The 43,910-nt window shown below is 26.9% G+C and carries 47 protein-coding genes; 45 read left to right on the top strand and 2 right to left on the bottom strand.

The window, feature by feature from the left end; genetic code table 11:
* Nucleotides 1-85, top strand: an 85-nt coding sequence (locus K0040_RS21100) for an IS3 family transposase (protein ID WP_331476270.1), incomplete at its 5' end; no start/stop codon positions are given.
* Between the two features lie 84 nt (nt 86-169).
* Here K0040_RS21100 and yaaA read toward each other — a convergent pair.
* Together yaaA and K0040_RS13805 are read right to left on the bottom strand one after the other, a co-directional pair.
* Nucleotides 170-925, bottom strand: a complete 756-nt coding sequence (gene yaaA, locus K0040_RS13810; RefSeq protein ID WP_228109354.1) for a peroxide stress protein YaaA — start codon at nt 923-925, stop codon at nt 170-172.
* Nucleotides 926-1,168: 243 nt separating this feature from the next.
* Nucleotides 1,169-1,981 (bottom strand): hypothetical protein, encoded by an 813-nt coding sequence (locus K0040_RS13805; RefSeq protein WP_228109353.1) that lies wholly within the window; start codon nt 1,979-1,981, stop codon nt 1,169-1,171.
* Between the two features lie 150 nt (nt 1,982-2,131).
* On the opposite strand from K0040_RS13805, the gene spoIIIAA reads away from it, so the two are divergent.
* The 44 genes from spoIIIAA (at nt 2,132) to K0040_RS13585 (ending at nt 43,675) form a co-directional block, all read left to right on the top strand.
* Complete coding sequence (gene spoIIIAA, locus K0040_RS13800) at nt 2,132-3,091, top strand: stage III sporulation protein AA (protein WP_228109352.1); 960 nt, start codon at nt 2,132-2,134, stop codon at nt 3,089-3,091.
* The gene (gene spoIIIAB, locus K0040_RS13795; protein ID WP_228109351.1) at nt 3,054-3,602 is read left to right on the top strand and encodes a stage III sporulation protein AB; all 549 of its coding nucleotides are present in this window, start codon (nt 3,054-3,056) and stop codon (nt 3,600-3,602) included. The genes spoIIIAA and spoIIIAB overlap by 38 nt, the downstream gene beginning before the upstream one ends.
* A gap of 9 nt (nt 3,603-3,611) precedes the next feature.
* On the top strand, nt 3,612-3,809 hold the full coding sequence (gene spoIIIAC, locus K0040_RS13790; protein ID WP_074915317.1) for a stage III sporulation protein AC: 198 nt from the start codon (nt 3,612-3,614) through the stop codon (nt 3,807-3,809).
* Between the two features lie 24 nt (nt 3,810-3,833).
* Complete coding sequence (spoIIIAD, locus tag K0040_RS13785) at nt 3,834-4,208, top strand: stage III sporulation protein AD (protein ID WP_228109357.1); 375 nt, start codon at nt 3,834-3,836, stop codon at nt 4,206-4,208.
* 19 nt (nt 4,209-4,227) lie between these two features.
* Complete coding sequence (gene spoIIIAE, locus K0040_RS13780) at nt 4,228-5,406, top strand: stage III sporulation protein AE (RefSeq protein ID WP_228109350.1); 1,179 nt, start codon at nt 4,228-4,230, stop codon at nt 5,404-5,406.
* Entirely contained in the window at nt 5,376-5,981 is a 606-nt protein-coding gene (locus K0040_RS13775; protein WP_334302507.1) for a stage III sporulation protein AF, read from the top strand. The genes spoIIIAE and K0040_RS13775 overlap by 31 nt, the downstream gene beginning before the upstream one ends.
* 16 nt (nt 5,982-5,997) lie before the next feature.
* Nucleotides 5,998-6,552 (top strand): SpoIIIAG-related protein, encoded by a 555-nt coding sequence (locus K0040_RS13770; protein ID WP_228109349.1) that lies wholly within the window; start codon nt 5,998-6,000, stop codon nt 6,550-6,552.
* Between the two features lie 19 nt (nt 6,553-6,571).
* Nucleotides 6,572-7,258: a SpoIIIAH-like family protein gene (locus tag K0040_RS13765; protein WP_228109348.1), complete on the top strand. Its 687-nt coding sequence runs from the start codon at nt 6,572-6,574 to the stop codon at nt 7,256-7,258.
* 151 nt (nt 7,259-7,409) lie between these two features.
* Nucleotides 7,410-7,829, top strand: coding sequence for an Asp23/Gls24 family envelope stress response protein (locus K0040_RS13760; RefSeq protein WP_228109347.1), 420 nt, complete (start codon nt 7,410-7,412; stop codon nt 7,827-7,829).
* An 81-nt stretch (nt 7,830-7,910) separates the two neighbouring features.
* Nucleotides 7,911-8,453: a transcription antitermination factor NusB gene (nusB, locus tag K0040_RS13755; RefSeq protein WP_228109346.1), complete on the top strand. Its 543-nt coding sequence runs from the start codon at nt 7,911-7,913 to the stop codon at nt 8,451-8,453.
* The gene (locus K0040_RS13750) at nt 8,434-9,399 is read left to right on the top strand and encodes a Kae1-like domain-containing protein (RefSeq protein WP_228109345.1); all 966 of its coding nucleotides are present in this window, start codon (nt 8,434-8,436) and stop codon (nt 9,397-9,399) included. Before nusB ends, K0040_RS13750 begins: the two co-directional genes overlap by 20 nt.
* Nucleotides 9,400-9,409: 10 nt before the next feature.
* Entirely contained in the window at nt 9,410-10,615 is a 1,206-nt protein-coding gene (gene xseA, locus K0040_RS13745; RefSeq protein WP_228109344.1) for an exodeoxyribonuclease VII large subunit, read from the top strand.
* A 2-nt stretch (nt 10,616-10,617) separates the two neighbouring features.
* Complete coding sequence (gene xseB / locus K0040_RS13740; protein WP_228109343.1) at nt 10,618-10,833, top strand: exodeoxyribonuclease VII small subunit; 216 nt, start codon at nt 10,618-10,620, stop codon at nt 10,831-10,833.
* Nucleotides 10,834-11,721, top strand: a complete 888-nt coding sequence (locus tag K0040_RS13735) for a polyprenyl synthetase family protein (protein WP_228109342.1) — start codon at nt 10,834-10,836, stop codon at nt 11,719-11,721. It begins immediately after the preceding gene.
* Between the two features lie 9 nt (nt 11,722-11,730).
* Nucleotides 11,731-12,168 carry a divergent PAP2 family protein gene (locus K0040_RS13730; protein WP_228109341.1) on the top strand — a complete coding sequence of 146 codons (438 nt, stop codon included), beginning with the start codon at nt 11,731-11,733 and terminating at the stop codon, nt 12,166-12,168.
* A 170-nt stretch (nt 12,169-12,338) separates the two neighbouring features.
* The gene (gene dxs / locus K0040_RS13725) at nt 12,339-14,207 is read left to right on the top strand and encodes a 1-deoxy-D-xylulose-5-phosphate synthase (RefSeq protein ID WP_228109340.1); all 1,869 of its coding nucleotides are present in this window, start codon (nt 12,339-12,341) and stop codon (nt 14,205-14,207) included.
* Between the two features lie 4 nt (nt 14,208-14,211).
* Nucleotides 14,212-15,024 (top strand): TlyA family RNA methyltransferase, encoded by an 813-nt coding sequence (locus K0040_RS13720; protein WP_228109339.1) that lies wholly within the window; start codon nt 14,212-14,214, stop codon nt 15,022-15,024.
* 25 nt (nt 15,025-15,049) lie between these two features.
* The gene (gene recN, locus K0040_RS13715) at nt 15,050-16,729 is read left to right on the top strand and encodes a DNA repair protein RecN (RefSeq protein WP_228109338.1); all 1,680 of its coding nucleotides are present in this window, start codon (nt 15,050-15,052) and stop codon (nt 16,727-16,729) included.
* A gap of 123 nt (nt 16,730-16,852) precedes the next feature.
* On the top strand, nt 16,853-17,869 hold the full coding sequence (locus tag K0040_RS13710) for a SpoIVB peptidase S55 domain-containing protein (RefSeq protein WP_228109337.1): 1,017 nt from the start codon (nt 16,853-16,855) through the stop codon (nt 17,867-17,869).
* Nucleotides 17,870-17,975: 106 nt separating this feature from the next.
* Nucleotides 17,976-18,803, top strand: coding sequence for a sporulation transcription factor Spo0A (gene spo0A / locus K0040_RS13705; RefSeq protein WP_026255020.1), 828 nt, complete (start codon nt 17,976-17,978; stop codon nt 18,801-18,803).
* Between the two features lie 117 nt (nt 18,804-18,920).
* Nucleotides 18,921-20,144, top strand: a complete 1,224-nt coding sequence (locus K0040_RS13700) for a CCA tRNA nucleotidyltransferase (RefSeq protein WP_228109336.1) — start codon at nt 18,921-18,923, stop codon at nt 20,142-20,144.
* A gap of 121 nt (nt 20,145-20,265) precedes the next feature.
* Complete coding sequence (steA, locus tag K0040_RS13695) at nt 20,266-21,387, top strand: putative cytokinetic ring protein SteA (RefSeq protein ID WP_074915347.1); 1,122 nt, start codon at nt 20,266-20,268, stop codon at nt 21,385-21,387.
* A gap of 22 nt (nt 21,388-21,409) precedes the next feature.
* Nucleotides 21,410-22,288 (top strand): copper transporter, encoded by an 879-nt coding sequence (locus K0040_RS13690; RefSeq protein ID WP_228109335.1) that lies wholly within the window; start codon nt 21,410-21,412, stop codon nt 22,286-22,288.
* Between the two features lie 25 nt (nt 22,289-22,313).
* Entirely contained in the window at nt 22,314-23,006 is a 693-nt protein-coding gene (locus tag K0040_RS13685; protein ID WP_228109334.1) for a glycosyltransferase family 2 protein, read from the top strand.
* A 64-nt stretch (nt 23,007-23,070) separates the two neighbouring features.
* Nucleotides 23,071-23,835 (top strand): glycosyl transferase, encoded by a 765-nt coding sequence (locus K0040_RS13680; protein WP_228109355.1) that lies wholly within the window; start codon nt 23,071-23,073, stop codon nt 23,833-23,835.
* A 4-nt stretch (nt 23,836-23,839) separates the two neighbouring features.
* Complete coding sequence (locus K0040_RS13675) at nt 23,840-24,937, top strand: DUF3866 family protein (RefSeq protein WP_228109333.1); 1,098 nt, start codon at nt 23,840-23,842, stop codon at nt 24,935-24,937.
* A complete protein-coding gene (locus tag K0040_RS13670; RefSeq protein WP_228109332.1) occupies nt 24,909-25,439 on the top strand; it encodes an NUDIX hydrolase in 531 nt (176 codons plus the stop codon). The genes K0040_RS13675 and K0040_RS13670 overlap by 29 nt, the downstream gene beginning before the upstream one ends.
* A 58-nt stretch (nt 25,440-25,497) precedes the next feature.
* Entirely contained in the window at nt 25,498-26,109 is a 612-nt protein-coding gene (locus K0040_RS13665; protein ID WP_228109331.1) for a hypothetical protein, read from the top strand.
* A 12-nt stretch (nt 26,110-26,121) separates the two neighbouring features.
* Nucleotides 26,122-27,009 carry a tyrosine-type recombinase/integrase gene (locus K0040_RS13660; RefSeq protein WP_228109330.1) on the top strand — a complete coding sequence of 296 codons (888 nt, stop codon included), beginning with the start codon at nt 26,122-26,124 and terminating at the stop codon, nt 27,007-27,009.
* Between the two features lie 14 nt (nt 27,010-27,023).
* Nucleotides 27,024-28,193 carry a phosphopentomutase gene (locus tag K0040_RS13655; protein WP_228109329.1) on the top strand — a complete coding sequence of 390 codons (1,170 nt, stop codon included), beginning with the start codon at nt 27,024-27,026 and terminating at the stop codon, nt 28,191-28,193.
* Nucleotides 28,194-28,280: 87 nt separating this feature from the next.
* On the top strand, nt 28,281-29,606 hold the full coding sequence (locus tag K0040_RS13650) for a pyrimidine-nucleoside phosphorylase (protein WP_228109328.1): 1,326 nt from the start codon (nt 28,281-28,283) through the stop codon (nt 29,604-29,606).
* Between the two features lie 170 nt (nt 29,607-29,776).
* Complete coding sequence (gene mltG, locus K0040_RS13645; RefSeq protein WP_228109327.1) at nt 29,777-30,844, top strand: endolytic transglycosylase MltG; 1,068 nt, start codon at nt 29,777-29,779, stop codon at nt 30,842-30,844.
* A 108-nt stretch (nt 30,845-30,952) separates the two neighbouring features.
* A complete protein-coding gene (locus K0040_RS13640; RefSeq protein ID WP_228109326.1) occupies nt 30,953-31,615 on the top strand; it encodes an O-methyltransferase in 663 nt (220 codons plus the stop codon).
* On the top strand, nt 31,615-32,544 hold the full coding sequence (locus K0040_RS13635; RefSeq protein WP_228109325.1) for a peptidase U32 family protein: 930 nt from the start codon (nt 31,615-31,617) through the stop codon (nt 32,542-32,544). The genes K0040_RS13640 and K0040_RS13635 overlap by 1 nt, the downstream gene beginning before the upstream one ends.
* Nucleotides 32,545-32,757: 213 nt before the next feature.
* Nucleotides 32,758-33,213 carry a MarR family winged helix-turn-helix transcriptional regulator gene (locus K0040_RS13630; RefSeq protein WP_228109324.1) on the top strand — a complete coding sequence of 152 codons (456 nt, stop codon included), beginning with the start codon at nt 32,758-32,760 and terminating at the stop codon, nt 33,211-33,213.
* 115 nt (nt 33,214-33,328) lie between these two features.
* Nucleotides 33,329-34,990 carry a peptidoglycan D,D-transpeptidase FtsI family protein gene (locus K0040_RS13625; protein ID WP_228109323.1) on the top strand — a complete coding sequence of 554 codons (1,662 nt, stop codon included), beginning with the start codon at nt 33,329-33,331 and terminating at the stop codon, nt 34,988-34,990.
* Between the two features lie 77 nt (nt 34,991-35,067).
* Entirely contained in the window at nt 35,068-35,718 is a 651-nt protein-coding gene (sigK, locus tag K0040_RS13620; protein WP_228109322.1) for an RNA polymerase sporulation sigma factor SigK, read from the top strand.
* A gap of 213 nt (nt 35,719-35,931) precedes the next feature.
* Nucleotides 35,932-38,328 (top strand): sensor histidine kinase, encoded by a 2,397-nt coding sequence (locus K0040_RS13615; RefSeq protein ID WP_228109321.1) that lies wholly within the window; start codon nt 35,932-35,934, stop codon nt 38,326-38,328.
* Nucleotides 38,329-38,352: 24 nt separating this feature from the next.
* The gene (locus K0040_RS13610; RefSeq protein ID WP_228109320.1) at nt 38,353-40,842 is read left to right on the top strand and encodes a sensor histidine kinase; all 2,490 of its coding nucleotides are present in this window, start codon (nt 38,353-38,355) and stop codon (nt 40,840-40,842) included.
* A 59-nt stretch (nt 40,843-40,901) separates the two neighbouring features.
* The gene (gene aroE, locus K0040_RS13605; protein ID WP_228109319.1) at nt 40,902-41,756 is read left to right on the top strand and encodes a shikimate dehydrogenase; all 855 of its coding nucleotides are present in this window, start codon (nt 40,902-40,904) and stop codon (nt 41,754-41,756) included.
* Between the two features lie 16 nt (nt 41,757-41,772).
* Nucleotides 41,773-42,129, top strand: coding sequence for a hypothetical protein (locus tag K0040_RS13600; protein WP_228109318.1), 357 nt, complete (start codon nt 41,773-41,775; stop codon nt 42,127-42,129).
* Nucleotides 42,110-42,709 (top strand): hypothetical protein, encoded by a 600-nt coding sequence (locus K0040_RS13595; protein WP_228109317.1) that lies wholly within the window; start codon nt 42,110-42,112, stop codon nt 42,707-42,709. The genes K0040_RS13600 and K0040_RS13595 overlap by 20 nt, the downstream gene beginning before the upstream one ends.
* A gap of 20 nt (nt 42,710-42,729) precedes the next feature.
* A complete protein-coding gene (locus K0040_RS13590) occupies nt 42,730-43,164 on the top strand; it encodes a GspH/FimT family protein (protein WP_228109316.1) in 435 nt (144 codons plus the stop codon).
* Complete coding sequence (locus K0040_RS13585; RefSeq protein WP_228109315.1) at nt 43,154-43,675, top strand: hypothetical protein; 522 nt, start codon at nt 43,154-43,156, stop codon at nt 43,673-43,675. The genes K0040_RS13590 and K0040_RS13585 overlap by 11 nt, the downstream gene beginning before the upstream one ends.
* Nucleotides 43,676-43,910 lie beyond the last annotated feature (235 nt).

The raw sequence follows: 43,910 nt of genomic DNA, 5'->3' as shown, positions 1-43,910 counted from the left end.
TTATTACAATAATTATAGATGTCAATGGAATTTAAAAAAGCTGACTCCTAATAAGTATAGAAGTCAACTTTTAATGACGGCTTAGCCAGTCGTTTTTTCTAGTGTCCTTGACAAAGGGTCCATTTTATAGCTTGGAAGTTTTTTTATTTTAATCTTCTTTTTTTTTATTTTAATCTTCTTTAATGAAAACAAATTTTCTACTAGTGGATAAATTATTAGAAAACTTATAATTATTAAATTTGAAATTTTTTAAGTCTTCAGGATTATTAATTTTATTTTCAACTATATACTTTATCATTTGTCCTCTAGCCATTTTTGCTAATGTTGCTAGAGTCTTTAATCTTCCATCCTTATGGACTTTAAAATCTATATCGATAAATGTATCCTCTTCATTTAAAAATCTTCTCACGGTCTTCGCATATTCTTCAGAAGCTAAATTAACAATAACATTATCTTCACTATATAGTTTATTATATATTTTATTATCCCAAAACTTATAAAGATTTTTATCGTGGATTTTTATGGGATATTGCATTTCTAGTCTATAGGGTAAAACTTCATCCAGAGGATTTACCACACCATAAAATGCATCTAAAATTTTTATATGATTATTAGCAAATTCAAAATCTTCTAGAGAAAAACCTTCTGCCTTTATATTTTTAAAAACTAAACCATCATAAGCTAAAAGACCGCACACACCTTCTTCTTGGAAATTAAAATCTTGAAAATAGGCATAAGACTGAAATGCTATTTTTTCATTAACTTTCATTAAAGACTGTATATCATGCGGGCTTAAAGACTTTAATACTTGGGCTATTTCTTTTGTTTCATTTGTAAAATATCTATTTTTTCCTATAGTTTTAGGAATTATATTATTAATTTTAATATTTCGCATATTTTTGGCAGGTGAAATAATTGATATCAAACTTTTTGCCTCCTAATAATTTGAGTTTTTGTTTTAATTTATTTCCAATTATATCATACAAATATAAAAAAATTAATTTATACTCCAACTATTTTTTATATTATGAAAAAAGAAACTATTTTACATCTTTAGTTAATAGTGGTAAAAATTTATATGGATGATAGAAATTTGAACAAATGAAAAACCCTTAGAAAATATTGTCTAAGGGTTTTTCGTTTTATTAATTAATGAATTTTAAAATATTTATCTTTTTATTTTGTAAATAAAATAAGAAATAAAAAGTGAAACAAGAGAAAATATCAATCCCAATGCTAGGAAAAATATTATATATATTATTATATTCATGAAAATTAGTAATAAGTAACTTAAATTCAAGTTTAAAAAAATACTAATTAAGCAAACTACAAAGAAAATCAAAAATAATGATAGTATACCAACACTGCTATTCTCAAAATCTTTCTTACTTAAGGAGATATGTGATGAAACACAAAACATTAAGTAAATAAAAATATAAAAATTAATACTACTCAAATTATTCATATTAAAAATAGAAATTAATAAATTTTTACTTAAAGATAGTAATAAAAAAATTGTATTTTCAATATTTACTGTAGATAAGTGAGTAAAATAACTACTGATATTAATACTTTCATAAATAGAAGGTAGTAATAATTTAAAAGAAAAAATTATAAATAAAGTACCGGATATCATGGGTCCTATGCCGATGAAAAAGTTTCCTGCCTTCTCATATAAACTTCTATCATTGTATCTATGAGAAACATATCCAAGTGTCTCTTCATGCTTGTATCCTTTAAAATTAAATAATTGAAAATCACTTACTTTATGATGAAATATTAAACACATAATTAAATGACCAATTTCATGAACCGTTGTACCTATTACACCAGTAAATAAAATTCCCTTACTACCAAAAGTTGAGTATATATATAAACTATTTCTTTTTTCAATAAGACTATAAACATATCCAAAAGAAAGAAAAATTCCCGTAACTGATAAAGTGATAAGAATACTATATTTTAATGATAAATAAATCATTTTGCCTCCTTAATTTAATTGATTATTATTAAATACTATCATAGCTTATAAGAATGTCAACAGATTCAATAACATAAAAGTTGTTCTAAAAGTAATATTTAACACATTTAATAAATATAAATATTATAAACAAGAGAGGAGGACAAGGTGATGAAATTATCTGATGAAATTATTAATTCATTATCTCTTAATTTAAGGAATAAAATTAAAACAATTCAGGGAGAGAATATTGAAGAAATAAGACTTAGAATCAACAAACCTTTGATAATTAACGGAAACCAGAAAGATTACTTTTACAATGAAAAATATAATAAGTTAGACTCGAATATGGACAAGGCTTATATAGTAACTAAAGAAGATGTAGACCAAACTTTTCAAATTATATGCAAATACTCTATTCACTCATTTATGGATGATATAAAAAAGGGATTTGTAACTTTAAGAGGCGGACATAGAGTAGGTATAGTTGGAAAAGCCATAGTTGAAAATGGAAAAGTCGAAAATTTAAAACATATATCCTCTTTAAATATAAGAATATCCAAGGAAGTTAAAGACTGTTCTGATAAAGTTATGGATCACATTATAAAAAGTCCTACTAAAATAAATAATACCATAATAATATCGCCACCTCAGTGTGGCAAAACCACACTTTTAAGAGACATAGTAAGGAATTTAAGTAATGGGACTGAAAAATACAACTTTAAAGGTGTGAATGTTGCTTTAATAGATGAAAGAAACGAAATAGCAGGTTCTTATTTGGGAACACCCCAAATGGATGTGGGAATTAGGACAGACATTATAGAGACATGTCCAAAGGATGTGGGCATAATGATGGTTTTAAGATCAATGTCACCAAATGTAATAATAACCGATGAAATTGGTACGGAAAAGGATATAAAAGCTCTATATACTGCCTTGAATGGAGGTGTTGGACTTATAACTACAGTACATGGTGACTCCATTGAAGATATAAGAAACAGAAAAGAACTAAATAATTTATTAGATGAAGAATTATTTAAAAAGGTTATTTTACTTTCTGCAAAAAGGGGACCAGGAACAGTAGAAAAAATATATGATTTACAAGAAAAGAGATGGTACTTTGCAAATTAAAATATTTTTAATAGGAATGCTAATAGGATCCAGTTATCTTATAGGTGATACTATACATAAAGCATTTATTAAAAGGCATAAGGAATTAAATGAAGTTATTAGGATATTAGAAATAATCAGAATGGATTTGGCTTTTGGACTATACACATTAGAAGAAGTTTTTTATAGAGCATCATTAAAACAAGATTATTGTCTTTGTGGTTTTTGCAAAGATATGCAAGAGGATTTAAAGAAAGAAGATGGAAGAACTTTAGAGGAGATGTTGAATAAAAACATTATAAAACTGAAAAAGGATACAAATTTACAAAACAAAGAAATCGATGAGTTAAAAAAATTATTTTTAACTTTGGGGCAAAGTGATATAGAATCACAGCAAAGACTAATAGATTTAACTTGCGAAAATTTAAAAAGATTTACTAGCGATAGCAAAGAAGAAATTTTTAAAAAGGGTTCACTTTATAAGAAACTGATAACATTTATAGGTATTTGTATAGGAATAATTTTAATTTAGGAGGTTAATATGGAAATAGCATTGATATTAAAAGTAGCGGGTGTTGGTATCTTAATATCAGTATTAAACATGATTTTAGAAAAAGTAGATAGAAAGGATTGGGCAACACTTACAACACTTGTAGGCGTGGTGATTGTCTTAGGATTGGTTATAACAGAAATTAGTGATTTATTTAATACAGTTAGAACAATGTTTCAACTTTACTAAAGAGGAGGAGATACTTTGGAAGTTATGCAATTAGTTGGAATTGCAATGGTTTCTACCATACTCTGTTTAGTTATAAGAAAAGATCGACCAGAAATGGCGAATTTTGTTGCCATAACAGCAGGAGTGATAATATTATTATCTGTTGTTATGAAGTTGAATTTTATAATTGAAGGAATACAGTCATTAGCTGATAAGGTAAATATTCCAGCCATGTACATAAGTTTAATAATTAAGTTGATTGGTATTTGTTATATTATAGAATTTGCCGTTTCTCTTTGCAACGATTGTGGGGAAAAAAACATTGCGACTAAGTTAGAGTTTGGTGGAAAAATAATCATTATGACAATGTCATTTCCTATACTTTTATCCATTGTAGATACCATAATAAGTTTAATTTAAAGTAGGAGAATGATTTATTATGAAAAACAAAATTTTAGGTCTTGTTTTAATTATTTTATTCTCTTTAACATCTGCATCATTTGCACAGGATAAGAACAATGATGAAGAATATGAGGATACTAAAAATAACATAGATCTATATATAGATAATCAGTTAAGTAAAATAAACATAGATGAAATAGAGAGATACGTAAAAGAAGATAACGTAATAAAAGACATAAATCTTAAAGCATATATAAAAGACTTGATAGGGGGAAAAGCAAATATATTAGACTTATTTGATAAAAACAAAATTAAATCAGCAGTTTTTTCAGAAATAAAAACTAGTATTAAAATTGCAGTTAGCATTTTAGTCTTAGCTTTATTATCATCCATAATAAAAAGTCTAGAAAATTCTTTTTCATCATCAAGTATTAGTACAGTAACAAATTATATAGTTTTTATAACTGTAGTAACATTAACTCTTGTAAGTTTTAAAGACATATTGGCGTTATGTTATGCCACTATAGAAAGTATTATAGGACTTGTTAATGTAATTATACCAATAATGATCTCGCTTTTAGTTTTAGTAGGATTTCCAATCACATCTACAGCCTTAAATCCAATTTTTATTGGAGGAATTGCAGCTATAAATATTGTATTTAAAAAATTTATATTTGTAGCCATATCTTTAGCTTTTGCCATATTAGTAATAAATAAGGTAACTAATAATATTAAATTGAATAGATTATCATCGTTTATCAAACAAATTAATGTAGTGACTTTAGGAGCTGTATTTACTTTGTACCTTGGATTAGTATCCATACAAGGTTTATATGTTACATCCTTTGATAAATTTACAGTAAAAACAGCTAAATTTGCTGTTGGAAATTTTATTCCAGTAGTTGGAGGATTTGTATCAGATTCTGTTGATATATTGCTATCATCATCTCAACTTATAAAAAATGTATTTGGTGGAGTGGGGTTAGTAATTTTAGTAGGATTGTGCTTAATACCAATAATAAAAATATTATCAGTAATACTTGTATATAAATTATGTGCCATAGTAGTAGAACCTATCGGAGAAGATAACATATCGTCTTTCTTAAATGAAGTATCAAATTTAATGATAATAATTTTGGCTACAATTATTGCTGTAACAATAATGTTTTTTGTAACCATAGCTATATTAACTTCCATAAGTGCAGTAGCAACTTAAGGCAAAAGGAGGGATATATTATTGCTAGTATAAAGGAATGGATAATATCGATTATAGTAGGGGCATTTATTATTAATATGGTAGATATGATTTTACCAAACACTAAAGTAAAGCCATATATAAATTTGGTATGTAATTTTATATTCGTATTTATGATAATAAGTCCTGTAGTAGGTTTTTTTTCTAGTAACATATCATTGGAAGATACAATATTAAAAAAAATGGGTGATTACTCAAAAATGTATGTGGATAGTTATAATGATTTAGCAGGAAAAACAAACAATGAAAACTTAAGCAAAGGATATAAAGATGGTCTTAAAAGTGTGTTACAACTCAAATTAGACGAGTACGGGTATGAATTAGAAGACTTAAAAATCAATGGATCAGATATTGAAACTATAAAAATAAAAGAAAAAAACAGTAATAATGACAATAATAAGGACATACAATCTAATGACACAAAAGAAGAAGAAGTGTTTAGAAGTAAAAATGAGCTGAACTTAAAAGAAAGTAAACTAAAAGAAGACTTAATAAAGGTACTAGATGTATCCATTGAGGATATAGAAATTGATTAAGAGGAGTTGTGGTAAGTTGAAAAAAATTAACGAATTATTCAATGATATGGAAAAAAAGAAATTGAAACCATTAATTTTTTTGGCGGGAATTTGTATATTAGCTCTTATAGTCATATCAGTAATGCCAGATGGAAAAAAAGAAGAATCAAATGTTAGTACGGAGCCAGAACCTAAAACGTCTGCTGCTGAAGCTGAAAAAGAAGATTTAGAAAGTAAATTGACTCAAATACTAAGTAAAATTAATGGAGCTGGAGATGTGGATGTTATGATCACTTTCCAATCTAGCGAAGAAATTGTTCCAGCATACAATTCTAATACAACAACAGAAACCACTAAAGAACAAGATTCTTCCGGAGGAGAAAGGACAACTACTAGTTCAACAGAAAATAAAACGATGATTACATCAAATTCAAATGACCCAGTAGTACTAAAAACATCTGAAGCTAAAATAAAAGGTGTGATAGTAGTATCAAGTGGAGCAAATGATCAAGCTGTAAAAGAATTGTTGTATGATGCAGTTAAAACATCTCTACAAATATCAGGTCATCAAGTAGAGATATACGCTAAATAATAAGGGGTGGAGGATAAATATGAAATTTAATTTTAAAAATAGAGGTTTTGTTGTATTAGCATTATCTACAATGCTAATAGCTGTTGGGGTTATAAATTATCAGTTAAGTAGACAATCAGCACTTACTGTGTCTAAAGAATTTGAGGCTTATGAACAAGCTCAGCAAGATAAAAATACGGATAAAACAAAAACAGCAAATAATGATAAGGATGATAAGAATAGTAAGGAGACAGCAAAAATAACTGTTGTTGATAGTAAAGATAGTGGAAGTGATGAAGTTAAAGGTAAAGCAGTGGAAACAAGTAAAGAAATAGAAAAACAATTGACTTCAAAGGAAAACATGAACAAGTCTACATATATTCTTGATATGAAAATGACAAGAGAAAAACAAAGAAATGATTTGTCAGAAGAATTAAATGAAATAATAAATAATCCTTCTACTACAGATAAATCAAGAGAAGAAGCATCTAATATGAAACTTCAACTTGTTAAATATCAAGAAACTGAATTAAAAATAGAAAATTTATTAAGCGCTAAGGGATTTGAAAATGCTTTAGTATACATAGGTGAAGGTAATGTGAATGTTGTAGTAAACAAACAAGATTTATCAAAGAGTGAAGCAACAAGAATATTTGATTTAGTAGCACAACAAGCTGGAGTATCTTACGATAAAATTAAATTAATGAATAGTTATAGCCAAAAGTAATAAATTGATTTTAAATTACTATTTTTAGGTTATAATAATATATAATCACTAAAACCTCAGAAAATGCTGAGGTATTTTCTTGCAAAACTGACTATAATTTGCTATGATAATATATAATTATAAAAACCTTAATACAGGGGGTAACAATCTCATGGAAAATAACAATAATTTAGGGCAAGTTAAAATTTCGAATGATGTTATAGTTACAATAGCTGGATTAGCTGCTTTAGAAGTAGAAGGTGTAGATACAATAACTTCATTAACAGATAAATTACTTAAAAACAACGGTGTAAAAATCCAAATGGAAGACGGTAAAGTTACTTTAGATGTAGTTATAACTATTGAATACGGTATGTCAATACCAGATGTATCATTTAAAGTACAAGAAAATGTTAAAAATACAGTTGAAACAATGACTGGATTAGAAGTTTCTCAAGTGAATATACAAGTTCAAGAAATTAGCTTCAAGAAAGAAAAAGAAGAAAAAGAACTAGCAAAGCAAGCTAAAAAAGAAGAAGCTAAATTAGCAAAACAAGCTAAGAAAGAAGAATCTAAGCAAATCACTAAATAAATTAAATAAAGCCCTCTGAAAATCAGAGGGTTTTTTATTGCTTAAGTGGTAAATAATAAGACTGAAGGAGGTTCATTAAGAATGAAAAACGACAATGTAAGCAAAATAAGTTATATTGAAAAAGCCAGAAAAATAACAAGTAGAGAATATTTAATGAAATTAATTTATCAAATAGATATATTAGAAGGTGATTTACAAGATATAAATAATTATTTTGAAGATTTTTTAAATAATAACGAAGAATACATAATAAATAGATATGAAGAATTATTATTACAATTCTCAAATGAAAGTTGTGTTGATTTAGAGCGTGTAAATATGAACAACGCAATAGATATGAAATATATGAAAACCGTTTGTAGTGAACTAAGTGAACATTGCTATGATATAGAAGAGCTGATAACAAAACATGCCCTAAATTGGTCTCTAAATAGAATAGCAAAAGTAGATTTAGCAATATTAAAACTTTCAATTTGTGAAATTGTATACATGAGTAAAGAAGTACCTGTTAGGGTTTCAATAAACGAAGCTATCGATTTAGCAAAACTATATTGTGATGATAAATCTCCTAAATTTATAAACGGAATATTAGGAAGTGTTGTTAATGACACGAAAGAACAATAATATTATATTAGGATTTGATACTAGCTGCTATACAACATCTATAGCAGCTATCTCTTTAAATAAAGAGATAGTATTAAATGAAAAAATAATATTAAAAGTAAAAAAAGACAATAAAGGTCTTAGACAAAGTGAAGCAGTTTTTCAACATGTAAATAATATGGGAGAATTATCACAAGTAATAAATAACAAATTAAAAAATTATAATATTTTAGGTGTATGTGTATCAACAAAACCAAGGCCAGTTGATAGTTCTTATATGCCTGTTTTTTCTGTGGGATATAATTTTGCAAAATTACTAAGTAGCATTAATAACTGTCCTTTTTATGAAACCACTCATCAAGAAAATCATATAGAAGCAAGCCTATTTAATAATAACTTGGAAAATGAAGACAAGTTTTTAGCAGTTCATATGTCTGGTGGAACTACAGAAATACTTTTAGTAGAAAGAAAAGATAATGACTACAAGATAAAAATTGTAGGTGGAAGTTTAGATGTTAGTTTTGGTCAGTTAATAGATAGATTAGGTGTTAGACTGAATTATAATTTCCCTTGTGGAAAATATATAGATGAGAATGCTTTAAAATGTAATGAAAAAATTAAAAATGGATTGAAAACAAGCGTTAAAGAAGGATATATGAATTTATCTGGAATAGAAAATCAAATTAATAAAATAATTTACGATTACAATGAAGAATATCTTAGTAAAATTCTTTTAGATACATTGATTAGATCCATGTATAAATCATTAACTTACATATGTGTAAAACATGAGCTAAAAGAAGTTCTATTTGGAGGCGGAGTGTCTGCAAGTGAATATATTCAAAAAGAATTAAGTAAAAAATTAAAGAAGGAAAATATAAAAGCTTACTTCACTGATAAAGAATATGCAACAGATAATGGTGTAGGATGTGCTATAATAGGATTAAATAAAATCAAGAATTATTAGGAGTGGATGTATGAAACTTAGAGCTTTAGATATAAGCGAAGCAAATTCATATATAAAAAGAATATTAATAAATGACCCTATTCTTTATAACCTTAGAGTAAAAGGAGAAATTTCTAATTTTAAGGTTCATAGTAGTGGTAATGTTTATTTATCCCTAAAAGATGAAAAGTCAAAATTAAATTGTATTATTTTTAAAAGTAATTATGATAAAAGTTTAAAATTAGATAGTGGTGTTAAAATAATTGCATCAGGATATATTTCTGTATATGAGAGAGACGGTGCCTATCAACTTTATATAAATGAAGTTGAAATTGAAGGTATAGGTAATTTATATATGGAATTTAATAAATTAAAAGAAAAACTAAAAAAAGAAGGATTATTTGATACTAAATATAAAAAAGAAATACCTAAAACGCCAAAATCTATAGGCATAGTAACATCACCTACTGGTGCTGTTATAAGAGATATTATAAATGTTACTAAAAGAAGATTTCCAAAGGTGGATATAAAACTATATCCAGTAAATGTTCAAGGAGAAAAATCTGCTAAAGATGTTTGTGAAGGAATTGAATTTTTTAATAAAATGGAAAATGTGGATACCATAATAGTAGGTAGAGGAGGCGGTTCTTTAGAAGAACTCTGGTCCTTTAATGAAGAAATAGTAGCAAGAGAAGTATTTAAATCAAAAATACCTATAATATCTGCAGTAGGTCATGAAACAGATTTTACAATTTGTGATTTTGTATCAGATATGAGAGCGCCCACGCCATCTGCAGCAGCAGAAATTGCAACACCAGATTTATCACAAATTTACTATAAACTTGACAATATAAGAAATAGAATGAATAGGTCTTTAAATAATCAAGTAACATTAGAGAATGAAAAGCTTGTGAATACCTTTGAAAAAATTAATAATTATATGAAAAACTATGTAATAAGGGACAAAGTTATACAGTTAGACCAAATTTATGATAAAATAAATTTTAGATTAGAACAAAACTTAGAGACTTCTAAAGAAAAGCTTTCAAAAAAAGCAGCCCTGTTACATAACCTAAGTCCTCTTGCTACAATAAGTAGAGGATATTCTATTGTTGAAAAAGATAATAAAGTTATTAATTCTATTAAAGAAGTAGATGTGAATGAAGATATAAATATAACTTTAAAAGACGGTAGTTTAGAGTGTAATGTAAATAAAATTAATAGTAAAGAGGTATAATCATGAAACTTACTTACGAAGAAGCTTATGAAAAATTAGAAGATATTTTGATGAAATTAGAATCAAAAAATACTAGTTTAGATGATTCATTAAGTTTATATGAAGATGGAATAAAATTATTTAAACACTGTAATAAATTATTAGAAGATGCACAATTTAAAATAAGTAAATTTAATAAAATAGGTATTGAAGAAGATTTTAATATGGGGGAAGAGTAAATGGAATTTAAAGATGTTTTAAAGGGAAAAATTAATTATATAGAAACACTTTTAAATGAATATATGCCAAAAGAAGAAGGGTATCAACAAGCTGTAATACAGGCTATGAACTACAGTTTAAAAGCTGGAGGTAAAAGACTTAGACCTATATTAACTTTAGAAAGTTGTAAGATAGTCGGTGGAAAAGAAGAAGATGCTATTCCTTTTGCAGTGGCTATAGAAATGATACATACTTATTCTTTGATTCATGATGATCTACCAGCATTAGATAATGATGATTTAAGAAGAGGTAAGCCTACAAATCATAAGGTATTTGGAGAAGCAATGGCAACTTTAGCTGGAGATGCTCTATTAAATTATGCTTTTGAGGTAATGTTGTCTTCATCTATAGATAAAAAAGATTCAAATAAATATTTGAAAGCCATAAATGAAATTGCAAAACATGCAGGTATTTATGGTATGATAGGAGGACAAGTTGTAGATGTTGAAAGTGAAAATAAAATCATAGATAAAGATAAATTGGATTTTATTCACTTAAATAAAACTGCAGCTATGATTATAGGATGTATGAGAGCTGGTGCCATAATTGGTGGAGCTAGTGAAGAAGAATTAGAAAAAGTAACTAAATATGGGAAAAATATTGGATTATCTTTTCAAATAGTAGATGACATATTAGATATAACTGGAGATGAAGCTAAATTAGGAAAACCTATTGGAAGTGATATAGAAAACCACAAATCAACATATCCTTCACTACTAGGACTTGAAAAATCAAGGAAAATAGCTAGACAGTTAATAGAAGAGGGAAAATCTAGTATAGATGGATTATCATCAGAAATAGATTTTTTAAATCAGCTAGGAGATTATATAATTAGTAGGGATTGTTAAGGAGGCCACATGGATTTTTTTACACAAGTATTTGACAACCATATATTATGGATAAGTATATTTGCTTGTTTTTTAGCACAGTTTATAAAAATATTCACAGGAAAAGGAAGAGTAGTGGAATTTTCAAGAATATTTATGTCAGGTGGAATGCCAAGTTCGCATAGTTCATTTGTCACGAGTTTATCAACTGTAATTGGTATACAAAAGGGATTTGATTCAGTTGAATTTGTCATATGTGTAGTTTTTGCATTAATAGTAATGTATGATGCTTCCGGTGTAAGAAGAGCAGTAGGAAAGCAGGCAGCTATTTTAAATAAAATAGTTGAAGATTTACAAAATAAAAAACATATTGAACATGAAACTTTAAAAGAGTTAATAGGTCATACTCCAAAGGAAGTAATATTAGGAGCAATACTAGGTATAGTGGTTGGAGCCATTATGGCTTAAAATTGAAAAAAAATGTATTATATGATATAATTTTTTTGCTTTATAGGAAATTATAATAAATACATGGAAACTATAAAAATCAAAGTCTTCTGTGGAAGGCTTTTTTAGTATGAGTTATTTTTAAATACAAAATGAAAATAAATTAGACCATTATAAAGGTGAGGAAAATTATGTGTAATTATTTAAATGAAGTAAATTCTCCAGAAGATATAAAAAAATTAAATACAGATGAAATGGAAAAATTGGCAGAAGAAATAAGACAGTTTTTAATAAACTCTATTTCGAAAACTGGAGGTCATTTAGCTTCAAATTTAGGAGTTGTTGAGCTGACTTTGGCATTGCACAAAGTTTTCGATAGTCCAAAAGACAAATTAATATGGGATGTAGGTCATCAATCCTATGTACATAAGATCATTACTGGGCGTAAAGACGAATTTGCAACACTTAGACAGCTTAATGGTTTAAGTGGATTTCCTAAGGAAAATGAAAGTGAACATGATATATTTGACACAGGACATAGTTCTACATCTATATCAGTAGGTCTTGGAATTGCATGTGCAAGAGATATAAAGAGAGAAGATTTTAACGTGGTGTCTGTTATAGGAGATGGGTCTATAACAGGAGGCATGGCACTGGAGGCTATAAATCACTTAGGTTATTTAAATAAGAAAATGATAATAATTTTAAATGATAATGAAATGTCTATAGACAAAAATGTAGGTGGAATGTCAAGATATTTATCCAGTATTATTAGAAATGCTAAAGCCAATCAAGTTAAAGATCAAATAGAGAAAATATTATCTATGACAAAAACAGGTAACTTTATATATAAAACAGCAGATAAGTTTAAAGACGGAATTATAAGCAAATTTACACCACAAGATTGTGATTTATTTGAGTCTTTTGGAATTAAATATTATGGACCTATAGATGGTCACAATATTAAAGAATTAATAGATATTTTAAATAAAGCTAAAAATAAAAAAGGACCTGTTTTATTACATGTTATAACTGAAAAAGGTAAAGGCTATGAGTTTGCTGAGCATGCACCTGATAAATACCACGGGGTATCTAAGTTTAACATAGAACAAGGGCTTAAAGCATCTACAAAAGAAAGCATATCTTCTCATGTAGGTAAAAAACTAGTTAGTATGGCAGACGAAGATGATACAATTGTAGCTATTACAGCAGCCATGCCTTCAGGTACAGGGTTAAACAATTTCGCCATATCTTATCCATATAGATATTATGATGTGGGAATAGCTGAACAACATGCCACGACATTTGCAGCAGGCCTTGCGAAGGAAGGGATGAAGCCGTATTTTGCAGTATACTCATCTTTCTTACAAAGAGGTTACGACCAAGTTATACATGATGTATCTATAACGAAAAAGAATGTTACTTTCTTAATTGACAGAGCGGGTCTTGTTGGTAATGATGGAGAAACACATCATGGAGTATTTGACCTAAGTTATTTAAATGTGGTGCCAAACTTAATTGTAATGGCTCCAAAAGATATAAAAGAGTTAGATTTAATGATGGAATTATCCACTGAGATAGATGGGCCTGTAGCTATAAGATATCCTAGAGGGAATTCATATTATATTGATAAGGGGTCTTACGATAAAATAAAAGTAGGAACGTATGAAGTATTAGAACAAGGTAAAGATGTGTTAGTATTAGCTATTGGTAACATGGTTGAAAAAGCATTAAATGCAAGAAAAATACTTATTAAAGATAATATAAACCCTACAATAGTAAATGCAAGGTTTTTAAAGCCCATGGATGAAGATTTATTGCATGAATTATTGAAGAAACATTCGAAGGTGGTAACTATAGAAGATAATGTTATAAGTGGCGGATTTGGAAGTAGAATAAATAAATTTGTAATAGATAATAATTATAATGTAAAAGTTGAAAATATAGGTATTCCTGATAAGTATGTTGAACATGGTAATGTGGAACAATTATTTGAAACAATAGGAATGTCAGATGAACAAATAGCAAACAGAATAAAAAATTTATTATTAGAAGGATAGTATAATGAAAAAAAGAATAGATATTTTACTTGTAGATAAAGGGCATTTTGAGAGCAGGGAAAGAGCGAAAAAAGCTATAATGGCAGGTCTTGTTTTTGTAGACAATCAAAGATGTGACAAACCGGGAACAGAAGTTAAAGAAGAGGCTAATATTTTAGTAAAAGGTAATCCAATTCCTTATGTAAGTAGAGGTGGATTAAAACTTGAAAAAGCAATGAAATATTTTGGTGTAACTCTTAAGGATAAAGTTTGTATGGATATAGGAGCATCAACAGGAGGATTTACTGACTGTATGCTTCAAAATGGCGCAGTAAAAGTGTTTTCGATAGATGTAGGTTATGGACAATTAGCTTGGAAGTTAAGACAAGATGAGAGGGTTGTCTGTATGGAAAGAACTAATATAAGATATGTAACAATTGAAGATACAAAGGAATTTGCAGATTTTGCATCTATAGATGTATCTTTTATATCACTTAAACTTGTTTTACCTAAAGCAAAAGAATTACTTAATAGAGATGGAGAGGTAGTAGCATTAATTAAACCTCAGTTTGAAGCAGGAAAAGAAAAAGTTGGTAAAAAGGGTGTGGTAAGAGATAAAAAAGTTCATATTGAAGTTATAGAGACAATATCAACATATGTTATTGAGAATGGATTTGCAATTTTAAATCTTGATTATTCTCCAATAAAAGGACCAGAAGGTAATATAGAATACTTAATTCATTTAAGAAATAATAAGGATGACTTTACTTTTGACAAGGAATCTTTTGATAAAAAAATAGCTGAAGTTGTAGAAGAATCTCATAACTTAAATAAATAACAAGTAATGATAAAGGGGGCATAAAATGATCCTTGAATTGTATATGAAAAATTGTGCCTTAGTTGAAGAATGCAGAATAAACTTAGGCCAAAATCTAAACATATTAACGGGGGAAACTGGTTCAGGAAAATCTATTATAATAGAGGCTCTTGGCTTATGTTTAGGAAATAAATACGACAAGTCTTTTTTAAGAAAAGGCACTGAAAAAGGTATTGCAGAAATTATAGTATCATCGCCAAGTACTAATTTACAGAAAATACTAGATGAATATGACATAGATTTAGAAGATGACGAACTAATTATAACTAGGATTATTTATGCAGATGGAAAAAGTGTGGCTAGGATAAATGGAAGAACTATAAAAATGTCAATATTAAAGGAAATTGCTCTTACATTTATAGATTTACATGGACAGCATCAAAATCAAGCATTATTTAATAAAGATACACACTTAAAATTTTTAGATTTATTTGGAGGTAAAATATTAGATTTACCAAGAAATGAATATAAAAATACTTATACAGAGTACAATAAAGTAAAAAAGGCATTAAATACACTGAATGAAAATAAAGATGAAAAAGAAATTCAAAGAGAAATAGACTTATTAAAATTTCAAATTAATGAAATTGAAGCAGCTGCACTAAGTAAAGATGAGTATGAAGATTTATTAAGACAAAGAGAAATCTATAGAAATAGTGAAAAGATATATAATAATCTTAATTTAAGCTATGAAAAGTTACACGATGGAAGTGTGAATGCAGTTGATTTAATTGGTATGGCCTCAAAAGAATTAAGTGAAATAAGTAAGTATGATGAAACTTTAAGTGAATACAGTGAAATTGTAGAGCGCATTATGTACGAACTTCAAGACACTTGTAGGGATCTTAGAAACTATAAAGAAAATATTGATTTTGAACCTTACGAACTTGAACAAATAGAAGTAAGGGTAGATGAGATAAATAATTTAAGAAGAAAATATGGAGATACTATAGAAGATATTTTAAAATATAAGGATGAAATATCATCTAGGTTAGAGGACATAGTAAATAGAGATGAAATGTCAGAAAGCCTAAAAAATAAATTGGTGGAGTTAGAAGAGGAACTAAGCCAAAAAGCTTCTTCTCTTACAAAAGTGAGACAAGAAGTTGCCATAAATTTAGAACAAGCCATATTAAGTGAGCTAAAATCTCTAGATATGAAGGGTGTTAGCTTTAAAGTGAATTTTGCTCAATCTACATATTCTCAAAGTGGAAACAGTGAAGTCGAATTTATGATATCATTTAACTTAGGAGAGGATTTAAAACCAATTTATAAAGTTGCATCAGGTGGAGAAATGTCTAGATTTATGCTAGCATTTAAAACAATACTTGCAGATATAGATGAAATAGATACTATAGTGTTTGACGAGATAGATGCAGGTATAAGTGGAATTGCTGCTCAAGTTGTAGGTGAGAAGTTACATAATATTGCAAAGAAAAAACAAATACTTTGTATAACCCATTTACCACAAATAGCAGCTAATGCAGATACACATTTTTGTATATCAAAAAATAGTGATCAAAATAGAACTTATACAATTATTAAAAAATTAAAAGATGAAGAAAGTATAAATGAAATAGCTAGACTTATAGCTGGTAGCAATATAACTGACACAACTATTGAACACGCTAGAGAGATTGTTAATTTGACAAAAGAAAAACATTAATTTAATAATTAAATACTGTTAATAAAAGGAATAGAATTATTTTCTATTCTTTTTTTGTATAATTTAACTATTTAATGGAATTATAATATAGAAATTATTATTTAGAAGGAAATGAGATTAAGTATGAAAAAAAACAATAGATTTATAATAAGCATATTTTTTATTTTTGCCTTGTTAATTTTTTGTGATATATTACTTAAACAAAAAGATAATAACGTCTTAGAAACTTTCCAAAATCAAAACATATCAAATAAGCAATATGTGTACCCCCTGGGCAATATTGTTGGGATTAAAGCTGATACAGATGGAGCCTTAGTTATAGGATTTGAAGAAGATGATATAGAATATATTGGAGGTCTAAAAATAGGAGATAATATCATATCTATAGAAGGGGAAAAAATTAATAATTACAAAGATATTTCAAATGTTTTAAATAAACTTTGTTTAGATGAAGTAGAGATCATATTTGAGAGAAATAACAAATTTAAAAAATGTAAAATAAAAACTAAAAATGAAAATGATAGATACAAATTAGGTCTTTGGGTAAGAGACAAAATATCTGGAATAGGAACATTAACTTGTTATAACCCTGTTACCAATGAATTTTATGCTATAGGTCATGGTATTTGCGATATGGATACAGAAAAGCTACTAAACATTAAAGAAGGAAATATTTACAACGCTTCCAGTATATCTATTCATAAAAATAATGAAAAGAATATTGGCCAGATTAATGCTATAATAGATTATAATAATTCTATTGGAAAGTTTTTTATAAATTCAAACAATGGAATAAAAGGAAAATTTTACAACTACAACTATGAGTCTAATCTTCCACTTATTGAAATTGGTAAAAAAAATAATGTTAAAACTGGGAGTGCATATGTACTTTTTCAATCAAAAGAAGGAAATGTTGAATCCTATGAAATAAAAATAGAAAAAATAATAAAAGAAGACAATAATATGTTAATAAAAGTTGTTGATGATAAATTAATTGACTATACTGGTGGAATTGTAAAAGGGATGAGTGGTGCCCCTATTATACAAAATAACAAACTTATTGGCAGTTTAACCTATGTATTCAAGCATAATCCTAAAAAAGGATATGGCATTTTCATCGATGAAATGTTAAAATTGTAAATTGATAATAAAATATTTAAACACTTAGAAGGAATATAATTTTACAGTGTCGAATAAACCTAAAAGAGTAATGATATAAAAAAATTAAAATAAGAAAAACTTATTATTGGGGGGAATTTTAGTGAACGAAAAGATTAAAATAGTATTAGCAGACGATAATAAAGATTTTTGTCAGCTATTAAAGGAATATTTATCTAATGAAGAAGATATTGAAATATTAGGAATAGCAAAAGATGGTATTGAAGCTCTTGAATTAGTACAAAAAACACAACCAGACTTATTAGTATTAGACGTAATAATGCCACACCTAGATGGTTTAGGGGTAATAGAAAAATTAAATTCAATGGATCTTCCTAAACAACCAAAAATAATAGTATTATCTGCTGTTGGGCAAGATAAAATAACTCAAACAGCTATAAATTTAGGAGCGGATTACTATATTGTTAAACCTTTTGATTTTGTAATATTCATAAACAGAATTAGGGAGTTAGTAACTAATAAAGTTGTTGGTGGAGAACCAAAGATAAGACAAAATCAAGAAGTTCAAATGACAAGAAGTGATTATGTTAAAAACACAGGAAATATAGAAACAGAAATAACAAATATAATCCATGAAATAGGTGTTCCAGCTCATATAAAAGGATACTTATACTTAAGAGAAGCTATAAAAATGGTTATTGATAATGTAGAACTTTTAGGAGCAGTAACGAAAGAATTATATCCAAGCATTGCAAAAAAATATAACACTACTCCAAGTAGAGTTGAAAGAGCAATAAGACATGCAATAGAAGTTGCATGGAGTAGAGGAAAGGTTGATACGATAAATCAATTATTTGGTTATACAGTACACAATACTAAAGGTAAACCAACAAACTCTGAATTTATAGCAATGATTGCAGATAAATTAAGATTAGAACACAGCATGGTTAAATAATTTTAAATTGATTACAGTAAGCCTTCTAACTATTTAGAAGGCTTTATTTTTTGAGTGGAGTAAATTTTAAACAGATATAGATAAATAAAACTATCAACATATTAAGGAGATACAAATATGAAAATAAGCTTACCTCCAAAAGTTAAATACATAATAGATAAAATACATGAAAATAATTTTGAAGCATATATAGTAGGAGGGTGCGTCAGGGATGCTATATTAGGTATTAAACCTAATGACTATGACATAACGACTAATGCTACTCCCAAAACAATTAAAAATATATTTAGGGACTTTAAATGCATAGAAACAGGAATAGAGCATGGGACTATAAGTGTAGTAATAGATGAGGAAATATACGAAATAACAACATATAGAATAGAAGGTGAATATAAAGATCATAGAAGACCAGAAAATGTTGATTTTACAAATAAATTAGAAGAAGATTTAAAAAGACGTGATTTTACTATAAATGCCATGGCATACAATGAAAATGAAGGATTAGTAGATTTATTTGGAGGAAAGAGGGATATTGAAAACAAAATTATTAAAACAGTGGGAAATCCCTATGATAGATTTAATGAAGATGGCTTAAGGATGATCAGAGCCATTAGATTCTCTAGTAAATTAGATTTTCAAATAGAAACGGATACTCTTTTGGCTATTTATAATAATGCAACAATAATAAAAAATATTAGCTTAGAGAGAATAACTGATGAGTTTAATAAAGTCATACTTAGCAATAAACCGGAAAATATTATATATCTTTTTAAAACAAAATTATTAAACAATTTACACATAAGTAGTGAAGAAGATGAAAATAGAATTGAAAAGTTATATAAAAAAATTAGTATATTAAAAAAAATTGATAAAGTTTTGGTAAAAAGATTGGTAGTATTAGATTACATAATTGAAAAGTTAAACATAGATTGTAAGATGTTTTGTAAGCAATTAGTATATTCAAAGAAAACAAATAAGGATCATGATATTATTTTAGATTTAATTAAAGAAACTGACATTAATAATTTAGATAAGATTAAAATAAAAAAAATATTAAATAAAATCGATAGAAAATTGTTTGAAGATTATTTAGATATAAATAGAGTGATTTGTGAAGATGAAGAAAATTATGAAAAAATTATAGATATATTAAAAGAAATTGAAGAAAATAAAGAATGTTATACAATTAAAAATCTAAAAATAAATGGAAAAGATATTATGGCTCAAGGCTATGAAAATAAAGCTGTGGGACAAGTTCTCAATTATCTTTTAAACCAAGTTATAATCAACCCTAATTTAAATAAAAAAAATTTACTTATTAAAAAAATAAAAGAAATATAACTAATTGTTTTTAATAAATTAAAAAACATATAATAATTTATGAAACTATAAAATATTTCCTTTGTTCTTAAATAATGTTATAATGTTATATGATTTTAATAAAATGTCGGAGGTTTTAATTATGAGAGTGGAAGCCCCTATTAAAGTAGATAGAAAAACAAAAAGGCTTGCGAAGAGACTTACAGGGGGAGAGATAGCAGTTATTAATCATATGGATATAGATGAAGTAGCAGCTAATTCTCTAGTAGAAGGTAAAGTCAAATTAGTAATTAACGCAGCCCAGTCTATAAGTGGGAAATATCCAAATAAAGGACCAGGAATATTAACAGATAAAAATATTTTAATTATAGATAATATTGGACAAGAATTATTTGATGAATTAAAAGAAGGACAAATAATAGAAGTAAACAATGGGCAAATCTATAGAGATGGACAACTTTTGGGAGAAGGTAGTGTATTAGACAAAGGAAAGGTATCTATAAAAATAAAAGAAGCTTATGATAATATGTCTGTAGAATTAGATAGATTCATAGATAATACTATAGAATATGCAAAAAAGGAAAAAGGCTTCATCTTAGGAGAAGTAGAAATTCCTAAAGTGAAAACAAAGTATAAGGACAGACATGTATTAGTAGTTGTTAGAGGTCAAGATTATAAAGAAGACTTAAGTACAATAATTTCCTACATAGAAGAAGTAAAACCAGTTCTTGTAGGAGTAGATGGTGGAGCAGATGCTTTAGTAGAATTTGGATATACTCCAGATGTTATAGTTGGAGACATGGATAGTGTTAGTGATGAAACATTAAAAAAAGCTGGTGAAATAGTAGTACATGCTTATGTGGATGGAAGAGCGCCGGGTCTTAAAAGAGTACAAGATTTAGGTCTTGATGCTATAGTATTTCCAGCGCCAGGAACAAGTGAAGACATAGCAATGCTTACAGCCTATGAATATGGGGCAGAGTTAATTGTTGCAGTTGGAACACATTCTAATATGATTGATTTCTTGGAAAAAGGCAGAAAAGGTATGGCTAGTACATTCCTTGTAAGACTAAAAATAGGGTCTAAGTTAATAGATGCTAAAGGTGTTAATTTACTGTATAAAAGTAAATTAAAAATAAAATATATTTGGGCTATGATAATAGCAGCATTATTCCCAGTATTAATACTTGCTTATTTATCACCAACAACGCAGCAATTTATCAGAATAATACAATTAAAATTGAAATTACTATTAAATTTGTAATATATAAATTAGGAGGATTAATATGAATATAAATATGAAGTACTATATAGTTACAATTGGTGCTATATTTATTGCTTTAGGAGTAGGGATACTGGTTGGTTTTAATTTGAACTACGACCAAGCTTTAAGTAAACAACAAAGTGAAGTACTTGAAAGTTTTAATACGGAGTTTGATGACTTAAAAGAAAAAAATAAAAATTTACAGTCTGAGATTGAATCTTTAAATGAAAATATACAAATAACAACACAATACATTGATAAAAATATTGATGCATTAACTAAGGATGTATTAACAGATAAAAATACTGGAATAATACTAACAAATGAAAATAATGACTACAGTGAAGATGTAGAAAAATTAATAACAGATGCAAATGGAATAGCGTCTTTTAATATAGTTGTAAAAGATAACATAAGTGATGAAGAAAAATTAGCTGCTTTGTCAAAAGACTTAAGTAAAACATTTAAATCATCACAAGATGTAATAAACTACATAATAAGTTCTTTAGGCAGCACAAAAGGATATGACCAATTATACGCTTTAGAAGATTTAGGTGTAATAAAAATTAATAATATAGACGAAAAGAAATATCAAGATTATGATTCAGTAGTATTACTTGGAGAATTAGCAGGAAAAGATGCAAAAGAAAAATTTAATGCAAAAGAAAAATTAATTTTAGATGGATTAAAAGAAGAAAATAAATACTCAGTTGCTGTTTCTCAAAATGATAGCAATCATGAAATTTTAAAATTATATTCAGAAAACAATATATCAACAATAGATAATATAAATGAAGGTATGGGAAAAATTTCTTTAACTACATTATTAAAAAATCAAAATACAGTTGGTCATTATGGAAACTCTGATTTAGCAAAAGAATTAATTGCTTACGAAAAATAACTAATAATTAAAGGAGAATAAGAAAATGAATCCTTATTTAAGTATAATAATACCAGCATACAATGAAGAAAATAAAATTAAGGATACACTAGAAAATATAAAAGATATAAAAGAAATAAGTGAGATAATAGTTGTAGATGATGGTTCTAGTGATAATACATCAAAGGTTGCAAAAGAAGTAAAAAGTGATAAAATAACTGTTATAACTCAAGACAAAAATAGAGGTAAGGGTTATGCCTTAAATAATGGTTTAAAAGTTGCTATGACAAAAGCAAATATAATAGGATTTTTAGATGCAGACCTTGGCAGTTCATCAAAAGAAGTTGCAAAATTAATAACACCTATATTAAATAATGAGGCTGATGTTATAATAGCAAAATTCCCTCCGGCAAAGAAAAAAGGAGGACTTGGATTTGTTAAGGGGCTAGCAAAGGAATCAGTTCGTGAAATGACAGGTGTAGAATTAGATGCAACTTTATCAGGTCAGAGACTGTTTAAAAAAGAAGTATTAAAAAAATTTGATGAAATTCCATTTGGATATGGTGTGGAAGTTGGAATGACCATAGACATATTAAAACACGGATATAGAATTAAAGAAGTACTAGTTAATATGACTCACAGTGAAACAGGAAGAGATTTAAAAGGCTTTATTCATAGAGGTAAACAATATTATCACATTAAGAAAGTACTAAGACAAAAGAAAAAAGAATGGAGGTAATCTATTGTATTCATATGTATTTAGAGGGATAGTATTTTTATTAGGCCTAATTGGAACATACCTAATGATACCTTTATTCAAAAACTTACTTATTGATAGTAATTGTATAAGACCAAATTATAAAGGAGAAATGATACCTGTAAGTATGGGAATAGTATTTCTTCCCATGATAATTATAAATGGAATAATAGTGGCATTCTTTACCATAGATGCCATAAGTATGTTATGTCTATTTTTATTTATATTTGGAATGATGGCTATGTTTTTTGCAGGTATAATAGACGATACCATAGGTAATAGAGATGTAAGTGGATTAAAAGGACACTTTAAAAGCCTTTTCAAAGGAAAACTTACAACAGGGGGATTTAAAGCTCTATTTGGTGGCTTTGTTGGACTTATAATATCAGTATCCATATCTAAAAATATTATTGATATTATAATAAATACTTTAATAATTGCTTTATCTACAAATCTAATGAATTTATTTGATTTAAGACCAGGTAGAGCTATAAAAGTATATTTAGTTATTATGATCACCATATTTATAACTTTAACTGGGTATATAAAAATACTCCCGTTAATTATACTTCCAAATGTATTAGCATATTTTAATTTTGATTTGAAAGCAAAGGCTATGATGGGAGATACAGGTTCAAATGTGCTTGGAATATCAATAGGTATTCTTATGGCTTTTGGATATACTTTAAATGTAAGAATAGGATGGTTAGTATTTTTAGTGTTAATTCATGTATTAACTGAAAAGTTCTCTTTAACAAAGATTATAGAAAAGAACAAAGTATTAAATTTTATTGATAGATTAGGAAGGTAATCTCATGATTAGTAAAAAAGTAGGAATAGTAGAAGAAATAGCTGATAGTAGTGAAGTATTAGATGATATAAGGGTTAATGTTAATGGACAAATACAAAGAGCTTATAACTATCCTAAAATAACTGGAAAGATAAATATAGGTGATGAAGTAATACTTAATACTACAGCAGTTGAGCTAAGCCTAGGTACTGGTGGATATCACTTTGTTATATCCAATTTAAATAACAAAGAATCTCATTTATCACCAAATGGACATATTATGAAGCTTAGATATACTCCTTATCAAGTGAAAGTAGATGCTGTAGAAGATCATGAAAACAGATATCATGATATAATTAATAACTTTAAAACTTTAGATGATATGCCAGTTGTTGTGGGAACTCTTCATAGTATGTTAACTCCTTTTGTAGCATCATATAAAAGACATAATCCAAGTAAGAAGCTAGTATATATAATGACCGATGGAGCTGCTCTTCCAATTTATTTAAGTAAAAATGTACAAAACTTGAAAGATAAAAAATTAATTGATAGTACAATTACTATTGGAAATGCTTTTGGTGGTGATTATGAATGTATAAACATATATACAGCTTTAATCACAGCAAAAGAAGTAATAAAGGCTGATGCAGTATTTGTATCAATGGGACCGGGAATCGCAGGTACAGGGACAAAATACGGGTTTACAGGGATAGAACAAGGGCCTATATTAGATGCTATTAAAAAACTAGGAGGAAATCCTATAGCAATTCCTAGAATAAGTTTTGCTGATTTAAGAGAAAGACACAGAGGAATATCACATCATTCAATAACTATATTTAATGAAATTGTAAATGTAAACGTAAATATTCCAATAAATATTTATGATAAAGAAAAATTTGATTACATAAAAAAACAAGTTAAAGACTATAAATTATTTGATAAGCACAATATAATTTATCTAGATAATAATAAATGTAGGGAAGACTTGGATTATTTTAACCTTAAAGTAAGAAGTATGGGCAGAAGTTACGAACAAGATAAGGAATTTTTTGAAGCAGCAAGCACTGCTGCATATTACTTAATGGAGGTTTGTGATGATAACAAAGGAGACTACAGTAAGTAGTGATTTAATTTACACTGGTAAAACTATAAAACTTAGAGTTGACACAGTGGAGGTGCCTAATAAAGGATATCAAAAAAGGGAAATAATTGAACATAAAGGTGCAGTGGCCATAGTTGCCATGACAGATGATAATAAAATTGTATTAGTTAAGCAATATAGAAAAGCAGTAGAAAAAGAATTATATGAATTACCTGCTGGGAAAATTGAAATTGGAGAAGATCCTTTAGATTGTGCTATTAGGGAATTAAAAGAAGAAACGGGCTATAGTGTAGATAGTTTAAAATTAATTCATAAGTACTATGCTACACCAGGGTTTTCTAATCAATTAGTCTTTATTTACCTAGCTAAAAATTTAATTCCAGGAGAAAGTCACTTGGAAGAAGATGAATTTTTAGAAGTTCATGAACTTGATAAAGAAGAAGTTTACAATATGGTTATCAGTAATGAAATTTGTGACTCGAAAACTGTTATTGGAATATTATTAACTAAAGAATTAATATAAAGCATAACCTCCTCTTTTCCAACATAAATATATGTTAGGATAAGAGGAGGTTATAAATTTGAGAAAAACATTAAGAAAAAGAGATACTTTTAGAATAAGTAAAGAAATAATTTATTTAAGTATTGTCTTTATTATATTTGTGGCCATAGGAACTTATTTAAATAAGATTTTTTCTAATGGACAAAACATAGTATTAGATAGTATAAATAATTTGAATGACTACTATAGCCATGGAAGTGATATAAACATAAGTGCTGTAGTTTTTTCTAATTTAAGAGAAAATATCATTTTTTTAGGGAGTATAGTATTATTTTCATTATTTGTATTTACTTTTCCCTTAGCAATAATAAGTTTTTTATTAAAAGGAATATCCATAGGCTATACTATTAATAGCTTAATTTTATTAATTAAACTTAAAAGTATAAAAATGATATTGATTATGGTAATAAAAAATTTTATTATAATACCAGGGGCAATATTAATTATTGCTGTAAGTTTTTACTATATTAAAAATATTTACGAAGAATATAAACGAGGAAGAAAAGAAGGGGTCTTATTTTTAGGTAGAAGATACTTGTTAAATGGTATTATTATAATAGTAATATGTGCATCAGCCCAATTATTATTAAATGCAATTAGCGTTGGTATTTTACAATTCCTAGTAAGATAAAAGGAGTTATTTATGGAAGTTTTACAACAGTATATTGACTATATAAAATCCAAAAAAAAGTTATCGGAAAATACCATATGTTCATATTATGCGGATATTAAAAAGTATATAGATTATTTAAAGTCTGAGAATATAAAAATTGAAGATGTAGCAGAGTATGACATTATTAATTTTCTTGTAAACTTAGAAAAACAAAATATTTCTGTTTCTACAGTGTCAAGAGTAACTTCTTCTGTTAAGTCTTTTCATGAATATTTATTTTTAAATCGTATTAGTGAAACTAATCCAGCTAATACTATAAAAAAACCAAAAATAAAAAGAGAAAATATTGAAATTCTAACAGAAGAAGAAGTTGAAGCTCTTTTGAAGTTTCCTGATTTAAGCTGTCCCAAAAAAATAAGAGACAAGGCTATTTTTGAAGTGTTATACGGGACAGGAATGAGGGTTTCAGAACTTGTGGAATTAAATTTACAAGATGTAGACTTAGAAATTGATTATTTATACTGCAATACGGGTAAAAATCATAGAGTAATACCACTTTGTGAAATAACTAAAGTATATTTAGAGAAGTATATAAAAGAAGGCAGACCTAGCTTAGCAAAAACAGAAGAAGAAGCACTATTTGTTAACGCTCAAGGACAAAGGTTTACAAGGCAAGGACTTTGGAAGGTTATTAAAAAATATGCTAATATGGCTAATATAAGTAAAAATATTAATCCTAGCATACTTAGACATTCTTTTGCCATACATTTATTAAAAGGAGGAGCGAATTTAGCTGTTGTAAGTAAAATATTAGGCAATTCTAATTTGGCTAGTTTACAGTTATATTTGAACCAAATGGACAATAATGTTAGGAAAGAAATTAAGGACAAGCATCCAAGGAAAAAAGAAGACATATAAAGGAGGAAATTTGTATGAGTAGAGTAATATGGATGGTTATTGATAGTGTTGGAGTAGGTGCACTTAAAGATTCAGAAAAATTTGGAGATATAGGGGTAAACACTTTAGGTAATATAGTCAAAAATCATAAAGATATAAAAATACCTAATATGATTAAATTAGGACTTGGAAATATAGATGGAATAGACTATTTACCAAAAGAAGAGAAGCCTATGGGTTCTTTTGGTAAATGCGATGAGTTATCATGTGGAAAAGATACAACAACAGGTCACTGGGAAATGACAGGCGTTTTGGTAGAACAGCCTTTTAAAACTTTTCCAGATGGATTTACAAAAGAAATAATTGATGAGTTTGAAAAAAGAACGGGAAGAAAAGTTGTTGGAAATAAGCCGGCTTCTGGAACAGCTATACTTGATGAGTATGGTGAACACCAAATGAAAACAGGAGATGTAATAGTTTATACTTCAGCAGATAGTGTATTCCAAATAGCAGCTCATGAAGATATAATACCTCTTGAAGAATTATATAAAATGTGTGGAATTGCAAGAGAAATAATGATGGGTGACAATGCTGTAGCTAGAATAATAGCAAGACCTTATATAGGAGAGAACGCAGGACACTTTGAAAGAACTTCTAACAGAAGAGATTACTCACTAAACCCATTTGAACCTACAGTACTAGATACAATAAAAGAATCTAATTTAGATGTTATAGGTGTGGGAAAAATAGAAGATATATTTAATGGACAAGGTATAAGTGAAGCCATACATACTAAAGACAATATGGATGGCGTAGATCAAACTATAAATTATATTAAAAAAGAAAATAATGGAGTAATCTTCGCAAACTTAGTTGACTTTGATTCAAAATATGGACACAGAAGAAACTCTTTAGGATATAAAGAAGCTTTGGAAGAATTTGACGCTAGAATACCTGAAATTATATCATCAATGAAAGAAGATGATATATTAATAATTAATGCAGACCATGGTAATGATCCTACTTACAAAGGAACTGATCATACTAGAGAATATATACCGGTACTTGTATATGGTAAAAATATTAAAAGTGGAGTGAACTTAGGTATAAGAAAAAGTTTTGCAGATATAGGTGCCACTGTAGCAGATATATTAAATGTTGAATTACCTGTTAATGGTGAAAGCTTTAAGAATGAGATAATGTAGTAAAACTTCCAACATCTTGATGTAGCAACAGTTCTGTTTTTAAGGATAGTTAGGAACAGGAACAAAGCAAATTTTTAGGAGGCAATCATGAGAATATACGATATAATAAGAAAAAAAAGAGATAAAGAAGAGTTGACAAAGGAAGAAATATATTTTTTCGTAGATAGATATTCAAAGGGAGAAATTCCAGATTATCAAGTATCAGCTCTTTTAATGGCTATATACTTAAATAAAATGAATAAGCAAGAAACTGCTTGTTTAACAGAGGCCATGATGAATTCTGGAGAAGTAATGGACTTATCAGCAATAAACGGAGTGAAAGTTGATAAACACTCTACAGGAGGAGTAGGAGATAAGACTACGATCGCCCTAGCTCCTTTAATGGCAGCTTGTGGTGTTCCAGTGGCCAAGATGTCAGGAAGAGGTCTTGGACATACAGGGGGGACTCTGGACAAGCTAGAAGCTATACCTGGATTTTCAATAGAAATGACTCCTAAGAAATTTATAGACTCAGTAAATGATATAAAAATAGCTGTTTGCGGACAAACAGCATCAATAGCAGTTGCTGATAAAAAAATGTATGCTCTTAGAGATGTTACAGCAACAGTTGATAATATATCTTTAATAGCTGCATCAATTATGTGTAAAAAACTAGCTTCTGGAGCTGATGCTATAGTTTTAGATGTTAAAACTGGAGATGGAGCTTTTATGAAAACCTTAGATGATTCTTTTGCATTAGCTAAAGAAATGGTAGAAATAGGAACAGCTATGAATAGAGAAACTATTGCCATAATAAGTGATATGGATGAACCTTTAGGAAGTGCTGTTGGTAATTCTTTAGAAGTTATAGAAGCTATAGAAGCATTAAAAGGAAGAGGACCAAAAGACTTCATGACACTTTGTGAAACACTAGGTGCATATATGCTAGTATCATCTAAGGTAGCTTCTGACTATGAGGATGGGGCAAAAAGAATAAAACAAGCGCTAGAATCTGGAACAGCTATAGAAAAATTCAAAGAGTTTGTTGCTAATCAAGGTGGGAATCCTGAAATAGTTGATGATTACTCTTTATTACCTAAAGCAAATCATATAGTTGAAATAAAATCTGATAAAACTGGTTTTATAGATAAAATAGAAGCAGAAGCTGTTGGAGTAAGTGCAATGATACTTGGCGCAGGAAGAGAAACTAAAGAAGATGAGTTAGACTTAAGTGCGGGCATAGTTTTAAAGAAAAAAGTTGGAGACTTTGTAAATGAAGGAGATACTTTAGCTTTAATGCACTTTAATAGAGAAAATAAATTTGAGGATGCTAAGAAAAGGTTTAAAAATGCTTATATAATAAGTGAAGAAAAATTAGAACCTAAAAAATTAATATATGGTGTTGTGACAAAAGATGGAATAAGTAAATTCTAGTTAAATGTTTAAAAAAGCTTAACTTGTAAAAAATAAAGTTAAGCTTTTTTTATTTTCAATAGATTGAATTAAGCCAAGTGAATTTTTTAATTTACGACATTTTTATTGAAATATTTTAACCTTAGACTTATAATAAAAAGGATATAAAAGAGATAAGGAGTTAGCAACTTATGAATCTGAACAATGACAAAAATAAAAAAATTGTAGTTTTTATAATTGCAGTTTTAATTTTAATTATTGTGGCGACTTTTGTAGTTATTCAACAAACAGGGCCATATAATAAAAATAATAAAGAAGACATTGTAATCGATATTCCCACAGGATCTACTTTAAGCCAAGTTACAGATATATTAAAAGAAAACAATTTAATTAAAAATAAAACTTTATTTAAATTATATGTAAGAGTTAGTGATAACTCTGCAAAACTCAAATCTGGAAAGTACTTATTTAATCAAACTTATTCAAATAAGGAAATAGTTAAGGATTTATCTGAAGGCAAAATTTATAACGACGGTATAAAAATAACAGTTCCAGAAGGATCTACTTCTTTTGAAATTATGGATATTCTTGCTAAAAATAAATTGGGAGGAGTAAGCTCTTATGAAAAGCTTATAAGCAACCCAAAAGAATTTAAGGAGAAATTTAAATTTTTGGACGATGAAAAAATTAAGTCTTTAGAGGGTTTTTTATATCCAAGTACTTACTATTTTAGTGAAAAACAAAGTGAAAAAGAAGTTTTAGAACATATGCTTGAAACTTTTGATTCAAAGTATACTGAAAAATTACAAAAAAAACAAAAGGAACTTAATAAATCTTTATATGAAGTGGTTAATTTAGCATCTATAGTAGAGAAAGAAGCTGTGCTTGATGAAGATAGACCCATAATAGCTAGTGTATTTTATAATAGAATAAAAATAGACATGCCATTACAATCTGATGCAACAATTCAATACATTTTTAAAGAAAGAAAGAAAAGTATAACTTATAATGATTTAAAAATTGATTCTCCATATAATACCTATAAGGTTGCTGGATTGCCGCCTACACCTATAGCCAATCCTGGAATAAAATCTATAGAAGCAGTTTTATATCCAGATAATACAGATTATTTATATTTTGTAGCAACTATAGAAGGTGGAAATACTTATAGCAAAACTTATGAAGAACATGTAAAAAACGTGGAAAAATACAGAAAAGATAGAGAAGAAAGAAATAATAGTTATTCTACAGATAAATAGGGTAAGTATATTATTGATAGTTTGTATGGATTATGTTTTGAGAATTTGAGACATAATCCTATTAATTTGAAGAGAGCAAGTCAAGTAATAAATTAAGGAGTGAAAGAATTGAGTAATATTGTAAATAATGAAGTTGAAAGATATATAAGAGAAACACTAAAAGACAAAGATGGATTATTAAAAGAATTAGAAGAATATGCAGCTGAGTATAATGTGCCAATTGTACATAAAGAAGTATCAGACTTATTAAAAGTTTTATTAAAAGTTCAAAAGCCAAAGAATATACTGGAAGTAGGTTGTGCTATAGGGTATTCATCTATTTTATTTTCAACTTCTACAAATGGAGAAGCTAAGATAATAACAGTAGAGAGAAACGAAAAAATGATTGAACAAGCAAAGAAAAACTTTGAAAAATCAGGATTTGATAATAATATTACCTTATTAGAAGGAGACGCGGAAGAATTATTAAAAAATGTTGAAGGCGAATTTGATATGATTTTCTTAGATGCAGCTAAAGGTCAATATAAATTATTCTATGATTTAGTAATAGATAAACTTAAAGTTGATGGTCTTTTAATTTCGGATAATATCCTTTATAAAGGTATGATTGCTGACGATGCTCTTGTAATGAGAAGAAAAAAAACTATTGTAAAAAGAATGAGAAATTATTTAGATTATATATGTAATTGTGACTACTTAAATACATCATTAATACCAATTGGAGATGGAGTAGCTCTAAGTTACAAGGAAGCGGAAAGGGTTGAAGAATAATGTTAAACTTAGAATTATCATCCTTTGCAAAAGATTTGGCAGGATTGAAAGTTGCTCTTGAAAGTGGAGCAGATAGTGTATATATAGGTGGGCAAACTTTCGGAATGGATACTATTTCAAATAAATTTTCTATGGAAGAATTAGAAGAAGGTATAAAATTTGCTCATGAAAGAAATAAAAAGGTTTATGTAACTATATCTTTATTACCACACAACAATGACTTTGTTAAGTTAGAAGAATATTTATTAAAGTTAAATGATATAAAAGTAGATGGATTAATTTTGTGTGAGCCAGGTACTTTAGAAATAGTTAGAAAAGTGACACCTAATATGAAAGTTCATATGGGAATACAAGCTAATATTTATAACTATGAAACAGCAAGATTTTATTATGACTTAGGTGTTAAAAGGGTTGTAATTGCTAAAGAGCTTGCACTTAAGGACATAATTGAAATAAGAAAAAATGCGCCATTAGATTTAGAAATAGAAGCTTTTGTTCATGGTTCAATGGTAATGTCATACTCAGGAAGAAGGCTATTATCCAACTATATGACGAGTAAAGAGGCTGGAAAATATGATGAGGAAAAACATTATAATTTAGTGGAAGAAAAAAGGCCAGGTCAATACTGTCCAATATACGAAGATGAAGGTGGTACTATCTTCTATGGAGCAAAAGACTTGTGCATGATTGAATTTATACCAGAACTTATTAAATCTGGTGTTACAACTTTAACTATAGAAGGGCACCTTAAATCTAATGAGTATACTGAAAAAGTAATAAAAGTATATAGAAAAGCTATTGATGAATTTATAAATAATCCAGATAACTGGCAATTTGATAAAAATTGGTTAGAAGAACTAAAAAATATAGATCATAGGGATTTAACAACTGGATTTTATTTAGAAGAAAATATAGACTATACTAAGTAATGATATTAAAGTGCACAATTATGAAAATAAATGTGCATTTTTTAATATTGTAATTATTAGACAATATTTATGGGTATTATAAGTAAAGAGTATGAGGTAACAATAAAATATCAATGTATTATTATAAAAATTAAATATGAATGGTAGTAATTGAATTAAACCTAAAAATTTATTATAATACATTTATAATATAAAGGACGGAGAGTATAAATTATGGAAAATAAAAAAGAGGAAATTTTAAATAAATTGTTAGTACAATTGTTCAATGACATTTTACATATTGAAGAAAAAGCTATGAAAAATACTGAATTTGCTAATTTGTCTATTACAGAAATACACACTATAGAAGCCATAGGTAAAGAAGGAAATAGAACAATGGGAGAAATTGCTCATAATTTGAGAATAACCGTTGGAACATTGACTACAGCAATAAATAGACTTATTAAAAAAGGTTACGTAGAAAGAAAAAGGATTGAAGAAGATAGAAGGGTAGTGCTTGTTAATTTGACAGAAAAAGGAGAAGAAGTATTTAACGTGCATAGTATTTTCCATAAAGAAATGATAGACGCAATATTAGAAGAGTTTAAAGGCGAAGATTTAGAAATATATACAAAATTTCTAGGAAAAGCAATTAGGTTCTTTGAAAGAAAATATGAAAGCTTGCAATAGTAAGCTTTTTTTGTGCTAAAAAATAATTACATTATTTAAGTACAAAAATTTACCATTACAGTATTTTTTTTCTTTTAGTTGTCAAAAATAATTACAAATGATAAGAGGTGATTGAATGACAAGGAAGAAAAAAAATACATCGAATAAATTAATAAGAAGAAGAATAAATTGTTTTTTTATTGTTTTTTTATTATTGTGTGCTTATCTAACTTATGAAATTTCAAATTTGGCAATATTTAAAAATAAAGAATATGAAAGTAAGGTAGAGAGACAAAGTTTAGAAACGATAAATTTAAATAGTGGAAGGGGGATAATTTATGATAGAAATAATTTACCCCTTACAGATAAGAAAGAAACTAAAGTATTACTTGTACCAAAAGATATAATAAGCGGTAATTATCAAAATGTGTCTCTTATAAAAAAAGCAACAAAATTAACTGAAGAAGATATTTATAAGGAAGTACAAGAACAGTTATCAAATGAAATTATAGAAATAGACATTGATTATATTGATGAAAGTAAAATAGACGAATTAAAAGAAAAAAACATTTCAGTAAAAGAAAAAACTATTAGATATTCAGATAATAGTCTACTAACTCATTTAATAGGGTACGTAAAAAAATCAGAAAATAATGGAGTTAGTGGTATAGAAAAATATATGAATGAAGAACTAAAAGATAGCAATAGGAATTATGTATCTGTATTTAAAGCAGGTGTGAATAACAAAGGTCTTAATTATTTAAAAGGTAGTATTGAAGAAAGCTCAAGTGGAGAAAATTCTTCACATCTTAAAATAAGCATAGATTCTAGAATACAAGAAAAAGTAGAAAAAATTATGGATAAAGAAGAAAACCCCAGCTCAGTAATAATATCAGATATTAAAACTGGTGAAATTTTAGCAATGTGTTCTAGACCAAACTTTAATCAAAATGAAATATCTGATTATAGTGATAGTACAAAAGGTGAGCTACAAAATAGAGCTCTAGCTGTTACATATCCTCCAGGATCTGTATTTAAACTAGTAGTATTATATGCAGCACTTGAAAATAATGCAATAGATGAAAATTACAGATATAACTGTAATGGAAGTGCGCAGATTGGGACTTCCGGTAAAGTTTTAAATTGCAATAATAATGTGGCCCATGGTTTAGAAGATGTTAGCGACGCATTAGCTAATTCTTGTAACTGTGCATTTTATGATATAGCAAAACGAGTAGGTAGTGAAAAAATATTTGAAGCTATAAAAACACTTCATTTAGATGAAAAAGTGGATATAGGAATAGATGAAGAGAAAGATTCTAAAATACCTGAAAAAATAGCTCTTAGTAATTTGGCAATTGGTCAGGCTAATATAGAGTTTACTCCACTTCAAATTAATCAACTTACCCAAGCAATAGCTAATAATGGAACATATATTCCACTATATATGTATGATAGCATTATAAATAATAAGAAAGTCACTATAAAAGAGTACAAACCTAATAAAAAATCAGAGATAATATCTCCATACACTATGACTAGAATTAAAAACATGATGATGAAAGTATCAAAGGATGGTACAGCAAAAGCATTATCTAATTTACAAGGTGGATGTGGTGTAAAAACAGGTACTGCTCAAAGTAGTTTAAACGGGAAGGATATATCTCATGGATGGATTACAGGTTTTTATCCAGAAATAAATCCTAAATATGCAATAACAATCATAATTGAAGGAACAGAAAAGGAAAGTAAATCAGCAACTCAAACTTTTAAAGAAATCTGTGAAAATTTAAAATAAATTTAATAAAGAATAGTCAACTTTACCAGGTCACTTTCATATAATTTAGAGTGACACCTAAAAAAGGGGGTGGCCTGTTGACTATTCTAAAATCATTCGAAAAACCATTAACCCCTGAAGAAGAGATACATTATTTATCTTTATTAAAAAACGAGAACAATAGAGAAGCGAAGGAAGTTTTAATAGAGAGAAACATGAGATTAGTTGCTCATATAGCAAAAAAATATAATAACTCTAATGAGGACCAAGATGATCTTATATCAATAGGGACCATTGGTTTAATTAAGGCCATAGAGACATTTAAAGTAGACAAGGGAACAAGACTAGCAACTTATGCATCTAAGTGTATAGAAAATGAAATTCTAATGAATATCAGAACTAATAAGAAGAATAAGGTGCAAGTTTCTCTTCAAGACCCTATTGGTGTAGATAAGGAAGGGAATTCCATTAGCTTAATAGATATATTAGGTACTGAACCTGATTATGTAATAGACCAGGTTGAATTAAAAGTACAAATAAGTAAGCTTTATGAAAAGTTGGATAAAATTCTCACAGATCGAGAAAAAGAAATTATTCAATTAAGATATGGACTTACACCTTTGGGATATAAAACCCAACGAGAAATATCTCAAAAACTTAACATATCACGTTCTTATGTATCAAGAATTGAAAAAAAAGCTCTTAAAAAGTTGAGAAAAGAACTAAAATCAGAAAAAAGCCTTAAATAAGGCTTTTTTTGTCGTACATAACTTTTTTACTTATATCCATAAATTGACAAAATATTTAATATAATTATGATAATATAACTTATATGATAAAAAAAGAGAAAAAAATATGAAGTTTATACTCAAGAATCGTGTTTTTTAGTAATGGATAAAGGTGTATGTAATTTACAAATAAATAAGTTATTACTGCTGTCATACTATAAAGGGGGGAGCTTTATGATTCTGAATGAATATAGTGAATTACTGTATTTGTCAAAAATTATTACTAATATTGCTATACCAGTTTCGTTAATGTTTATATATAAAATATCAAAAGACAAAAGTATGTTTATAATAATGCCATTATTTATCTTAGAGCTACTAATAATTCAATTAAAACAATATAATATTAGATCAATAATGAATTATACTGCTGAAATATCATTTGTAATAATTTTTTTAAAACTTCTTATATTATTTAAAATAAAAATAAAAAATAAAAGTAATTTGAAAAAATACATCATTCCTATAGTGTTTACTATTGGGCTAGCATATACGTCACTTTATGGTTCGATGACCATGGATGGAATATATGAAATATTAATTAACTTATGTATTTTAAGCATTATATGTATTAATGTTATATACATAAAACATAAAGAAAATGAATTGAACAAAAACAAATTTCGTATGAATAAGCAATATATATCAAGAACAATAAAAGAAATAGAAGATGAAATTTATGTTCAAAGTTATATAAGGGAAGAAATTAAAACTGTTAATGATAAGCTGTCTAGTATTGTTGAAGTAATTAATATACCAATAATAATTTTGAACGCATCTAATTATAAATGTATTTTTAAAAATAAGTACTTTGATGAATTCATAATAGAAAATAATTATAATGTTAAAAATTTTGACTTTAGTGACTTTATAAGTAATGAGCTAAATAAGGATCCTAAAAAAATATTTAACCAAATAAGTAAGATGGATTTTGGCAAAGAAAATTTTTTACAAATAGAATTTGTTAATAAGAAGTATAAGTTAGTTTTAGTAAAAGATTATTTTGAAGGTGGAGAAAGAATAATATGTGAATTAAAAGATATTACTGAAATATCCCTTGAAGAAGATAAATTGAAAAAAAGTGAATTAAGATACAAAACTTTAATGGATATATTAAGTGATGGTGTACTTATTCATGATGGAGAAAATATTAGTTATATTAATAAAATAGGACTAGATATTTTTGATTTAGATTCATCTATAAAAAATGTGTGGACTATGGATAAGTTAGAAAAAAGAATAAGTAAAGATAGTAAGGATGAATTTTTACATAATATATTTACTTTGAAAAATGGTGTTAAAGATCAAGAAAAGAGCCAACTTGAATTGGAAAATGGAAAAATTATAGATTTTATCTCATCAACCTTCCGACTAAATGGTAAAAAAATGATATTAAGTATTGTGAGTGATTGCACGGAACATGAAGTTGCATTGAATAAACTTGATGAAAATAAAGAGACCTATTATGGGTTAATTCAAACTTTGCCAGAAGGAATTATATTAGTTAATAAGTATACAAAAAAACAAGTATATACTAATAAATACATGATGAGAATACTAAAAGATATGGGAGTGGATAATTTTAATAAAATAATAGATACATATTTAGACAATAATGAAGAGATTAATTTCAAAACTTTTTATATGAATCAAGAAAAAAATAAAAAAATATCAATAGCAATTGAACAAGTACCAAAACAAGATAATCTACTTGTTATAGTAAGGGATTTAGAAATTGAGCAACAATTAGAAAGTGTATATAATAAACTGCAAATGATAAAAGAAAGAAATAAGTTTAAAACTGAATTTTTAACAAGGGCTTCTTCTATTATAAAGAAACCTATAAACACTATATTTGAAATTAATAAATTTTTAGATAACAATAAAGATATATATAATTATGATGGAGTAAGAAGTTATACTAAAACAGTTAAACAGAACTCTTACAGATTAAAGAGACTGCTAAATAATATAGAAGAAATAAGTAAGATAGAGGCAGGTATATACTACAGAGATTATAAAGTTTATGACATAGTCAAATATTTAGAAGAGCTTGTTCTATTATGTAAAGAATATACAAAACCTAAAAATTTAGATATATCATTTGAAAGTAATAAAAGAGAAGTCCTAATTTTTATGGATAAAGAAAAAATTGAAAAAATTATACTTAATTTACTGTCAAATGCAATAAAATTTACTGAAAAAGGTGGAAAAATAAAAGTTTTATTAAAAGTAGATAAAAAGGATATAACAATAGCCATTAAAGACAACGGTAGTGGAATACCTAGTAATAAGATTGACTTTATTTTTGAAAACTTTGAGCAAGTTAATAGATCCTTATCTAGAACTGCAGAAGGAACGGGGGTTGGATTATATCTTGTTAAAAAGTTAGCTTTGGTTCATCATGCAAAGATTCAAGTTAACAGCAAAATAGGATATGGAAGTAAATTTGAAGTAATTCTTAAAGGTAATTACTTAGAAAATACTAAAGAGAATAAGCATAAACTTGAAAATATTATAATAGATAGAGAATCTATTGACTTGGAGTTTTCTGATATATATCTAGCTTAAGGCTTAAAAATAGGGGGGGGAGTAATGAATGGTTTTATTGTAAATTTGAATACACTAACGATTTCTTTATTCTTATGTGTTTTTTTTATTATTTTATCTAGTATAGGTACTAGAAAAAGTAATAAAAATATAATTCAATTAGTATTAATAGGTACAATTCTAACAATGAAAATATGCTATTATTTAAAAAAAATAGCAACAAATACTATAATTGCTAATGATTATAATTTATTTTATATGTTTCTGGTAGGAGATATAATACTATTAATACTGTTTTATCTTATATCTGATGATGAAAAGTTTAGTTTATATGGAAAAATTATTTTTTTAATAAATTATGGAACTTGTATATTTTCATTTTATTTAAGTCTTAATAATGTATATGCTAACTTAAATAATTTTATGATTATAAGTCTTATTATAGGAAATATATACGTGTTTTATAGTAAATATCCTAAGGTAATACAAACTATTTCCTTATATTATATTATTAATTTTATTTTAGTACTTCAAAGTCATGTTATTAACTGGCTTATATATAGCAATATAATTCTAGATTTATTAATTGTTTTACTTATATTCTTTAAGACTTACATAATTTATATTGAGCAGCCTAATATTAAATATTCTAAAACAGAAAGTAGTTTAAATAGAAGTGCTATAAATATGAAATTATATGATGAAAGATTAAATAATTATAGAATGGTTAATAAAATACTACAAGAAGACTATGATTTAAAAGAGAAGAATCTTCATATTCTTCTGGGGCAGTTTAAGAAAAGTGCTCTATTAATTGATGAAGATAACTACATAATTAATAATGATGTTGTTTTTAAAACTATGTTTAACTCATATAAGGATTACCATACAGCAATTAAACTGGATGACTTTTTAAATGACAATATGATAGAAAAAGAAAAATTTTTAAAAAGTATAGAAGATTCAAGGTATTATAGTGAAAGTGTAATTACAGAAGTAACAATAAAAGATGGTAGGATTTTTGAATGTGTATTTTCATTATATGATGAATATGAATCTTCAAAAGTGATTTGTATATTATCTGATATAACATATGAAAAGAAAATGGCATTGAAAATACAAGAAAATGATGTGAAATATAAAAAAATAGTTGAAAATATACCATACTCTATAATATTAGAGAAAAACAAAGAGATAATTTATAATAATAATAAATTAGATATAGACTTAGATAATAGTGATATAAAAAACATTATTCTTAATAGCGCTACAAAAGGTGAAATAAATTATATTGATGATGAAAGTAAAGAAATTTCGTTATTTATAGACAGAATAAAATTTATCGAAGATAATGAGGAAATTAGCTTAATTGAAATAAAAGATATCTCTAATTATAAAAAGCTACTTAATAAATTAGAGATGAGTACAAATCAATATAAAACTTTAATAGACACTATACCAGAGGCAATTTGTGTACTAGATTATGAAAGCAAAGAGTTTGAGTATGCAAATGATACATTCTTTGAATTATTTAAAATTCAAGATATAGAAAATATGGACTTGGATGAAATATATAATGACATAGCGATTAGTTCGGGTAATATAAATGAGAATATTAAATATATAAGAAAAACCCTAAAGGATGGATATGGGGGGTTAATAAATATTGAAAGTAGTGTGGTACTTATTAATATTAATAAATCTACTAAAATGGTATTAATAATTAGAGATATTACAGAAGAAATCAAAGTAGAATCAATGAAAAAAGAAATTTTAGAGAGTGAAATTATTAATAAGGATAAGGATGATTTCTTTATAAATATGTCACACGAACTGTTAACACCGGCTAACTTACTTCATAGTAGTAATCAATTTATAGAAAGAAATTGTAAAGATATTATTAAGAGAGAGCCTGATGGAGAGTTTGCCAATTCTATATCAGTTATGAAAAAACATGTGGAAGTTTTAATCACACTTATTAATAAGATTATGGAATTATCTAAGTTAGAAGAAGATAACCGTAATGAAAGTAATGAAATTTACGATATTGTATCTTTGTGTGAAGATATAGTTACTCAGTTAAATAAGTATACTGATTATAAAAATATTAATATAGTGTTTGATACAGATGAAGAAGAAATATATACGAAATTAGATCCAGATGATATGACTAAAGCTATTCTTACCTTATTATCTGTAGTAGTAAAAAATTCTAGGATAAAAAGTACAATTGATTTTAATATAAAAACTAAGGTAGATAAAGTAATAATTACAATAGAAAATTTCAAGAGATATAACTATGAGCAATATCTTGATAATTATGAGGAAAAAATTCTTAATTTAAGTATGTCTATTGCAAAGTTAATAGTAAACAAGTATAAGGGAAAAGTAGACATGAAAACGAATAAGGACGATTGTATATTAATTGAAATGGAACTTAATATTGAAAAGAATATTAACGATAATGAAAAAACTATTAAAGTAATTGATGAAAACTTTATCTATAATGAATATAAGAAAATATGTGATTTATAATTAAAATAAGAAGTATAAATTACTAAAGATATGATAATAAACATAATAAAGGAGCTACTATGAATATAAATTCTAACACAAAATTAATAGGTCTTTTTGGACAACCAGTAAGTCAAAGCTTTTCACCAAACATACATAATTACTTATCACAAAAATATAAAAAAAATAATATTTATATGTGTTTTGAAATAGAGAAAAATAACTTAGAACATGCAGCCCAAAGTATAAAAACTTTTAATATGAAAGGTTGCAATGTGACAATTCCTTATAAAGTAGAAATAATCCCATACCTAGATAAAGTAGACAAAAATGCGCTACTTATTGGAGCTGTAAACACAATAAAAAATATAAATAATGAGTTAGTAGGCTATAACACAGACGGCAGAGGATTTATAAAATCTTTAACAGATGAAGGCTATGATTTAAAAAATAAAAAAATAATTATCTTAGGAGCTGGAGGAGCTTGTAGAAGTATAGCAGTAGAATTGGCTAACAAAGAAGTTTCTTACATCGAACTTAGAAATAGAAGTGAAGAAAATGCGAAGAATATTTGTAATTTAATTAATAGTAATTTCTTGTCAAAGGCCAACTATGACATAAATCCAGTACAAGAAAATGATTTAAAAAACTTTGATATTTTGATCAATACTACGCCTATAGGAATGGGATCTAAGGACTGTCCAATAGATGTTAATATAAAGCCACATAAAAATTTACTAGTTTGTGATATTGTATATAAGCCTCATGAAACGGCATTATTATCTTGGGCAAAGAACAATAATTTAAATGTTGTTTATGGAATCAATATGTTAATTAATCAAGGATTGTTAGCTTATGAAATATGGGAAAATATAAAAACGAGTGGAGATGACTTTGAAGAAATAAAGAATGTATATTTCAATTCACTAAAGTAAAAATTTAGAAAGGATGATGAGGATAAAAAGAAAAGGATTCGCAACTTTAGAATGTGTAATAAGCTTATTTATTGTTAGTATGATAGTATTTATAATTACATCAACATTGCATAATAATATTGTTTTACTTAAGAAAAATAATCACAATAGACAGATGTTATACATAGCTAAGGAACAAATAGAAGATGAAAGAAATAAAATAAAAAAGAGTAGGGGTAAAGACGGATATGATAAAGTGCAAATGGTTAACAATTTCAAAGTGAAAACTTTAGTTACTCCAATTAGTTATTATAATTGTTATGATTTAAGAGTTAAAGTATCAGATAATAATAGAGAAATGGAACTTAATACTTATGTTACAAAAAAAGAGTAAAGGTTCAATTTTAATTATGTCAGTTATTACATTTACAATAATTAGCTTGATTTGTATTACATGTTCTAGTTTGATTTTAAGTAATAACAGAATTAGTGAGTTAGAATATAAAACGGAAAAGCTTAAGGAAGAGAATCTTGGAGTTATTGAACTTATTTATAGTAATATGCTTAAAGAAGTTAAATATACTGTGGAAAACACAGAAATAGAAGATGAATTTTATAATTATTTAACTAAAAATAATAGCGCCATATTTATAAATAAAGTAAAAAAAATCGAAAATACAGGGACTACAAATAGAATTATAGATATGGATTTTGATAATAGTTTGTCTACAAAAGAATATATTCATTATAAAATTTCAACAAAAAGTAAAATTAATAATCATGATAAATACGCTTTAATAAGCGTTAAAATTAAAAATCCTTGGTTCACAAAAACAGAGAAAAAATTAGAAGAATCAGATATTAAGAAACAAGAAGATTCAAACATAGAAATTAATATTGAAAATACTGAGGATGAAGTTACTAAAATAAATGAAGGTGATTTAATTACGTTTTACAATTACGAGGAGAAATAATATATGAAGCGAGAAGGAATGTGAGCACACTTGAGCTTATAATAACAATAAGTATAATAGTCATCTTATCTAGTATTTGTTTTATGAAATACGAAGGTGATAATTATAAAATAGAGTTTTTTGCAAGAGAATTATGTTCAGATATACGTTATGTAAGAAGAGAAAATATGTTAAATAATCAAAATGTTTATATTAGGTTTTTAAATGAAAATAACAAATGGTCTTACGTTTTACATAAAAATAAAAAAGAAGACAAAAGAGTGCATTTACCTAAGAATGCAAAATTAAATTTTCCCATAGGCCAGAATAATTCATTAATATCCTTTTATACTAGTGGCCTATATAAAAATGGTGGTGGAACCATAAGTATTAATAAAGAGGATAATTATAAATATATTACAATAGTACCGGTAAGTGGAAGAGTGCTATACAAAGAGGGAATATATGAAAATTAGAAAAGGCTACTTACTTTTAGAAAGTATAATATCCTTATTTATAATAGTAACTATTTCCTTAAGCTTATATTCCTTTTTATTTTTTAGCAATAGATATAAAAAAACTATTGAAGACAATGTAGAATTATATGAACAAGGTGAAGAAATGTGTTACCAAATTAATAAAGTTATAGAAAATAGTGATGAGATTATAAGTATACGCGATTTGAATGGAAATACCATAAGAGGTGATACTTCATCTTATATAAAAATTAATTCAATAAAGTGTAAATATAAAAATCAATATAGAAATGCAAAAGACAAGGAAGTAAGTTATAAGAGCAATAAAAAACTGTTTATAAATACATTAAATAATAGCGGAAACAGTGAAACTGGAGGTTATGAAATAGGTGACTATGTTGATTTTATGTCTGTAATGATAGAAAATAACAAGGTATCTGTTAAACTTAATTTAAGTAAAAATGATGAAAAATATGAAACGAATTTCAAATCTTATATAAAAGATTTTTAAACGTAAAATAGGACGATATAATCGTCCTATTCTTCCGTTTACATACACACATAAATAAACATTTTTTTAACAACACATAACAAAAAACAAATTTTAAAGATATGATATGGGACTGTAGGTAGATTTGTGTAAAACAAACTTACCTACAGTCTTTTTTGTATGTAAAATTGGTAAGTTTGGAATAATATTCATATTAAACTTTTGGAGGTATTAAAATGAAAAATAAAAAAGAAAT

Source organism: Terrisporobacter petrolearius (genome assembly GCF_020748185.1).
Taxonomy (GTDB): domain Bacteria; phylum Bacillota; class Clostridia; order Peptostreptococcales; family Peptostreptococcaceae; genus Terrisporobacter; species Terrisporobacter petrolearius.
The sequence above is the reverse complement of the archived record's forward strand: the minus strand, read 5'-3'. Positions and strand labels throughout refer to the sequence as shown.

What these genes read in the sequence shown, in the direction of transcription:
- mltG (WP_228109327.1), top strand. Translation starts at nt 29,777, where the DNA reads ATGAATCTGAACAATGACAAAAATAAAAAAATTGTAGTTTTTATAATT.
- K0040_RS13670 (WP_228109332.1), top strand. Translation starts at nt 24,909, where the DNA reads ATGATAACAAAGGAGACTACAGTAAGTAGTGATTTAATTTACACTGGT.
- K0040_RS13660 (WP_228109330.1), top strand. Translation starts at nt 26,122, where the DNA reads ATGGAAGTTTTACAACAGTATATTGACTATATAAAATCCAAAAAAAAG.
- spoIIIAB (WP_228109351.1), top strand. Translation starts at nt 3,054, where the DNA reads ATGATTTACAAGAAAAGAGATGGTACTTTGCAAATTAAAATATTTTTA.
- spoIIIAD (WP_228109357.1), top strand. Translation starts at nt 3,834, where the DNA reads ATGCAATTAGTTGGAATTGCAATGGTTTCTACCATACTCTGTTTAGTT.
- xseA (WP_228109344.1), top strand. Translation starts at nt 9,410, where the DNA reads ATGAAACTTAGAGCTTTAGATATAAGCGAAGCAAATTCATATATAAAA.
- nusB (WP_228109346.1), top strand. Translation starts at nt 7,911, where the DNA reads ATGAAAAACGACAATGTAAGCAAAATAAGTTATATTGAAAAAGCCAGA.
- K0040_RS13710 (WP_228109337.1), top strand. Translation starts at nt 16,853, where the DNA reads ATGAAAAAAAACAATAGATTTATAATAAGCATATTTTTTATTTTTGCC.
- K0040_RS13805 (WP_228109353.1), bottom strand. Translation starts at nt 1,981, where the DNA reads ATGATTTATTTATCATTAAAATATAGTATTCTTATCACTTTATCAGTT.
- K0040_RS13735 (WP_228109342.1), top strand. Translation starts at nt 10,834, where the DNA reads ATGGAATTTAAAGATGTTTTAAAGGGAAAAATTAATTATATAGAAACA.
- K0040_RS13650 (WP_228109328.1), top strand. Translation starts at nt 28,281, where the DNA reads ATGAGAATATACGATATAATAAGAAAAAAAAGAGATAAAGAAGAGTTG.
- K0040_RS13635 (WP_228109325.1), top strand. Translation starts at nt 31,615, where the DNA reads ATGTTAAACTTAGAATTATCATCCTTTGCAAAAGATTTGGCAGGATTG.
- K0040_RS13680 (WP_228109355.1), top strand. Translation starts at nt 23,071, where the DNA reads ATGATACCTTTATTCAAAAACTTACTTATTGATAGTAATTGTATAAGA.
- K0040_RS13690 (WP_228109335.1), top strand. Translation starts at nt 21,410, where the DNA reads ATGAATATAAATATGAAGTACTATATAGTTACAATTGGTGCTATATTT.
- K0040_RS13615 (WP_228109321.1), top strand. Translation starts at nt 35,932, where the DNA reads ATGATTCTGAATGAATATAGTGAATTACTGTATTTGTCAAAAATTATT.
- spoIIIAA (WP_228109352.1), top strand. Translation starts at nt 2,132, where the DNA reads ATGAAATTATCTGATGAAATTATTAATTCATTATCTCTTAATTTAAGG.
- dxs (WP_228109340.1), top strand. Translation starts at nt 12,339, where the DNA reads ATGTGTAATTATTTAAATGAAGTAAATTCTCCAGAAGATATAAAAAAA.
- K0040_RS13595 (WP_228109317.1), top strand. Translation starts at nt 42,110, where the DNA reads ATGTTACAAAAAAAGAGTAAAGGTTCAATTTTAATTATGTCAGTTATT.
- spoIIIAC (WP_074915317.1), top strand. Translation starts at nt 3,612, where the DNA reads ATGGAAATAGCATTGATATTAAAAGTAGCGGGTGTTGGTATCTTAATA.
- recN (WP_228109338.1), top strand. Translation starts at nt 15,050, where the DNA reads ATGATCCTTGAATTGTATATGAAAAATTGTGCCTTAGTTGAAGAATGC.
- K0040_RS13760 (WP_228109347.1), top strand. Translation starts at nt 7,410, where the DNA reads ATGGAAAATAACAATAATTTAGGGCAAGTTAAAATTTCGAATGATGTT.
- K0040_RS13675 (WP_228109333.1), top strand. Translation starts at nt 23,840, where the DNA reads ATGATTAGTAAAAAAGTAGGAATAGTAGAAGAAATAGCTGATAGTAGT.
- K0040_RS13700 (WP_228109336.1), top strand. Translation starts at nt 18,921, where the DNA reads ATGAAAATAAGCTTACCTCCAAAAGTTAAATACATAATAGATAAAATA.
- spoIIIAE (WP_228109350.1), top strand. Translation starts at nt 4,228, where the DNA reads ATGAAAAACAAAATTTTAGGTCTTGTTTTAATTATTTTATTCTCTTTA.
- K0040_RS13655 (WP_228109329.1), top strand. Translation starts at nt 27,024, where the DNA reads ATGAGTAGAGTAATATGGATGGTTATTGATAGTGTTGGAGTAGGTGCA.
- K0040_RS13610 (WP_228109320.1), top strand. Translation starts at nt 38,353, where the DNA reads ATGAATGGTTTTATTGTAAATTTGAATACACTAACGATTTCTTTATTC.
- K0040_RS13585 (WP_228109315.1), top strand. Translation starts at nt 43,154, where the DNA reads ATGAAAATTAGAAAAGGCTACTTACTTTTAGAAAGTATAATATCCTTA.
- aroE (WP_228109319.1), top strand. Translation starts at nt 40,902, where the DNA reads ATGAATATAAATTCTAACACAAAATTAATAGGTCTTTTTGGACAACCA.
- K0040_RS13600 (WP_228109318.1), top strand. Translation starts at nt 41,773, where the DNA reads ATGAGGATAAAAAGAAAAGGATTCGCAACTTTAGAATGTGTAATAAGC.
- K0040_RS13630 (WP_228109324.1), top strand. Translation starts at nt 32,758, where the DNA reads ATGGAAAATAAAAAAGAGGAAATTTTAAATAAATTGTTAGTACAATTG.
- K0040_RS13625 (WP_228109323.1), top strand. Translation starts at nt 33,329, where the DNA reads ATGACAAGGAAGAAAAAAAATACATCGAATAAATTAATAAGAAGAAGA.
- steA (WP_074915347.1), top strand. Translation starts at nt 20,266, where the DNA reads ATGAGAGTGGAAGCCCCTATTAAAGTAGATAGAAAAACAAAAAGGCTT.
- xseB (WP_228109343.1), top strand. Translation starts at nt 10,618, where the DNA reads ATGAAACTTACTTACGAAGAAGCTTATGAAAAATTAGAAGATATTTTG.
- K0040_RS13720 (WP_228109339.1), top strand. Translation starts at nt 14,212, where the DNA reads ATGAAAAAAAGAATAGATATTTTACTTGTAGATAAAGGGCATTTTGAG.
- K0040_RS13750 (WP_228109345.1), top strand. Translation starts at nt 8,434, where the DNA reads ATGACACGAAAGAACAATAATATTATATTAGGATTTGATACTAGCTGC.
- K0040_RS13685 (WP_228109334.1), top strand. Translation starts at nt 22,314, where the DNA reads ATGAATCCTTATTTAAGTATAATAATACCAGCATACAATGAAGAAAAT.
- K0040_RS13765 (WP_228109348.1), top strand. Translation starts at nt 6,572, where the DNA reads ATGAAATTTAATTTTAAAAATAGAGGTTTTGTTGTATTAGCATTATCT.
- K0040_RS13730 (WP_228109341.1), top strand. Translation starts at nt 11,731, where the DNA reads ATGGATTTTTTTACACAAGTATTTGACAACCATATATTATGGATAAGT.